Below are 55,827 nucleotides of genomic sequence, written 5' to 3'. Positions count from 1 at the left end.
GGGCGGACATCATGCGGCGGACAGTGCGCAGGGATACGCCGAGGCGTTGGGCGGCGCGTTCGTCGGTCAGGCCGTCGGCGAGGAGTTGGAGCAACTGGCGTTCCTGGTCGGTGAGTCCGTGGGTGTCGCGCTGGGCGGCCTCGCCGAGGGGGCGGGCGCGGGTCCAGACCTGCTCGAACAGGGCGCAGAGTGCGGCCAGTATGCCGGGGCTGCGCAGCAGGACCGCGCCCTTGCCCGGGTCGTCGGGGTCGAGCGGGACGACGGCGGTAGAGCCGTCGGCGATGATCATGCGCAGCGGCAGGGCGGGCACGGTGCGTACGGTGCCGCCGAGTTCGTTGAGCCACTCGGCGTACTGCACGGTGGCCTGGTCGTTGCGGACGCTGTCGAGGTAGACGGTGCGCATGCGCACGCCGCGGCGCAGGCTCTGCAGGTCGAGTTCGCGGCTGGCCGCCATGACCGCGGCGGGCTGCGGTCCGCCGGGGGCGAAGGAGAGCACCTCGGCCACGGCGTCGGCGGCGAGTTGTTCGAGCCGGTCGCGTACGTCCTGGAGGCCGGAGATGACCTCCACGCCCGAGGCGGACGAACTCTGGTGCACCAGGGCGTATTCGGCGATGAGCCCGGCCAACGCGCCGCGGCTGCGCTCCAGTTCGGACTGGCGGCGGGCCGCGTCCGCCTCCTGGCGGGCCAGCAGGGCCGCGAGCCCGGCTTCCGGATTGACCGCGCGCCAGCGCCCCGTGGTGCCGGGCGGGCGCACCAGTGCCAGGTCGGCGAGCCGTTCCAGGGAGCCGAGGACGCTGTCCTCGGCGAGCGCCAGGCGCTCGGCGATCTGCGGCGGCCCGCTGTCCGGATGGAGCAGCAGCACCCGGTAGACGGACTCCGCGACGGCGTCCAGGCCGAAGGGCTGGTGATCCCTCACCGGCCGCACGCCCCGGTCGTTCTTTCTCCTGTGGTCATCAGGATTTCCCCCATGCCGTTCAGGCGTTCCGGGCGGTCGCTCTCCCGGAACGCACTCCCGATCGCGCGGAGCGCAAGCTTAGCGGAATGACGGAAAATCGAAAATGAAATCAGGTGGCCGGCGTTTGTCCGGAACACATCCCGGCACTTACGACCATCATTCCGCTTGCGTCCGCCCATTCACTGTTCGTCACACACGTCACGCGGACAACAGATGGCTTCATGGGACACGTATCGTGCTGGCATCAGAGTGCCAGGGCATCGTGGTGCCAGCTTCGGGTGATGACACCTGTCACTTCTCCGGGCCATGCTCAATGTGTCGGCAGGGGCCGCCGGAAATCGACCGGCCGGCCGGGACCGGCGGAAGGGCACCGCACCGCGGGCCTTCCGTTCCAGCACTCAGGTACTCCGAGGGGATGTGGGCACCGCCATGAAGCGAATCGCCGGATTTGTGACCATTGCCACGCTTTCGTGCACCGTGCTGGGCGGCGTCGCCGCCGTGACCTCCGTCATACCGGGTGCGCCGGCGCACACCGCCCACGTACTGGCCGACGGCGACGACGGGCTCCCGACCCCGCCGCCCGCCACCACCGACCCGTGTTCGCTGCCCGTCCCGCTCCCCGGCATCACCTGCCCGAACCCGAACAACCCCGACACCTGGGGCTGGGGCTGAGACACCGAGGAAGCCGGAGGCATTCCGATGACCACCGCCACCGCCGTGATCAGTGTGCTGCTCGCCGACGGGCACCGTCTCTTCCGGTCCGCGCTCGCCGCGCTGCTCGACCGGGAGGCCGACCTCAGTGTCGTCGCCGAGGCCGCGTGGGGCGACGACGCCCTCCAGGAAGCGGAGTTGCACCGGCCCGATGTCGCGCTGCTCGACCTCGACCTGCCCGGGATGCCCGCGCTGGACGTGGCCGCCGCGTGCCACGAGCGGACGCCCGGCACGCACGTCCTGCTGCTGACCGCCTTCGCCCGCCCGGCCGACGTCAAACGCGCGCTCGCCGACGGGGTCGACGGAGTCCTGCTCAAGGACCTCGCGCCCGGCCGGCTGCTGTCCGCGGTCCGCGCCCTGGCCGCGGGCGACCAGGTCTACGAACCGTCCCTGGTGCAGGACGCGGTACGCGCCAGGCCCGGCGGCCCGACGCCCCGCGAGACGACGGTGCTGCGGATGGTCGCCGAGGGCAGCAGCATCGCGGAGGTCGCCAAGTCGCTGTCCCTGTCGCAGGGCACGGTACGCAACCATGTGTCGTCGGTGATCGGCAGGACCGGCGCCCGCAATCGCATCGACGCGATCAGGATCGCCCGCGAGAGCGGCTGGCTCTGACGGTCCCCGCCGTCAACTCACGCACTACAGGGACACGTTCAGCCACACCCGCAACTACTGTTGTACGTACGCCTCTTCAGCCCGCCTCCCCCCGCGAGTCGGCCACGACGTCCACGAATTCCGTGCCGACCGCCGCGGGTCCCGGGCGGCTGCCGATGAGGAACTCCCCCACCGAGGACTCCGCCGTCCAGTCGAGCCCGAGCGCCCGCGCCGCCGCGTCGGTGTCGCCGGAGCCGAGCCCGCACGGGCCGAGCCCCATGGCCGTCGCCACCAGATACAGCGTCTGGTACAGCACGCCCACGTGCTTGAGGGTGAGCGCGTAGGCGATCTGGCTGTACTTCCACGACAGCCTCCCGAACCGGGAGGTCACCGTGATCAGCACCTGCGGTTCCACCGTACGGTTGGTGGCCCGCCAGGCCGCCGTCAGCAGCTCGCGGAACGCCGCCTCGTCGGCCGCGCCGCCCCAGTGGCGCGGGTGGAGGCGGTGCGCCGCCGCGTCGTAGCGGTAGACGCCCGGCGCCAGGCCCTCGCACTGCGCCACCGAGAGGTAGACCTCAAGCTCACCGGTCGAACCGCCCGCCGGATAGGGCCGGTCGACGACGTCGTACGCGGTCGGCGACTGCGGGTCGCCGGGGATGACCCGGCGGATCCGGGCCGCGCGGTAGAGGAGTTCGCCGAGCTGGGTGACCGTCACCGGCTCGTCGCCGTACGAGCGCACCGAGCGGCGGCCCTCCAGCACTTCGGTGAACGACGGTTCGCAGGCGAGGACTTGGTCCCAGTCGGGCACGGGCAGGTCGATGCCCGGGCCGTGTTCGCGCGGACCCGCGCCGGGCACGGCAGGCACCTGCGGCTGGTCGGGGTGGGCGAAGATGCCGCCGCTGAGGTAGTCGTGGCGGCCGGGCCTGCTGCGGGAGTGGAACAGCAGGTCGTGGAAGTCCCACAACGCCGGGTCGGCGCCCTCCTCCTCGGCGGTCGGCTCCAGGAAGCCGGCGCCCGCCAGCAGTCCGGCCAGCGCCTCGCCCTCCGCGACCGGCAGCCCGACCGCCGCCGCGGCCTCCGCGATCGTGCGCGGCGAGGTCAGCGCGGCGACGAACGCCCCGGCCAGCGGCCGGCACAGCGTCACCCGGTAGGAGGCCAGCGGGGATTCGACGACGCAGGCGTCCGGCCCGTGGTCGGGCAGCCGGCGCAGATACGCGAAACGGGACAGGACGACGGTGAGGTGCGGCGGCGGCCCGGCCGGGGCGGGCGCGGGCAGCGTCGCGGAGCGCGCGATGGGCACGGCGGTCGCCAGCGGCTCGCCGTCGGCACCCGCGAGCACCGAGGTGACCAGGAACGGGAAACGGTCGAGCAGCCGCAACAGCCGGACGCCGGCGGGGTGTTCGGCCAGCTCGCGCGGATCGGCGTCGGCCGCGGCGGCCCCTTCGAGCAGCGCGACGGTGTCCGCGCCGAGGCCGTGCACCCGCTGGCGGCCCCAGGGGTGGGTGAGATCGACGTCGTCGCCGTCGGGTTCGACCTGCACGTCGGCGCGCAGCCGCAGCAGCCGGCGGGGCCGGCCCGCGGGGTCGTCGTCGGCGGCGGGCGAGGTGAACGGAGTGAACGGGGGGTCGTGGACCACGGTCATGGCGCACCTCTCAAGGGTCGCGGGGAACAGCGGAAGAACGGAAGAACGTGTACGGCGGGAGCAGCGGGGCGGGCACGGCCCGTGGGTCAACGGGCCTGCCCAACACCAGAGTTGGCGTCAGATGAAGATGGCGGTCGGATTGAGATCGGCCTCGGCGGTGGGCGCGTCGAGCCAGCCCAGCTCGACCGGTACGTCGTAGAGGCGGCCGGGCGCGAACCGCGCCCAGAAGTGCCGCATGCCGGGGACGACGACCTTGGCGACGGGCAGACCGACGTCGGGCCGGGTGTGGTCGAGCACCAGCATCTCCATCCCCCGTTCCTCCACCAGCCGTTGGGCCAGCGCCAGGTCGTCGGCGAGGTCGTCGCCCGCGAGCGACGGCCAGCGGCCGGGTCCGGCCGGGGCGGCGGTGCGGTCCGGCAGCAGATAGGGCTGGTTGGCGACGGTCGCGGTCGTCCACCACGCCTTCTGCTCCGGGTCGGCGCCCGCGTACGTGACGGTGCCCTCGGGGCCGTGGCCCGCGACCGGCGCGAGGAACTGGTTCATCTCGGTCAGCGCCCGGGTGAGCGCGATGTGCGGGTCCAGATGCGCGCCGAACGCGATCAGGACGTCCTCGGCCGGCTTGTCGGTGCGCCGCGAGAACGCGCCGACCACCGGCACACCCAGGTCGGAGGTGAGGTCGAGCGCCCAGATCTCCCGGTGCAGCCCCGCGTAGACCTCGCGCATCCGGTCGATGTACGGGTCGCCGAAGGCGTCCAGGTCGACGGCCGGGCGCCGGACGCGGTTGTACCACCACAGGGCGACCGCGTCGCGCTCGACGAGTTCGAGGAAGCCCTGGAGCGCGGCGTCCTCGAAGGACGTGCCGGCCGCCGAGCCGTTGGAGTCGCCCATCGCGAAGAAGGGCGAGCGGTGCCGGTAGCCGTAGTAGAGGTTCATGGTGGGCAGCCAGCGGGTGCGCTGCTGGGTCAGCGACCAGGCGGGCGACCATTCGATCGGCACGTCCTCGCGGAAGCGCTCGGGCACGGTGTTGAACATCGAGCGGCGCGCGTTCCAGCGGTCCCGCTCGGCGTACTGCCGTTCGCTGAACAGCAGGCTGCTCGCGGGGTGCACGGCCGCGTCGCCCAACTCCTCGTAGCTGGCGGTGCGTCGGGCCTCGTCGCCCTGGTGGACGCCGGAGTAGCGCTCCATGGCCTCGCCCATCGCGCTGGCCCTGGCCTGGACGTCGGTGCGGCCCTTGCCGCAGCTCACCGACCGCAGTCCGGTACGCAGTTGGCGCAGGTCGCCGACCTGCCGGGCCAGATTCTGGCCGGCGATGTACACGCGCAGCCCTGACGGGGTGTTCTCGGCCGGCACGAGAGTGGTCACCACGCCGGTGACGGGGCTGAGTTGGGGGCGGTAGGTGGCGAGCATCTCCTCCGGTGTGGTGGAACGGTGGCCGCCGTCGCCGGTGAAGACCTTGGGACGGGGGACGAAGCGGACCGGCTCCAGCTGCCTGCGCGCCATCAACTCCGCGTCGCCGCAGGCCGGGCACTGCGGACGGCGTACGAGCTGGTGGCGTTCGGCCTCCAGCGTCACCGTGTCGAGCGTGAAGACCCCGGCCGCCTCGGGCCGTGCCCCGGCCAGCCACTTGGCGGCCTCGACGACGGCCAGGTGCGTACCGGTCGCCGCGGTGGCGGGCAGTCCCGCGACGGCGGTCGACAGCGGTTCGTCGCGGCCGAGCCGGTGCTGGAGGTAGCTGAGCGACTGGCGGTTGGCCGACAGGCGGTGCGCGAGGCACTGCCAGCAGCCGGTGCCTTCCGCGGACTCGCCCACAGCGCCGTCCGGGACGAAGACGTCCGGGACGAAGACCGGTCCCGTCCAGACGATCGAGCCGACCGGGCGGGCGATCAGCCACGGGACGCCGTCGGCGAGCGCCTGCCGGTTGCGGGCCTCAAGGCCCGGGTGAAGGTAGTCGTCCACGAGGGCGATCACCAAGTCGGCCGCCGCGTCGCTTCCCTGATTGACCGTCACTTGGCGTACGCCGACCGCCCGCAGGGCCTGCGCGTACGGTTCGGCGTCGACCCGCCCGAAGGTCTCGATCCGTACGGTCGCCGCCGCGAGGGCGGCGAGGGCGGTGTCGCCGTCCAGGCCCGCCATCTCGAAGAAGGCGGCGGCCGACCGGTCGGCGGCAGGGTCGGTGGCGGCGACCCAGCCGCCGTCGACCAGCCGGTCCAGCGCCCCGCGCACCCGGTCGCCGGGCACGGTCCCGGACAGCTCCGCGCCGATCTGCTCGGCAGTGCGGCTGCCGTCGAGCAACGGGGCCAGCAGCTCGGCCAGTCGACCGGACACGGTGCACACCCCGCGCTCCGACACCAGGTAGACGGCTTCCCCGTCCACGACGAAGGACGTGAAGTGGCGCTTGAAACCGACGGTGGGGACGAGCGGGTTCTCGGTCATGACGGTTCCTCCTCCCGTGGCAACGGGGTCGGATCGGTCCGTACGGGACGGGCGTCGGGTACGGGGAGGTCGGTGGGTACGGGACGGGACGGGCGTCGGATCTGCGGAGGTCGTGGGCGTCAGCGCAGGGTGGCGAGGGAGGCGGTGCCCGGATCGAGCAGGCGGAGCAGCAGCAGGCCGACGGCCGGAGTGCCGTTCAGCGCACCGAGGTTGATCCGGTCGGCCGCGACCCGGTCGCCGAACCAGCCGCCGCTCACGCGCCGCCGCCGCAGCAGTTCGCCGACCAGCGCGGTGGCGGCCTCGCGGCCGTCGTAGAAGGGTCCCGGCAGCAGGGCGGGCCGGCCCTCGGGCAGCGAGTGCACGAGGCCGAGTTCGGCGGCGGTGAGTGCCTCGCCCGCGGTCGCGACCAGCTCGGCCGTCCCCAGGCCCGCCACCTGTGCGAGGCCCACGGGGGCGGCCAGCAGGCCGAGTTGGCGGGAGTCGAGGGCCGCCGCGCCGAGCGAGACGGCGACATCCAGGCAGGCGAGCCGGCCGCTGCGGGTGACGTCGAAGCGGTGCTCGCGGACCAGGGTGCGGACCGCCTCGGGGTCGGCCAGCAGCTCCGGGGCCTGGCCCAGGGTGCGGGCCAGTGCGGCGGCGACGCTGTCGGCGCCGCCGGGCACCAGGTCCAGCAGCCTTGTCGCGCCGGTGAAGCGGGGCGCGGCCGGTCCGGTGAGCTGCGCGACGGCGGACGCGGCCAGGTCGCGGATGCCGCGCTCGACCGCCTCATCGGGCGCGGACAGTGCCTCGCGCAGCCGCAGCAGATTGAGCAGCAGGCCCGCGGTGCCCAAGGGCACGTCCTGGTACGGCGCGGGCGTCTGCCGGGCGGCGCGCCCCGTGGGGGCCGCGGCCAGGGCGACGGCGCCGGGTACCAGGGCGCGGGCCTTCGCCAGGAAGGCGGGCTCGTCGAGGAGTTGGCCGCCGCGGGCGAGCGCGTGAATGAGCGCGCCGGGACCGGCGAAGCCGCCGGGCACGGGTGCGCCGAGCGCGAGCCGCCCGTCGGTGGCGAAGGTGAAGGCGTGCGGGGCGGCCGGGTCCACCAGCCGGGCCGCGGCCGAGAGCGTCTCGTGCGCGGCGGCGCGGAAACGCGGCTCGCCGGTCGCGGTCCACAGGTCGGCCAGGAACAGCGCGGCGCCGACCGAGCTGGTGAGCAGGTCGACCCCGCCCAGCACCTCGATCTGCCGCAGGCCGGTGAGCGGGTACCAGCTCTGGCCGATCCAGCCGCTGCCCTCGGCGGTGGTGTGCCTGTCGGCGAGCAGCCGGTCGCCGAGCCGTACGGCCTCGGCCAGCACGTCGCCGCGGGTCGGCGGCGCGTACGGGGTGGCGTTCGCGGCGGGCGTGGGCCGCACCGCCGAGCCGCCGAGCGCCGCGTCGAGGCAGCCGGTCAGCACGGCGGTGTGCCACTCCAGGTCGAAGTCGGCCAACTCCTCTACGCGGCCCATCAGTCGGAGCCATCCGGTGCTCTGGAAGTGCCCGGGGATCTCCCGGCCGTGCACGGTGAAGACGGACGAGGATGTGGTGAGCGAGCGGAAGAAGGGGATGTCCAGCTCGCGGAAGGAGTCCAGTTCGGACAGCACCACTTCCAGCAGGTCGTCGCGTTCCGGGTCGCCGGCGCGGGCGGAGACGGCGCCGCGCAGCGCCCCGGCGATCACCGTCTCGCGGGTGGCGCCGTCGGTCAGCGCGAGCGGGCTGCTGGAGGCGTTGAGGATCTTGTAGCCGTCCCAGGTGTGCCGCCAGATGTAGCGCACCCACACCCCGCGGAAGCCCGCCAACGGGCCGTTCTCGTCGGCCAGTTCGGTGCGCATCGCGCGCAGCGCGCGGTGCATCGCCCGGTAGCCGTCGATGACTTCCGCGGTGTACTGCCACGGGTCGGCCGTCCGCCCGTCGTGCACCGGCCGGTACGGGGGCAGCGGCAGCGTCGGCGCGTCCGGGTCGCCGTCCCAGCCGCCGGCCCGGGTGAGGCAGCCGATGTCGAGCGCGGGCTGGTCCTTGGCGGCCACCCACGGCTGGGCGGCCATCGCGGTGCGGACGACGGTGGCCTCCAGGACATCGAGCAGGCCGCGCTGTCCCGCGGGCAGGGCGGGAGGTGTCCGCACCCTCGGGTAGAGCAGGCACTCCAGGTCGGTGATGACCGGGTGCTCGCCGCTGGCCAGCAGATTGTCCGCCCACAGGTCGCGGCCTTCGAGCAGCTGCACCAGGCGGATCGTCATGCCGAGCCTGCGGTAGAAGCGGGCGAAGCCGGCGGTGTCGGCGCACGGGTCGGCGGCGACCAGCTCCTCCCAGCCGTACTCGCTCTCGCAGTCGGTGGCCAGCGCGCCGCCGAGGCCGCCGTCGCCGTGGTCGCTGCGCGGCAGCACCGTACGGGTCGGCAGGTCGAGCAGGCCGGACCCGGGGTGCGCGGCGGCGTACGCGTTGAGGTGCGCGACGACCTCCATGTACGCGGTGCCGTGCCGCATGTCCTTGGGCTTGTAGACCACGGCCTGGCCCCCGGCGAAGTGCAGCAGCGCCACGGAACGGCCGCCGGCGTGCCGGTCGCCCGCGTCGCCGCGGACGGACGCCAGGGCGCCCGGGTCCTGCCCGTCCCAGAGCGTGTCGCGCAGCAGCGCGCGGTCGGCGGCCAGGCGCGCGAACATCTCCAGGGTCACCCGCTGCCAGTTGCGGCAGACGACGCCGATCAGATAGCCGAGCGCGGGAAGCCGTTCCAGGCGGGCGAGCCAGCCCTGCGCGGAGGCGTCGAGGCCGCTGTGGCCGTCCCAGTCGTCGGCGCCGATCAGGCCGGTGGCGGCCTGGAGTTCGTGGCAGAAGGAGAGGCGGCACGCCTCGGTGAGCCGGCCCACGAGGTTGCCGTACAGGTCGTCGAGGGCGCCGCGCTCCACCGGTACGCCCAGCACGCCGCCGAGCGGTGCGGGCACCAACTCGCCCGCGGCGCGCCGGAAGGAAGCGGTGAGCGCGCCCGCGGCGGCGGTCGCCGCGTCCGGCGCGGCGGGCTGGGCGCGCAGGAAGGAGGCCAGCGCCTGCGCCCAGTCCGGCAGCCGTTCCGGGTCGCGCAGGGCGACCTTGCGCAGCCCGCTGCCGAGGGGGCGGCCGGTGGCCGCCAGGTGGTCGAGCAGCACCGCCGCACTGGCCTGGTCACCGGCGGCGCGCTGCAGCCACGTGCGCAGTGTGGCATTGGCGGCGGCCCGGTCCTCGGGCGGCTCGGTGGTGAACAGGGCGGTGGTTGAGGGTAGTTGGGGGGCGGACGCGGTGCGGTCGGGCGGTGTGGCGCCGGGTGACGCGAGGTCGGGCCGAGTGGTACCGGGGGCGGTGGTCGTGGGCGGCGCGGCGGCGGCCCGGTCGGGGAAGGCGGCGGCCTCCGCGATGACCGCGCGCAGCCGCTCGTCGCCGCGGTGGACGCCGGGCAACAGGCCCGCGTCCGTACGGGAGGAGCCGGCGGGACGGGGGGAATCGGCGGAGGCGGCGCCCGAGGCGGGCGTCCAAGCCTCGATGTCGAGCGTCATCTCACAGCTCCTGGGGTCGGACGAGACGGGTGAACAGCGGGTCGGAGTCGAGCAGGGAGTCGTAGCTGCCCTCGGCCGTCACACGGCCGCGGTCCAGCACGTAGATGCGGTCGGCGCGCCGGATGGTGCTCAGCCGGTGCGCGATCACCACGCGGGTACGGTCCAGCGCGGCGATGCCGTCCGCGACATGGCGCTGGGTGGCGTTGTCCAGGGCGGACGTCGCCTCGTCGAGCAGCAGGACGGCGGGGCGGCGGACCAGGGCGCGGGCCAGCAGCAGGCGTTGCACCTGGCCGCCGGAGAAGCCCTGCGCGTCCTCGCCGACGCGGGTGCCGAGGCCGAGCGGCAGCCTCCGCAAGTCGGCTGCGATCCCGGCGAGTTCGGCCGCCGCCCAGATGTCGGGCTCGGTGACGTCGGGGTCGGTGCCCGCCAGATTCTCCAGCAGACTGCCGCGCAGCAGCTTGCCGTTCTGCAGCACGGTGCCCAACTGCCGCCGCACCAGCCGGACATCGAGTCCTGCCAGGTCCTGGCCGTCGTAGCGTACGGTGCCGGTGTCGGGGTGCTCGAAGCCGAGCAGGACGCGGACGAGGGTGGATTTGCCGGCGCCCGACGGGCCGACGACGGCGACCATCTCGCCCGGCTCGGCGTGCAGGCTGACCCCGTCCAGGGCCTGGGCGCCCGCGCCGGGGTAGCCGAAGGAGACGGCCTCCAGGGCGATCGCGCCGCGCAGTTCGCCGGGGTCGGCGTGGCCGCGGGCGGCGGGCGTACGGCGGCCGGGGGCGGCGGGTCCCGCGCCGGGTCCGTCCGGGGCCGTCGCGGCGCCCGCGCTCTCGGCGGGTTCGGCGAGGATCGGGCGGAGCCGGTCGAGGACGGGGGCGATGCCGTACGCGGTCGCCGCCGCGTGCGTCACCTGGCCGAGGGCCAGGGCGACTTGGCCGGCGGCGATGCCCGCCGCCATCAGCCGTCCCGCGCTCGTACCGCCGCCCTCGGCCATGGCACCGGCCAGCAGCGCCGCGAGCAGCAGCGGCTGGAGGGCCGTGGTGAGCGCCGCCGAGTACGCGTCGGTGCGCATCGCGGCGGCGTCGGCGCGTTTCTGGGCGGCGAAGGGGGTGGCCCAGCGGGCGAACGCCTGGATCTCGCGGCCCGCGGTCTGGAGCTTGTCGATGCCGAGCATGAGGCCGTAGAGGGTGCCGTGCAGGCGGCCGTGCAGCGCGTAGACCTGCGACTCGTAGCGCTGGCGGCGGCGGCCGAGGGCGATCAGGACGGCGGTCACCAGCAGGGCGGCGGCCAGCAGCAGGCCGCCGAGCGTGAGGTCCACGGCGAGCAGTACGACGAGGCCGCTCATGGAGAAGAACGCGCCGAGGACCGCGCCGACCAGCACTTCGGAGAGGGCCTGCCGGGCCTCGGCGATGGCGTTGGCGCGGTGCACCAGGTCGCCGGTGCTGAAGTCCCGGAAGAAGCGGGCGTCGTGGTCCAACAGGCGGTCCCAGACGGCCGGTTCGAGGGCGGCCTGGAGGCGGCCGGTGAGGCGTACGGCGACGGTGTTGCGGACCAGGAGCAGCAGGCCGGCCGAGAGGGCGACGGCCGTCAGCAGGACGGCGAGCCACCGTACGGGGTGGCTGCCGGCCGCGACCAGTTTCGGCATCAGCAGGCCGGTGCTCAGCGGCACCAGCAGGCCGAGGACCGCCGAGGCGAGGCCGGCCGCCGCGAGCACCGCCACGTCCCGGCGGGCGCCGGGCGCGGTCAGCGCGAACCTCAGCAGCGCGCCGGGGGTCGGTGTGCCCGCGGGCAGCGGCCGGTACAGCAGATACGCCCGGCGGCTCACCGCCGGCCCGTTCCGCCGCCGCCCGCGGCCCACCGCCGGCAGCGCGACGGGCAGGCCGCTTTCGGCGTCGAAGCCGATCATCGGGCCGGTGATCCGCGTGATGTCCCCGCGGCCCGTACCAGGACCGGCCTCCGGCAGCGTCACCTGCCGCCATCTGATCCCCTGCTGCCGCAGCAGCGCGATCAGCGGATCGCGGGCCGCCCGCACCCCGGGCGGCACCCCGTCCGGCGCGACCCGCCCGAGCCCCGGTGCCACCGCCCGGTACGCGGCGAGCGCCGCCGCCACCGCGTCCGCCTCACCGGCGTCGCGATGACGTCGGGCGTCCCGTCCACCGGAGAGCGTCGCCAACGCCTCGTCGAGGGCTGCCTTGTTGGCGGCGGCCGTCCTGGGCAGATCTGCCAACGACCTTGCGGCAAGGGCATCCTGAGTGATCGTCATGACGCGCTCCCTGTCGTGCCGGTGGCCGCGCGGCGGCCGGTGTCGTCCGTGTTCCCGGGCCTCCCGCGACCCACCGCGCCGTCGGCGACTCCTGCCGCGGCCTCCTCCTCGCCTGCGGCCGATGCCTCCTCGTCCGACTCCGTCAGAAGGTCGCGGTAGGGGCCGTCGACGGCGGCGAGGGTCGCGGGGGTGCCGTGCTGGACGATGCGGCCGGCGTCGAGGACGATCACGCGGTCGGCGGATTTGATGGTGCTGAGGCGGTGGGCGAGGACGAGGCAGGTGGTGCCGCGGCGGCGGAGGTGGTGGGTGACCAGGGCCTCGGTGCGGGCGTCGAGGGCGGAGGTGGCCTCGTCGAGGACGAGGAGGACCGGGTCGAGGGCGAGGGCGCGGGCGAGTTCGAGGCGCTGGCGTTCGCCGCCGGACAGATTGCGGGCGCCTTCGTCGACGGTGCCGCCGTCGAGTCCGCCGCGTGAGCGGACGAGGTCGGCGGCCTCCGCATCGGCGAGCGCCCGGTGCAGGGCGGCCTCGTCGGCGGCGGGGTTCCAGAGCGTGAGATTGTCCCGGAAGGTGCCCTCGAAGAGCCGCAACTGCTGTTCCACGTACGCGACATGGGTGGTGACCAGGGCGCGCGGCACCTGTTCGCGCGGCTGCCCGTCGAGCAGCACCTCGCCGGACCACGGCCGCAGCACCCCGGCGGCGAGCCGCGCCAGCGTGGACTTGCCGCTGCCGGAGCCGCCGACGACAGCGACCCACTCGCCGGGCCGTACCGTCAGCGACACCCCGGAGAGCGTCGGCGGCCGGTTGGGGTCGTAGCCGAAGTCGACGTCCCGCAGTTCGAGGCCGCCGCGCAGCCCGGCCGGGCCCTCGGGCGCGTCGAGCACCGGGGTCAGATACGGGTCGGGCTCGGTGTGCTCGACGTCCTCCAGCAGCGCGGTCTGCGCCCGGGCGACGGTCAACTCCGAGCCGATGCCGACGAGTTGCGCGACCGGCAGCAGGAAGCCGTTGAGCAGCAGCAGATACGCGAGCAGCGTCCCGACCGGCAGCGAGCCGGCGAGCAGCAGCGACGTACCGGCGACCACGACGACCGCGCTCGCCGCCGTGTTGAGCGCGGTCGGCAGGGTCAGCGGGGTGACCACGGCGGCGGCCAGCGTCTGCGCGGTGTCCATGGCGCGCGCCTGCCAGCCCGCCCAGGCGCGGAAGAAGGACTCCTCGGCGCCCTCGGCCTTGATGGTCTCCATCGCGGACACCCCGGCGAAGGCGACGCCGTCCCGTTTGTACTGCTCGGAGTGGAGCCGGTGCAGCATGCCGCCGCGCCGTTTGGCGGCGAGCCGCAGCGCGAGCACGTCGAGGACGGCGACGGCCGCGGGCACCACCGACAGTTTCGGCGACAGCCACACCAGCGCGGCGAGGTTGACCGCCGCCCCGGCCGCCGCGGCGGCGGCGCCCGCGGCCCGGTAGGACAGCAGCGAGGCGAGTCCGTCGTTCATCTGGACGCGGGTGACCAGGCCGCCGAGCTGGCGGCGGTGGAAGAAGGAGCCGGGCAGCCGCAGCATCCGCCACAGGAAGGCCGACGACGAGCGCGCGGCCATCGACTCCAGCACCCGGTTGACCAGCGACTGCTGCACCCAGGTGCCGAGCAGCACCGCGCCCGCCGTGCCCGCGGTGGCCAGCACCAGCGGCAACGCCCAGTCGTGCGCGCCGCCTTCGGTGACATGCGTGAGATACGCGCGCAGAAGGAAGGACGCGGCGACCGCGGGAAGGGTCAGCAGGACAGCGGTGAGGACGGCGAGCAGCAGCGCGGGCGCGTACGGGCGGACCCGTGCGGCCAGCGCGCGCAGGAAGGGGAAGCGGACGCCGCCGAGTGCGAAGTCCGGGCCGGGCGCGAAGCCCACCGCGATGCCCGCGAAGGACTCCCAGAAGGTCTCGGGGGTGGTGCTGTAGGAGCCGAGCGACGGGTCGTTGACGTACACGCGCCCGCGCCGTATGCCTTCGTAGACCGCGAAGTGCGGTCCCGACAGCAGCACCATGGACGGCACGGTGACGGCGTCGAGGCCGAGCAGCGGGCCTTCGCCGCGTACGACGCGCCGGCCCTTGGCCGTCAGGCCGTAGCGCTTGGCGGCGCGCACCACCGCGGCGGCGCTGACGCCGTCGCGGGACACACCGCAGGCGCGGGACGCCTCGTGCAGGGTGGTGCGGCGGCCGAAGGCGCCGAGCACGACGGCCAGGCAGGCGGCGCCGCAGTCCTGCTCCTCCATCTGCGGCACGATCGGCGTCCGCAGGTGGCGGCGGGGCCGGCGGCGCAGCCGGTCCCGGAGCGTACGGGCGGGCGGGCCCGCCGGAGCGGTACGGCGGCCCCGCCCGCCCTGTCCCGGGACCGACTCGCCCTCGGGGGCGGGCTGTTCGGCGGGCGCGGCACCGTCCTCGGTACGGCGCCGGGCCCGTGTTGTGCCGATCCCGGCCGGCGCGTCGTCGGTGGCGGCGGGCGCGTTCTCCGTACGCCGCCCGGGGGTCGCGTCGTCGGTGCCCGCGGGTGCGGGTGGGCGGATGTCGAGGGTCATCGGCCGGCTCCCGTCGCGTCGAGCAGCACCTGGTAGGGGTGGCGGGCGCCGAGGTCGACGACCGCGTCAACGGCGGTGGGCACCTGTGCGGCGGCGGTCAACTCGGCGCTGTGGCCGACCGGTTGGGCGTACACCGTCCATACGGGCGTGGCGCCGTCGGTGGGCACGCCGGGTACGGGGACGGGGAGCGTGCCGTTGAGGGTGTCGGCGCGCGACGGGTACGGGGCCACGGAGGTGATCCGGAGCGTCACCGTGCCGTTCCGCAAGGGGAGTTGGACGCTCTGGCCGAGTTCGAGGCGGCCCAGCTGACCGGTGTCGGCGACGAAGAGCCGTACGGTGGCGGGCCCGCCGCTCGGGTCGAGGGCGATCACCCCGGTGCCGGCGACGGTCGGGCCGCCGGGTGCGGTGAGGACGGCGGTGACGGTGCCGTCGGCGGGGGCGGTGAGATCGGTCGGCGGGCCGTCGCCCGCCAGGACGGCGAGGGTCTGGCCCTTGGTGACCCGGCTGCCGGGGGCGACGAGCACGCGCTGTACGGAGCCGGGTGCCTCGGCCCTGGCCACCACGGGCGCGGCGCCGTGCGCGAGGACGCCGTGCAGCGTCATGGTGTGCGGCAGCGCGCCGGTCACGCCCCACGCAGTGCCGGCGCCGATCAGCAGCACCAGCGCGGCGACCGCCAGCCACAGCCGGCCGCCGATCAGCCGCACGGGGCGGTCCAGGCCGGGCTCGACGGCGGCGGTGGGCAGCGGGGCCGGGCCCGCTGCGCGTTCGGTTCCGGTCCGGGCCTCGGGCTCCACGGTGGTGGTCATCGCGCACCCGCTCCCGCACCGACGGTCTCCCGGCCGCCCGGGCCGCTCCCGGGCCCGTACGGTGGCGGCGCGGCGACCGGCGCCGGGTCAACCGCACGGCGTGGGCTGAGGATCGGCAGCGAGCGCAGGCCGCCGAAGACGAACTGCTCGCTCCACGGGGCGGTTTCCTCGGTCAGCGGGGTGCTGACCGTCCGCTCGGCGCCGGCCGCGGCCAGCAGCCGCAGGACGGCGCCGCCGGCCATCAGCGACAGGGGGGCGCCGAGGCAGTGGTGCGGCCCGTGGCCGAAGGCGAGGTGTCGCCGTTCGGCGCGGGCCGGGTCGAAGCGGTCCGGGTCGGGGAAGCGGCGCGGGTCGCGGTTGGCCGCCGCGTACAGCAGCAGCGTCACCGTGCCGGCGGGCAGGACGGTGCCGGCCACCGGGACGTCGCCGGTCAGCGCGCGGGCGCTGGCCCGTACCGGGCTGCCGAGGCGCTGGCACTCGTCGAACACCGCCTCGGCCGTCTCGGGCCGGTCGCGGACGAGGTCGAGCGCGCCGGGCGTGGTCAGCGAGTGCCAGACGGCCACGGCGAGTCCGGAGGTGAGCGTCTCCAGGCCGTTGGCGAGCAGCATCACGACGAAGGCGAGCAGGTCGTCGGAGTCGATCTTCCCGGCGGCGCGGGCCACCGTGAGTTTGCTGATCAGGTCGTCGCCGGGGTCGGCGGCGCGGCGCGCGCACAACTCCTCGACGTAGTCGCGGAATTCCTCGAACTCCGCGTCGAAGGCGGCGGTCTCCTCCGGCCCGGCGTGCGGGTCGAGCAGCGAGCGGGCGACGAGCGCGGCCCAGCCGGTGACCCGGTGCCGGTCGTGCTCGGGGATGTCGAGGATCGCGCAGGAGACCGCCACCGGCAGCGGTACGGCGAAGTCCGCGACCATGTCGAACGAGCCTGCGGCGAGCAGCGGTTCGAGCAGCCGCTCGGCGGTGTCGGTGATCCGGCCCCTGATCGCGTCGAGCCGGCGCGCGCTGAAGGCCGCCGTGGCCAGCCGCTTGAGCCGGGAGTGGTCGGCGCCGTCGCGCAACGGCAGCATCCGCGCGACGACTTCGGCCAGCCGGGACGTGCCGGGGCGGGCGATGCCGACGGCGGCCGGGTCCACGACGGTGCCGGGGTGCATGAGGACGGTGACGATCTCGTCGTAGCCGGAGACCACGGTGACCCGTCCCAGGTCGAGCACGGGGGCCTCGGTGAGCAGACGTCGGTAGAGCCGGGGCGGATCGTGGCGCGCGGCCGGGCTCTGGATGAACCGCGCGAGCTCGTGCCGGAGGCTGTCCATCCCGGCGCTCCTTGTCCTGTTGTCCTGGTCGGATCCTGGTCGGGGGCAAGTCGGTGCTGGAGAAGGGGGATTGAGAAGGGTCTGCGGGGGCGGGAGCACCTGGTGCAGGCGAGGCGACGGGGGTGCCGCGGCAGGGGGCGAGGGCATCGCCCCCTGGCCGCGGCACTGGTCCCTCACGTCACGCCGGGTCGCCGGCGTGCGGTCGTGCACCAGTGGTGCGCCCTGATCCGGTCGTGCGTCGTACCGTTCCGTTCAGTGCGCGGCCGTGCCGTCAGCTCAGTTGGAGAGCGAGCTGAAGGACGAGACCGGGCAGGCCGCGGAGGCCAGCGAGCTGACGCTCAGACCGCCGGAGACCGAGTCCAGCTCCTCGACCTCGATGTCGAACTGCTCGGTGCCCTCGGCCGCGGGGGTCTCGACGATCTCCTGGTTGTCCGCCATGACGGTTTCCCTTCGCTGGGTCCGGAACGCTTTTCCCGGGGCTTTTCCCCGGCCGTTCCGGCGACGAGACAAATATGCATCGCATTCCCGTTCGCACATCAGTGGGAGACGTCATCGATTCGCGATGGAAAATGTCACACGGCCCGGCCATGACATTTTGCACCCCTCCCGCCGGGCGTACGTCACCCTCCCCAGAAGACCATGAATCAGCAGGTCAGAGCAGCTATGACGGAGCCAGGGGAAAGCGCGGTACGGCCTTGCCACGCGCCCCGGAATTCCTGCACTCTGTATTCATGAGAGAAAATCCCACCTTCCGGCAGAAAGACCGGAGCACGAGTCCCGCCGTGGACGTGCGGGAACTCCAGCAGTTCTACGGAACGTACGAGGCGGTGCGCGGTGTCTCGTTCACCGTCGCGCGGGGCGAGCTGTTCGCCCTGCTCGGTACCAACGGCGCGGGCAAGACCACCACGCTGGAGGTGATGGAGGGGTATCGCGCGCCGGGCGCCGGCACGGTCCGGGTGCTCGGCCTCGACCCGTACCGCGACGGGCCGCAGGTGCGCCGCCGGATCGGCGTGATGCTCCAGGAGGGCGGTTTCTTCCCGGAGTTGACGGTGCGGGAGACGGTCGACTGCTGGCGCGGCTTCATCAGCGGCGCCCGCAGGACCCGGGAGGTGCTCGACCAGGTCGATCTGGCCGGGCGCGCCGGCGTCCGCGTCGGCCAGCTCTCCGGCGGCGAGCGCCGCCGGCTCGACCTGGCGCTCGCCGTGCTCAACGGGCCGGAACTGCTCTTCCTGGACGAGCCGACCACCGGCATGGACCCCGAGGCCCGCCGCAACACCTGGCGGCTGGTCGAGGAGCTGCGGGCGAACGGCACCACGGTGGTGCTGACCACCCACTACCTGGAGGAGGCGCAGCAGCTCGCCGACCGCGTCGCGATCATGACGCGCGGCCGGATCGCCGCCGCCGGGACCGTCGCCGACGTGCTGTCCGGGCGCGGCGCCACCATCACCTTCCGGGTCCCGGCCGGTCTGCGCGCCGACGACCTCCCCGCGCTCCCGGCCCCCGGCGGCGCGCCCGCGCTGACCGGCGGGGATCAGGGGGTGCCGCGGACCGCCACGTACGCGGTGGACCGCACCGGGCCCGCGCTGGCCGCCCTGCATCGCTGGGCCGCCGGGCGGGACGTCGAACTCGACGGCATCGAGGTGCGCACCGCCTCCCTCGAAGACGTCTTCCTGGCGCTCGCGGAAGAGGGCGGGACCGCGCGGGCGGAACAGACCGAACAGGCCGGACGGAAGGCGGGCATCCGATGACCGACACCCATCTGCGGGCGGGCGGCGCCGTACGCCGTCGTCCGGCGCCGACCGCTCCCGATGCGGCGGCGGCTCCGTCGCGGATCCGCGCCCTCGGCTACTTCCGTGGTCAATTCCTGCTGTCCTGGCGGGTGTTCTGGCGCAACCGGCGCTCGACCTTCATCGGATTCCTGCTCCCCGTCCTGCTCGACCTGGTGGTGGCGGCACCGCTGCGGGACCGCACGATCGGCGGGGTGAACGCCGCCGGCTACACCACGATCGGCTTCATCGGCCTGGCGATGGTCACCTCCTTCGTCAATCTGCTCACCGCGGTGGTGTCCCGGCGCGACGAGCTGGTGCTCAAGCGGCTGCGCGGTACGGAGGTGCCGCCGTGGGCCGTCTTCGCCGGGCAGCTGGCGGGCGGCGCGGTGGTGCTGCTGATCCAGACGGTGATCCTCGGCGGGGTGTCGGTGGTGTGGTTCCACGCGCCGCCGCCCGCCGACCCGGTGCTCTTCCTGGTGGCGCTGGCGGCCGGCTACCTGGTCTTCGGGCTGCTGGCGCTCGCCCTGTCCGGCTTCACCCCGGGCACGGAGACCGCTCCCCTGGTCGCCACGCCGGTACTGCTGCTGTGCATGTTCGGCGCGGGCGTCTTCACCCCGCTCCAGTCGCTGCCCGGGCCGCTGCGCCCGCTCGCCGCCGACCTGCCGCTGGCGCCGGTGATCAAGGCGCTGCGCACCGGCTGGTTCGGGCGCGGCTTCGGCCACGAGACCTGGGACGGCGCCGCCCTGCACCGGCTGGGCGTACTGGACGGCTGGCAGTCCGCCGGGCCGAGCCTGCTGATCACGGCCGCGTGGGCGGCGGCGGCCGTCATGGTCACCCGGCGCCGCTTCCGCTGGGAGCCGCGCCGGGACTGAGATCCCGGGTCCGGGGCGGCATCGGCATCGGCATCGGCATCGGCATCGGGACGGCGGTATCGGGGCGGAAAAAATAATTCCGCCCGGGTGTCGATTCCGGGGCGGGCCGTTCGACGCGTATGCAGAGGGGCGGAGAGCAGCCCCCAGGACGGACCCGCCGTCCGCACCGAGAAGGGACGACCACCATGCGTTACATGATGCTGCTGAAGCTGGACCCGAGCGCCGCGCCGAGCGGCGGCCCCAGCGAGGAGCTGATGGAGGAGATGGGCAAGCTCATCGAGGAGATGACGCGGGCCGGGGTGCTGCTGGACACCGCGGGGCTGCGGCCGCTGGAGGAGAGCACCGCGATCAGGCTCGCGGGCGGCAGGCAGACGGTGGTGGACGGGCCGTTCACCGAGTCCAAGGAGATCGTCGGCGGCTACGCGATCCTCCAGGCCAAGTCCAAGGAGGAGGCCGTGGAGTGGGCCTCGCGCTTCCTGGCGATCCACGGCGACGAGTGGGAGATGACCGCGGAGGTCCGGCAGCTGGAGGAGCCCGCGTAACCGTGTGACACGGCGCCGCGCCGGGTGTCCGCTTTGCGCGGGCGCCCGGCGGCTGCTGTCATGGGTGGTCGTGACAGCTTCAGCCTCCGGCCCGCGCCCGGCCGACGACGGCGCCCGTACGCGAGAGGACGGCGCCGGTGGCCGTACGCGCGAGGACGCCGACGGCGCCGACGGCCGTACGGGGGACGAGCGCGCCCGGCGGGCCGTGGACGCGGTGTGGCGGATCGAGTCGCCGCGGCTGATCGCGGGGCTGACCCGGATGGTCCACGACCTGGGCGTCGCCGAGGAGTTGGCGCAGGACGCGCTGGTCGCGGCGCTGGAGCAGTGGCCCGCGTCCGGGGTGCCGCGCAATCCCGGCGCCTGGCTGATGACCACCGCCAAACGGCGGGCCGTCGACCTGATCCGCCGCAATGAGACCTTCGCGCGCAAACTCGCCCTGCTCGGGCACGAGTTGGAGACGGCGCAGGGTGCGGCGGTCTTCGACCCGCCCGGACCGGCCGACCCCGAAGCGATCGAGGACGACCTGCTGCGGCTGGTCTTCACCGCCTGCCACCCCGTCCTCTCGCGCGAGGCGCGGGTCGCGCTGACACTGCGGCTGCTCGGCGGCCTCACCACCGAGGAGATCGCCCGCGCCTTCCTCGTCCCCGAGTCCACCGTCGCCCAGCGGATCGTCCGCGCCAAGCGCACCATCGCCAAGGAGAAGGTGCCCTTCGAGGTGCCGGCCGGCCCCGAACTGGCCGAGCGGCTCGCGTCCGTCCTCGAGGTCGTCTACCTGATCTTCAACGAGGGGTACGCCGCGACCGCCGGCGACGACTGGATGCGGCCGGGGCTCTGCGAGGACGCCCTGCGGCTGGCCCGCGTCCTGGCCGGGCTGATGCCCGGGGAGCCCGAAGTGCACGGGCTGGCGGCGCTGTTGGAGATCCAGGCGTCGCGGGCCGCGGCCCGCACCTCCGCCACGGGGGCGCCCGTGCTGCTGCTCGACCAGGACCGGTCGCGGTGGGACCACCTGCTCATCCGGCGCGGGTTCGCCGCTCTGGCCCGGGCGGAGGCGGTGCGCGAGGGGCGGCCGCGCGGGCCGTATGTCCTCCAGGCCGCCATCGCGGCGAGTCACGCTTCCGCGATTCGGGCGGAGGAGACGGATTGGGCGCGGATCTCCGCTCTTTACGACGCGCTGGTGGGGGTGACGGATTCGCCCGTCGTCGAGCTCAACCGGGCGGTGGCCGTTTCCATGGCGCTCGGGCCGGGGGCGGCCCTTCCTCTCGTCGATGCTCTTGTCGCCTGCGGCGCGCTTCGTGACTATCACCTGCTGCCGAGTGTGCGCGGCGACCTTCTTCTGCGGCTCGGGCGCCGCCGTGAGGCCGCTGCCGAATTCGCCCTCGCCGCCTCCCTGACCCGCAACTCGGCCGAACGTGCCCTCCTCTCGGCCCGCGCCGAGTCCGCCCGCTCCTCCCCCGCGGAGGGCGGTACCTGATCTCCTGCGGAGTGCGGCGTGTAATGCCTCCGGCAGAGGACGGTAACCATCAGGGGCGCGGGGAACTGCGCGCTGGGGGCACCCCCGGCCGAAGGCTGGGGGACCGCGCGGGGCTGCGGCTGACAAATCGCCCCCAGCGGGGCAGACGCTGTTGTTTTTGCGACCACCGGCCGGTGGGGGCGGGCCGCGCAGTTCCCCGCGCCCCTAACGGGGCATCCCACTTCCGCCAGCGCAGCGCCGCGTCCCCGCGCCCCTAAAAGACCTGACTCACCGCACTCCGCAGGAGACCTCAGCCACCGCCTGCCGAAAAGGCACCGTCCTCCGCAGGAGACATCGGGCACGCGCGGGTACTGGGGCGGCGCCGCGGATTGACGACGGGTCAGGGCGGGCACGAAGACGGTTCGGGGTTTTCCGTTGATTGGTGACCGCACTCCGCAGGAGGACATGTGCCGGACTCACGTACCGCGGCGCTGCGCGCCCCGCACCGGGCCGAGGTGGAACGACTGGTGGAGCGGGCGGTCGCCCAGGAGGGCCCGGCCGTGGACGGGAAGGCGCTGCTGGCCCGGGCGTTGGAGCGGCTGGAGGAGATCGCCGCGCCGGCCGAGGAGGAGTACGCGGCGTATGTGCGGGCGCTGGACGCGGAAGCGGCGGAACCGAAAGCGGCCACCCGGCCGCAGGCCGGGAAGCAGGGCCTGGTCGCCGGGGTGACGGCGGCGGTGGCGTTCGGGGTGGACCTGGGGTACGGGCTGGCGGCGGGCCCGGCGCTGGTGACGGGCCTCGCGGTGGGCGCGGCCGGGGCGGTCACGCTGACCGGGGTGGCGGGCCGCGGGCGGAGCCGGGCGGGCGGACAGCCGGGCGGCTCCGAGCAGTTGCGGCTGCTGTGGCTGGCGGCGCTGGACCGCCGCGGAGTGCGGCCGTTCATCGAGGCGCAGCGCGCGATGGTGGCGGCGCCGCCGCGCAAGAAGACGGCGAAGGTGCCGGGCCAGTCGGCGCCGCCGCGCCGCCCGGGCGGCGGCGACCGGAGCGCGGCGGCCAGGACCCGGGCGCTGCTTGAGCAGTCCTTCGGTCATCTGCCGGACGCGGAGGGCCCGTTCACCGGCCGCCGCGCGCATGTGGCGCGGATCGCGCAGTGGGTGCACCAGGCGCGCGCGTCAACGGGCGTGCACCCGACGGTCGTTGTGCTGCACGGCCCGGCGGGCAGCGGCCGTACGACGCTGGCGGTGCGTACCGCCCAGCAGTTGCGGGACCAGTTTCGCGGCGCGTGCGTGGTGGATCTGCGCGGGGCGAGCGACGGCAGGACACCGCTGCCGACCCGGGAGGCGCTGCTGCACCTGCTCAACCGTTTCGGGGCGCCGCGCGACCAGCTCCTCTTCCGTGAGCGGCAGAATCAGGAACAGCATCTGCGGCGGCTCAGCGAGCAGTACCAGCAGCACCTCACCGGCGTGCCCGTGGTGATCGTGCTGGACGACGCGACGGACGCGGCGCAGGTGCGGGCGCTGGTGCCCGAGCGCTCCGAGAGCCTGGTGCTGGTCACCTGCCGGGAGCCGTTCGACCTGGCGGAGCTGGCGGTGCCGGGCGCGGCCGTGCACAGCCTGGACGTCGGCCCGCTGGATCTGGACGACACGGTGGAGCTGCTGGGCGAGTTGGCGGACGCGGCCGGTACGGCGGGGGCGCGCCCGGAGGAGGCGGACCGGCTGCGCCGGCTGTGCGCGGGCCTGCCGATAGCGCTGCGGATCGCGGGGTCGGCGCTCGCCGATCACCGGGGCGCGGCCGGACTGGCCGCGGATCTGGAGGTGTTCGGGCCGCGCGACCCGGTCGACCGGGTGCTGGCGCTGCGCTACCACGACCAGCCGGAGCCCAACCGGCGGCTGCTGCGCCGCCTCGCGCTGGCCGGGCGGGCCAGTTTCGGCGCGGCAGCGGCGGCGGCGCTGATGGCCACCGACGAGCGGGAGGCGGCACGCCGGCTGGACGAGCTGGCGGCGGCGGGCCTGATCGAGAACGTCCGCGGCAGCCGTTACCGCCCGCACGACCTGGTCCGCGGCTTCGCGGCCGAGCGGCTGCTGGACGAGGAGGATCCGGTGGAGCGGGCCGCCGCGCACGAGCGGCTGATCCGGTCGTACGCGGATCTGGCGAACACCGTGATCCGGCTGGTGGAGGGCAAGACCTCGACCCGGGCGGGCCGCTTCGGGCAGCACGGCTTCGCCTCGCTGGAGCTGGCGCTGCGCTGGCTGGACGAGGAGTCCAGTTTCATCACGGCCGCGCTGCGCGACACCGAGGGCGTGGACCGGGCGGCGGTGCAGTCGCTGCTCGGCGCGCTGTGCGACTACTGCCTGCTGCGCGGCGACCTCTACCGGCTGGGCGAGATCAGCGAGTTGGCGCAAGGACGGCAGCCGGGCCAGCAGAAGTCGGGTCCCGACGAGGACCGTTCGGTGCTGGTGCGGTCGGTGCAGTGGCGTACGGGCATCGCGGCGCGGCAGCTCGGCGAGCTGGACAAGGCGCGCTCCACGCTGACGTCCGTGGTGGACCTGTACTTCGAGGCGCAGCACCCGTCGGGCGCGGCCCGCGCGCTGGACAGCCTCGGCATCACCTTGCACCACCAGGGCAATCTGCGGGAGGCCGAGCGCAAGCTGCGCGAGGCGCTGGAGATCCAGACCGGGCCCGGGCTGGACGAGGACCGGGCGTGGACGCTGCACGCGCTGGCCGCCGTACTGCGCGACTTGGGGCAGGTCGGCAAGGCGCTGGAGCTGCTGCACGAGTCGCTGGCGCTGCACCGCGAGAACGAGAGCGTGCAGGGCGAGGCGTGGGCGCACCTCCAGCTCGGGCAGGTGTATCTGTTGCTGGGGCGGGCCGACGCCGGTGAGGCGGAGCTGCGGGCGGCCGGGCAGGCGTACGCGCTGGCCCGCGACACCCGCGGCGGCGCGTGGACGGCGACGCAACTGGCCCGGGCGCTGCTGCTGCGCGGCGAGGCGCGGGAGGCGGCCCGCGAGCTGGACGAGGCGGTGCAGCGGCACCGGGCAAGCGAGGACGCGCGCGGGGAGGCGTGGACGCTGTACTACCTCGGGCACGCGCTGGAGGAGTGCGGCGACTCCGACGCGGCGCTGCGGACGCTGGAGCGGGCCCGCACGATGTTCTCGCGGATGCGGGACGTGTACGGGCTGGCCTGCGCCCGGCACCACTCCGCGCGGGTCACCCGCGATCAGCGGGCGGCGCGTACCGGGAATCTGCGCAACAGCGGTTTCGCCCGGCAGCTGCTTCAGGACGCCCGGCAGGATTTCCGGCGGATCGGGGTCGAGCACGGCGAGGCGTGGTCGTGCGTCGAGCTGGCCGTCATCGACGCCGGGAACGGGCGGCTCGTCGAGGCCACGACGCTGCTCGACGAGGCGGTCGAGCTTTTTGAGGGGCTCGGGGATCTGCGTGGGCGGGACTGGGCGGTCTTTCTGCGTGCCACCGTCCAGCCCCTGCTCTCCGCCGACGGCGCGGCCGCGGCCCGTGCCGCGCTCGCGTCCCTGCGCGCCGACGCCTTTCCGGGACGCGATCCCGACCTCGACGAATACGTCGAGGCTTTCGCCGTCCTTCTCGACCGCGGCACCCTCTCCCCAGGCTCCGCCTGGGACACCTGGCGCCTCGGCATGACGCCCGGCCGCGCGGCCCGCATGACCATGGCTCTCCGACCCGAGGTTGCGTAAAAGGGGTGCCCCTGTCCCCGCACGCTGCGGAGGAGGGATGCCCCTTCAGGGGCGCGGGGAACTGCGCGGCCAGCCGCAGCGCGCCTTCAGACAAAAAGCCGCCCCCAGCGGGGCAGACGCTGTTTGTTCTGCGATCACCGGGCCGGTGGGGGCTGGTCGCGCAGTTCCCCGCGCCCCTGATGGTTACCGTCCTCCGCAGGGGTGCGGGTACAGGGGCCGGGCCCCTACGGCGCGACGTCTTCCTTGGGGGCGGGCGCGGGGGCGCGCTCGTCCTCGGCCCGGGCCGGGGCCTTTTCCGGCTCTTCGACGAAGTCAATCCTCTTCATCTGCTTGCCCATGTTCTTCATGAGCAGCCACAGCCCGATGGCGATGGCCGCGAAGATCACGAAACCGAGGAGCCCCGGCGTCACCTTGTCCTGGTTCAGCTCGCCCGAGGCGAGCGGGACCAGCGTATTGAGTCCGTGGGAAGCGTTCACGCCACCCATTGTCGCTCAGGCCGTCCGGACGCCCGCAAAGAGGTCGTCCTCGGGGAGGGAGGTGTCCACCCGGGACTTGGCGAGCTCGTAGTCCTCGGTGGGCCAGACCTCCCGCTGGACGTCCATCGGGACGCGGAACCAGCCGCCGTCGGGGTCGATCTGGGTGGCGTGCGCGAGCAGCGCCTTGTCGCGGATCTCGAAGAAGTCGGCGCACGGCACGTGGGTGGTGAGCTGCCGCTCGGGCCGGTCGAACTCCTCCCAGCGCTTGAGCCACTCCTCGTACGGCGACTCCAGGCCGCGGGCGAGCAGCGCCTCGTGCAGGGCGAGGGTGCGCGCCTTGTTGAAGCCCTGGTTGTAGTAGAGCTTCAGCGGCGTCCAGGGCTCCCCGGCCTCCGGGTAGCGCTCGGGGTCGCCGGCCGCCTCGAAGGCCGCCATCGAGATCTTGTGGGTCATGATGTGGTCGGGGTGCGGGTAGCCGCCGTTCTCGTCGTACGTGGTCATCACGTGCGGCCGGAACTCGCGGATCAGCTTCACCAGGGTGCCCGCGGCGACGTCGACGTCCTGGAGCGCGAAGCAGCCCTCGGGCAGCGGCGGCAGCGGGTCGCCCTCGGGCAGGCCGGAGTCGACGTAGCCGAGCCACGCCTGGCGCACGCCGAGGATCTGCCGGGCCTCGTCCATCTCCTTGGCGCGTACTTCGTGGATGTGTTCCTCGATATAGGGGTCGCCCTGGAGTTTGGGGTTGAGCACCGAGCCGCGCTCGCCTCCGGTGCAGGTCGCGACCAGTACGTCCACCCCCTCGGACACGTACTTGGCCATCGTGGCGGCGCCCTTGCTCGACTCGTCGTCGGGGTGGGCGTGCACGGCCATCAGTCGAAGCTGCTCAGTCAAGGCTTGGTCCTCAAGTCTTCGGGGTCCGAGCGGTGCCGAGCCCCCGTCTCCTAGGCGCCTCCGTCGGCAAAGAGGGCGCCTTCTATAGTGACCGAGTGAGGGGACGAATAATTCCGCCGTCCCCGCTCGGGAGGAAAGCCTATGACCGCCGTGGGGTCCAGTGAGCCGGACGCCCGGCCCGCCCTGCCCGACGGCAGGTACGGACCCGGCGCCGACGCCCGTGCCGACCGCAAACTGCGGATCGCGGCCGTCGTCCTCGGCGCCCTGACCGTCCTGGGCGTCGGCTGGTACGGCTGGCACGCGATCACCGACAGCAAGGTCAGCGCCCAGGTCGTGGCGTTCAAGGTGGACTCCGACCAGCAGGTCAGCATCCATCTGGAGGTCCACAAGGACGCCGGTACGGTCGCGGTCTGCACCGTGCGGTCGGTGGACTCCGACCACAACGAGGTGGGGCGCAAGGACGTCCGCCTCGCCCAGCACGCCAAGCAGGTCGACACGATCGTGGAGGTCCGCACGACGGGCCGCGGCGAGACCGGCGAGCTGGTGAGCTGCGAGAAGGCCCCGCAGGGCTGATCGAGGGCCGGGCGCCACGACTGCACCGGCGTTCGTTTCCCGTCCCCTTGGACGACGAGTAATTGTTAGGCTCGTGGTTTCGTCCCGGCGACCGGTGGCAATGGAGTTCATCATCGGGGCGCGCCCCGGCACCGGCCGTGGGGACGAGCCGCCGGCCGTAGGGGTGCGGCGGTCCACACACCGTTCCGCGGGGTTTCCGCGGGGCAGGCACACGGCATGACCAGTACCGACGAGGAGCACCTGTGACCCAGACCAGCGAGAACGTCACCTGGCTGACCCAGGCGGCGTATGACCAGCTCAAGGCCGAGCTGGAGCATCTGTCTGGTCCGGCGCGCGCCGAGATCGTCGCCAAGATCGAGGAAGCCCGCCAGGAAGGCGATCTCAAGGAGAACGCCGGCTATCACGCGGCGCGTGAGGACCAGGGCAAGCTGGAGCTGCGCATCCGGCAGCTCAACCAGATCCTGGAGTCCGCGAAGGTGGGCGAGGCCCCGGCCGACGACGGGGTGGTGGCACCGGGCATGGTGGTGACCATCGCCTTCGACGGCGACCCGGACGACACGATGACCTTCCTGCTGGGCTCGCGCGAGGGCGTCGCCGGCGACCTGGACACGTACTCGCCGCAGTCCCCGCTCGGCCGCGGTGTCACGGGCAAGAAGCCCGGCGAGGACGCCACGTACGAGCTGCCGAACGGCAAGAGCGCGTCGGTGAAGGTCCTCGATGTGAAGCCGTACCAGGGCTGAGCCCGCGAGACATGCGGTGAGCCCCGGCCGTCGGGGGACGACGGCCGGGGCTTTGACGTACCTCGTACGAGTACGCCGTTACGCCGTCGCCGAGCGGTACTTGCTGACCGCCCAGGTGCGGAAGACGACGATGATCACCACGGACCAGGCGAGCGACGCCCACACCGGGTGCTCCATCGGCCAGGCGCCGGACGGCGACACGCCCGGATTGCCGAAGAGCACGCGGCACGCCTGCACGGTGGCGCTGAACGGGTTCCAGTCCGCTACCGGCTGCAGCCAGCCCGGCAGGTTCGAGGAGTCCACGAACGCGTTGGACACGAAGGTGACCGGGAAGAGCCAGACCAGGCCGCCGGAGGTGGCCGCCTCCGGGGTGCGCACCGACAGGCCGATCAGCGCGCCGATCCAGGAGAAGGCGTAGCCGAGCAGGAGCAGCAGGGCGAAGGCCCCGAGCATCTTCGGGATGCCGTTGTGCACCCGCCAGCCGACCAGCAGGCCGACGACCGCCAGGACGACGACGGTGAGCGCGGTCTGCACCGAGTCGGCGAGCGTACGGCCGGTGAGGACGGCGCCGCGGGCCATCGGCAGCGACCGGAAGCGGTCGATCAGGCCCTTGTTCATGTCGTCCGCGATGCCGGCGCCCGCGCCGGCGGTGGCGAAGGTGACGGTCTGCGCGAAGATGCCGCCCATCAGGAACTCGCGGTAGTCGGAGGCGCTGAGCGAGCCGCCGACCGACACGGAGCCGCCGAAGACGTAGCTGAACAGCACCACGAACATGATCGGCTGGACGAGTCCGAAGATCACGACTTCCGGGATGCGCATCATGCGCAGCAGATTGCGCTTGGCGACGACCAGCGAGTCCCGGGCGGACTGGACGACGCCGCCCACGCCCTTGGGCGCCTTGGTGGTCATGACATCGGTGGCGGCGCTCACTTGACGGCCTCCTTGCGGGAACCGGCACCCTGTCCGGCGGTGGTCTCGGACTCCTCGTCGGTGTCCTTGTCCTGCTCGGCCGCGTGGCCGGTCAGCGAGATGAAGACGTCGTCGAGCGTGGGGCGGCGCAGACCGATGTCGTCGATCTCGATGCCCTGGGTGTCCAGTTCGCGGATCACCTCGGCCAGCAGCTTGGCGCCGCCGGTCACCGGGACGGTGATCTTGCGCTGGTGCTCCTCGATCTTGGCGTCGCCCTTGCCGAAGCCGGTCAGGGCGCGGGCCGCGTCGGCGATCCGGTCCCGCTCGTGCACGACGACCTCGACGCGCTCGCCGCCGGTCTGCGCCTTGAGCTGGTCGGAGGTGCCGCGCGCGATGACCTTGCCGTGGTCGATGACGCAGATGTCGTGCGCGAGGTGATCGGCCTCCTCCAGATACTGGGTGGTGAGCAGCAGCGTGGTGCCGCCGGCCACCAACTCCTGGATGACCTCCCACAGTTGCTGCCGGTTGCGCGGGTCGAGGCCGGTGGTCGGCTCGTCCATGAACATCACCGGCGGGCTGACGACGAGGGCCGCGGCGAGGTCGAGGCGGCGGCGCATGCCGCCGGAGTAGGTCTTGGAGGGGCGGTTGGCGGCCTCGGTGAGGTTGAACCGCTCCAGCAGTTCGTCGGCCCGGGCCCGGGCGGCCTTGGCGCTCATCTGGTAGAGCTGGCCGACCATCTGGATGTTCTCCCGGCCGGTCAGGTACTCGTCGACCGCCGCGAACTGGCCGGACAGGCCGATGTGCCTGCGGACCTCGTTGGGGTGTTTCAGTACGTCGATGCCCGCGACGACGGCGCTGCCGCTGTCGGGTTTGAGGAGTGTGGTCAGGACCCGGACGGCGGTGGTCTTCCCCGCGCCGTTCGGCCCGAGCAGCCCGAGGACCGTGCCCTCCGGCACGTCGAGGTCCACTCCCCCCAGTGCCTTGACATCGCCGAAGGTCTTCACGAGACCTTCCGCATAGATGGCGCCCGGCATTTCGTCACTCCTGTCGGTTGCTGGGTCCAGCTCTCACGGGGTTCGACCGACCGAACGGCCGAAACTCATCGCTCGCCGCACGGTCCGCCCGTGAGTGAACGCGAGAATGACAGACGCGATATATCGCGTCAAGTGAATTACCCGCGCCACGCGGAGGAGACCACCGCGAGGGCCCGGGACAGCCGCCCGGGCCCGGGTGCGCGGGTCAGCGGGTCGACGGGTCGACGGGTCAACGGATCAACGGATGACGGTGTAACCGGCGTTCTCCAGCGCCTCGCCGACCGCGACGCAGTGCTCGGGCCCCTTCGTCTCCAGGTGCACCTCGACCTCGGCCTCGGTCAGGCCGAGCCGGGGGTCGGTGCGGACGTGGCTGACGTCCAGGACATTGGCGTCCGCGAGGGACAGGACGCCGAGGAGGGTGGCGAGGGCGCCGGGACGGTCGGTCAGCCGCAGCCGCAGCGAGAGGTAGCGGCCGGCCGCCGACATGCCGTGCCGCAGGATGCGCTGCATCAGCAGCGGGTCGACGTTGCCGCCGGACAGGACGGCGACGACCGGGCCGCGCATCGCCTCGGGGGCGGCCAGCAGCGCGGCGACCGGACTGGCGCCGGCCGGCTCCACGACCAGCTTGGCCCGCTCCAGGCAGAGCAGCAGCGCGGAGGACAGCTGGTCCTCCGACACGGTCACGACCTCGTCGACCAGATCGCGGACCAGCGCGAACGGTATGTCGCCGGGCCGGCCGACCATGATGCCGTCGGCCATCGTGGCGACGGAACCGAGCGCGACGGGGCGGCCGACCGCGAGCGAGGGCGGGTACGCCGCAGCGCCCGCCGCCTGCACACCGACGATCCGCACGTCGGGGCGGAGCGCCTTCACCGCGAGGGCGAGGCCGGCCGCGAGACCGCCGCCGCCGATGCCGACGACGATCGTGCCGACCTCCGGGCACTGCTCCAGGATCTCCAGGCCCACCGTGCCCTGCCCGGCGATGATGTCCGGGTGGTCGAAGGGGTGGATGAAGACCGCGCCGGTCTCCTCGGCGTACGCGATGGCCGCGCGCAGCGTCTCGTCCACGACCGCGCCGTGCAGCCGCACCTCGGCGCCGTAGTCGCGGGTCGCGGCGACCTTGGGCAGCGGCGCGCCGACGGGCATGAAGACGGTGGAGCGCACGCCGAGCAGCGAGGCGGCCAGCGCGACGCCCTGGGCGTGGTTGCCGGCGCTGGCGGCCACCACACCGGCCGCCCGCTCCTCCGGGCTGAGCCCGGCGATCCGGACGTACGCGCCACGGATTTTGAAGGAACCTGTGCGTTGCAGATTTTCGCATTTGAGGTGCACGGGTGCTCCGACCAGCGACGACAGATGGCGGCTGCCTTCCATCGCGGTGATACGGGCCACCCCGGAGAGCATTTTGTGCGCTCCTCGCACGTCATCGAGGGTGATCGAAGGGGACGCTGCGGGCACCGAACTGTCCATGGGCCCAGTCTCCCAGCTTCCGCGGCCCTCCACTGCCCGGGGGCACGGGTGTCACGCGGGGGCCGCGAAGCGTGACAGGACCGCGGCGGTACGGAGTCGCGGATTGCCGGGGAAGGGTCACGAGCCCTGCCGCGCCGCGTACTCTTCTCCCAACTTCCCGCTTCCCGTCCCCCTTCACAGGACCGACAGAACGCGAGCTTCAAGGTCATGTCCAACCCCACGGAGACCTCGGCCGAACTCCTTGAGCGCCTCCAGCACCAGGTCGCGCTTTTCGCCCGCCGCGCGGAACAGACGCGGCTGGGCGGTGTCGGCAAGGCCCGCAACTCCATGGACCGCGCCGCCTATCTGCTGCTCAACCGGCTCGACCGGGAGGGCCCGATGGGTGTCAAGGCGCTCGCCGAGGCGATGGGCATCGACTCCTCCACGGTCACCCGTCAGGTCGCCCCGCTGGTCGACACCGGCCTGGTCAAGCGCACCTCGCACCCGGAGGACGGCCGGGCGGTGGTCCTGGCGCTCTCGCCGCGCGGCCGGTCCCGGCTGGACGCGGTGCGGGACTCGCGCCGGCAGCTGATGGCCGAGATCACCGACGAGTGGACGCCGCAGGAGCGCGAGCAGTTCACCGAGCTGCTGTCCCGCTTCAACGCCTCGCTGTCCGACTGGCACACCGGGGTCGGCCAGCGCGACGAGGCGGAGGGCGGGACGGGGGGCGAGGCCGGGGGTGGGACCGGGGCCGGTGATGCCGGTGGGACCGCTGGGCCGACCGGCGCCGGCACCGCCACCGCGGGGGACCCGCAGGGGGCTTGACCCGGAACGCCCGGTTGCCGTCCCATGTCCGCGTGGGGAAGCGCCGGGCAGCAGCGGAGATCCGCCGGGACGCCGAATTCGCGGCGTTCACCGCGGGCGCGGCGGGCCGCCTGCTGCACGCAGCCACCCTCCTCGCGGGCGACCCCGAGGGCGCCGACCGGCTGCTGACCGCGACCCTCGCGCACGTCTACGCCAACTGGTTCAGGATGCGCGCCGAGGACCCGTACGAGCGGGCCAGGAGCGAACTCGTGCGGCGCTTCGCCTACCGCCCGTGGTGGCAGCGCCCGCGCGGCGGCACCCTGGACCGGCTCGGCCGACAGGAGCGGCTGATTGTCGTGATGCGGTTCTTCGAGGGCATCGCGGAGGAGCAGACCGCCGCCCAGCTCGGGCTGCCCGACGAGCGGGTGCGCACGCTGTGCGCGCACGCGACGGCGACGCTGCGCAGCAGGAACGGCGACCGGCAGCCGCCCGCGGCGCGGTCGGTGCCGGAGCGGCGGCCGAGCGCGGTGGCGCCGTGAGCCGGCTGCCGAACCGCCGCGACGACGAGGTGCGGCGGCTGCTGGACACCCCGCACCCGGTGGTGCCGGTCGACCTCGCCGTCCGCGCGATGACGCGCGGACGGCGGATCGTCCGCCGCCGCCGGGTCGTTCGGCTCGTCGTGACGGCGCTGGTGCTGGCCGCGCTGGCGGCCGCGATCGTGCTGGCCGTCCTCTACTGGCCGGACGACGACCCGGCGACGACGACGCCGAACGGCAACTGGTGGTCGGCGCTGGGCTGATGACGGCCGGGCGCGTGCGTCCGGCCGGGCGCCCGGGTCGAGCCCCGCACCCGTGACGGCTTGAGCGCGCCCGGGACGGCCTCGGGCGCGTCCGGGCCGTCCGAACGCGCCCGGGTCGAGCGGAAGTCGGGGGTCAGCCGAGGGCCTGGCTGAGGTCCGCCAGGAGGTCGTCGACGGCCTCGATGCCGACCGACAGCCGTACCAGATCGGCGGGGACCTCCAGGGCGGATCCGGCCACCGAGGCGTGCGTCATCCGGCCCGGGTGCTCGATCAACGACTCGACGCCGCCCAGGGATTCGCCGAGCGTGAAGAGCTTCGCGCGGTCGCAGACCGCGACGGCCGCCTCCTCGCCGCCCGCGACGCGGAAGGACACCATGCCGCCGAACGCCTTCATCTGCTTGGCGGCCACCTCGTGGCCCGGGTGCTCGGGCAGGCCCGGGTAGTAGACCTGCGCGACCTTCGGGTGCGCGGCCAGCATCTCCGCGATCCGGCCCGCGTTGGCGCTGTGCCGGTCCATCCGTACCGCGAGGGTCTTCACGCCGCGCATCACCAGCCAGGCGTCCATCGGCCCCGCGACCGCGCCCATCGCGTTCTGGTGGTACGCCAACTCCTCGCCGAGCGCGGCGTCGGAGGTGATCAGGGCGCCGCCGACCACGTCGGAGTGGCCGCCCATGTACTTGGTCGTGGAGTGCACGACGACGTCCGCGCCGAGCGCGAGCGGCTGCTGGAGGTAGGGGCTGGCGAAGGTGTTGTCCACCACGAGGCGGACCCCGGCCTGCCGGGCGACACCGGCCAGCGCCGCGATGTCGGTGATGCCGAGCAGCGGGTTGGAGGGCGTCTCGACCCAGATCAGCCTGGTCTCCGGGCGGACCGCGTCCCGTACCGCCTGGACGTCGGAGGTGTCGGCGACCGACCAGGTGACGCCCCAGCGCTCCACGACCTTGGCGAACAGCCGGAAGGTGCCGCCGTACGCGTCGTCGGGGATCACCACGTGGTCGCCGGGCGCGAGCACCGTACGCAGCAGGCAGTCCTCGGCGGCGAGTCCGGAGGCGAAGGCCAGGCCGCGGCTGCCGCCTTCCAGGGCCGCGAGGTTCTGTTCCAGCGCGGTCCTGGTCGGGTTGGCCGACCGGCTGTACTCGTAGCCGCCGCGCAGCCCGCCGACGCCGTCCTGCTTGTAGGTCGACACCTGGTAGATCGGCGTGACGACGGCGCCGGTCTGCGCGTCCGCCGCCTGGCCGGCGTGGATCGCGAGGGTCTCGAAGTGCTGATGCCCGCTGTGCTGATCGCTCATGGACCCGAGCGTAGTGCCGCGTTCAGACCTCCGCGGACCGACGTGCCCGCAGCACCGCCGCGCTGCGTTCGCACCAGTCCTTGTTGCCCTGTTCGAAGGCCAGGCCGCGCAGGCAGGTCAGATACGGGCCGATGCGCGTGCCGTGGAGCAGGAAGTCCTCCTCGTCGCGGTCGCCGCGGATCTTTTCGAGGAGTGAGGTGAACAGCTCGATCTTGGCGGCGGCGAACTCGGCGCGCTCCACGAGCTGTTCGATGACCGCCCCGGTGCCGATCCGGTCGGCGGTCTGCACCTTGACCAGGAGTTCGTCGCGGACGAAGGAGGGTTTCGCGGCGGTCGCGGCGAAGCGTTCCAGCTCGGCCAGTCCCGCGTCGGTGACGCGGAAGAGGCGTTTGTTGGGGCGGGTGTCCTGGACGACCTCGCGGCCGGTGACCAGGCCGTCCGTCTCCAGCCTGGCGAGTTCGGCGTAGAGCTGCTGCGGCAGCGCGTGCCAGAAGTTGGCGACGCCGACATTGAACGCCTTGGCCAGCTGGTAGCCGCTCAGCTCGTCGTCCAGCAGGGCGGCGAGCACCGCGTGCCGCAGGGCCATCGCCTGCCTCCTCGGCTCTTCCGGTCGTACGCTGCTGCCATCATACTCAAGAAAGTGACTATTCAGATCCATGAGTAGCCATGAGTAGCCAGGAGAATCCGTGAGTGTCCATGAGTAAGGAGCCGCTCGTGTCCGCAGCAGACCCGTCCCGTTTCCACGACGCCGCCGAGGCGGGCGACGTCGCGGCGCTCGCCGCCCTCTTCACCGACGACATCAAGCTGTTCAGCCCGGTGAAATTCGCCCCCTTCGAGGGCAAGGACCAGGTCGTCGGCCTCTTCCACGTACTGGTGCGCACCTTCGAGGACTTCCACTACATCGGGGAGTTCGACGGCACCGCCGACACCACCGGCGACGGCACCCCGGCCCCCTCCGCCGTCCTGCTCTTCCGCACGACCGTCAACGGCAAGCAGATCCACGGCATCGACATGCTCCAGTTCGACGACGCGGGCATGATCAAGGAGATCACCGTCATGGTCCGCCCGCAGAGCGCCGTCGTCACCCTCGGCGAGGCCATCCTTGCGGGCCTGCGCGCGGACGGCCTCGCCCCGTAGCGGTACCGGGGCGCCCACGGAGGTGTAGCTGCCACGGCCGCGGTCAGGTGGTGGGGAGGCGGTATTCCGCGAGGGTCAGCAGGCGGTGGTGCTGGGGGCGCAGGCCGGTGATCCGCAGCGGGACGGCGAAGGCGGAGCAGCGGGCGTGCAGGCTGCTGAGGAAGCGCAGCACGGTGGTGTCCATGAAGGGCACCGCGTCGAAGTCGAGGTGGACGCCGCGCAGGCCGGGGCGGAGGGCGAGCTGGGCGTGGGTGAGGACGGACCGGGCCGCGATGTCGATGTCGCCGCGCGGGCGGAGCGCGAGTATCCCGTCGTCGCCGACCTCGGCCGTGCAGGTGAACGAGTACGGGGCGTCCATCGTCGTCGGTGTCCTCTCTCGCGTCGGGTCTGCTGGTTGGACACCGCTCCCGGGCGAACGTCACGCCCGATTTCCGCGGACGGTCTCAGACGATCGCGGTGACCGTCACCGTCACCCGTACCGGTGTGGTCAGCGTCTGCGGATACGTGCTGTGCACCGCCTCGGTGACCGCCTCCCGCACCTGCTGCGCGGTCCTGGCGGCCTGGTGTCCGGTGCGGACGGCCAGCGCTATGGCCACCTCCCACCGGTCGGGCGCGGTGTGCAGCCGTACGGTGACGCCGGGCGCCGTACGGGACCGCAGCCGGTCCGTCAGCCGCGGGCTGAGGTAGGCCACGCCCGGGACGGCCGCCACCGCGCGGGCCACGGCCAGTTCCGTCCCGCGCTCCTGCGGTGATCCGGTCATCGGATTCATCACCCCGATCCCTCCCCCGTCCCGTCGCCTGCTCCGTCGTCCGTTCCTTCGTCGAGCAGGTCGACCACCGAGACGTCCACCTCGGCGATGTCCAGGCCGATCACGGCGTGCGCGGCGTCCAGCACCCGTTCGCGTACGGCCGCGGCGACCTCGGGCACCGTACGGCTGAGGTCGACGGCCACTTCCAGGCGCACCCGCAGCGGCACCCTCGGCAGCGGTGCGCCGGGCAGCAGATAGCGGGCGGGCTCGCGGGCCGCGGTGATCCGGCAGCTCCCGGCGGCGACACCGGGAAGGGTGTCGGCGGCCTGCCGGAACAGCCGGGTGGCGGCGGTCTCGGTGATCCAGTCGTCGGCGTCGGCGGCGCCGAGCGGCACCAGCCGGCCGGGCCGCAGTTCGGTCCGTACCAGGTCCATCACCCGGGCGGCCAGGTCCGGCGCGGGCAGGTCGCGGACCGCGAGCGCCTGGTGCACGGCCTGGTCGAGCCGGCCCAGTTCGGCCAGCGAGTCACGGCAGTACGGGCAGTCCTCGTGGCCGGGCGCGGGCGCGCCGTCCTCCCACAGGTCGGCCAGGGAGGCTCCGCAGGGCAGCAGTTCGTCGTCTAGCGCCATGTGGCCATCGCCTCCGTCAGATAGCGGCGGGCCCGGAAGATCCGTCCCCGGACGGCCGGTTCACCGATGCCCACGGCGGCGGCGATCTCGTCGTACGTCAGGCCGTGGAATTCGCGCAGCACCCAGCACGCCCGCTGCTCCGGGGTCAGCCCGGCCAGCGCGCGGTGCAGCGCCTCGGCCGACGCGGCGGACTCCGCGGCGCGGGCGGGCGAGGACAGGTATTCGGGGGCGGCGGGTTCGACGGTCATCGACTCCAGGGGCTGGGTGGGGCGGCGGGCGCGCAGCACATTGAGGCAGCGGTTCGTCACGATGCGGTACATCCAGGTGCTGAACGCCGCTGTCCTGCGGAATTCCGGCAGCCGCCGCCACGCGCTGACGTACGCGTCCTGCACGGCGTCCTCCGCCTCCGCGTCGCTGCCGAGCAGTCTGCGGGCCAGCCGCAGCAGGTCGGGGGTGTGCCGGCGGACCAGGATCTCGAACGCCTCGTCGTCGCCCTCGCTCGCGCGGGCGACCAGCAGGTCGTCCTCGCGGACCGGCGCGGCGGGAGCGTCCGCACGGGCCGCCGGCGCCGCGTCCGGCCGGCCGGGCGGCGCCGCCCCGGGCTGCTCATCGGACACGGCGTCCCGCCGGGTCCGCGGCGGGCAGGGGCACGTACAGGCTGATCAAGGTCGTCCATCCAGATCGGCACCGGCGGGTGGGGGCGGTCGGGCGGTCGTCGGGGGCGCCGGGCGGCTTCCGGCGCCCCCGCCCGGACGGCTACTGGACCCGGCCCTCGGACGGGATGTCGTCCTCTTCGTTGGGCAGGTGCACGTCCACGATCGAGACGTTGACCTCGACGACCTCGAGGCCGGTCATCCGCTCGACGGCGGAGACCACGTTCTCCCGTACGTCGGCGGACACATCGGTGATCGCCACGCCGTACTCGACGACCAGTTCCAGGTCGACGGCGGTCTGCTTCTCGCCGACCTCGACCTTGACGCCGCGGGTGACGTTGGGGCGGCCGCCGGGGACGCGGTCGCGCATGGCGCCCAGGCTGCGGGCGAGGCTGCCGCCGAAGTCGTGCACGCCCAGCACCTCGCGGGCGGCCATGCCGGCGATCTTCTCCACGACCGAATTGGCGATGGAGGTACGGCCGCGTTCGGCCGGCACCCGGAAGGTGCCGCCGCCGCGCTCCTGGAGGCCCCTCTCGTCGCCGCCGGACGACAGTTCGGTGAGGTCGCTGTCCGTGCGCTGAGCCGATACCGGTGCCGCGGACTTCGTCGTCGCCATTTCCGGATCTCCCTGGTGTACGCGGTGCACCGGCCGCGCGGTGCACGTGACGGCCTTGTGGGCCCTGACATCTGTTGAGACACCGCCTGCCCGGCGTCCCTCACGCGTATCGGCGAGGTTTTTTCTCCGGACTCTTCGGCGGGGGGGTCAGGTGTCGGTGCGCACCCACAGGCAGAAGGGGTGGCCCGCCGGGTCCAGGAAGACCCGGACGTCGTCCTGGGGCTGGAATTCGGCCGGGACGGCGCCGTGCGCGACGGCGAGGCGGGCGGCCTCGTCCAGGTCGGGCACCTCGAAGTCCAGGTGCAGCATCATCTGCTGCGCCTCGGCGGTGGACGGCCAGACGGGCCGGGTGAACAGCGGCTCGGTCTGGAAGGACAGCGCGGTGCCGCCGCCGGGCGGCGCGAGCTTGACCCAGTCGGCCTCGTCCTGGTCGGTGGTCCAGCCGAGCAGGCGGCGGTAGAAGGCGGCCAGCTCGTGGGCGTCGGGCGCGTCGAGGACGACGGCGGTGAAGGTGGTGCGCAGCGGTTCGGTCGGCTCGGGCACGGCTCTCCCTGGTGCGCGGTCGGGCGGACCTCCCCAGCCTCGCACCCCGGGCGCGACGGCGCCGCCGCCGGGCCCCGATCGGCGCAATGCCGGGGGCCGGGCGGCGGCACGGTCGGGGACTACCGGGCGCCGAGCAGGTGGTCCATGGCGAGCTGGTCGAGGTGCTCGAAGGCCATGCCGCGCTCGCCCGCGGCGTTCGCGTCGAAGTCCTCGTAGGCGCTGCGGTCGGCGAGCAGCGCGGCCAGGCCCTCGCTGAGCGACTCGCCCTCGCCGCGCGTGGTGAGCGCCAGCTCGTCCAGGCGCGAGGCGCGCAGCGCCTCCTGGACCTCGGGGTCGGCGCGGAAGGCGGCGGCCCGCTCCTTGAGGATCAGGTAGTTGCGCATGCAGCCGGCGGCCGACGCCCACACGCCCGCGTAGTCCTCGGTGCGCGGCGGCTTGAAGTCGAAGTGCCGCGGGCCCTGGTAGCCGGCCGTCTCCAGCAGGTCGACCAGCCAGAAGGCCGAGCGCAGGTCGCCGGCGCCGAAGCGCAGGTCCTGGTCGTACTTGATGCCGGTCTGGCCGTTGAGGTCGAGGTGGAAGAGCTTGCCGTGCCACAGCGCCTGGGCGATGCCGTGCGGGAAGTTGAGCCCGGCCATCTGCTCGTGGCCGACCTCGGGGTTGACGCCGACGATGTCGGGCCGCTCCAGGGAGTTGATGAAGGCCAGCGCGTGGCCGACGGTCGGCAGCAGGATGTCGCCGCGCGGCTCGTTCGGCTTGGGCTCCACGGCGAACCGCAGGTCGTAGCCCTGCTCGATGACGTACTCGCCGAGCAGGTCGAAGGCTTCCTTCATCCGGTCCAGCGCGACCCGGACGTCCTTGGCCGCGCCGGACTCCGCGCCCTCCCGGCCGCCCCAGGCGACATAGGTCTCGGCGCCGAGTTCCGCGGCGAGGTCGATGTTGCGGATGGTCTTGCGCAGCGCGAAGCGGCGCACGTCGCGGTCGTTGGCGGTGAAGGCGCCGTCCTTGAAGACGGGGTGCGTGAAGAGGTTGGTGGTGAGCATCGGCGTGGTCAGGCCGGTGGTCTCCAGGGCCTGCCGGAAGCGCTTGACGTGGGCGTCGCGCTCGGCGTCGGTGGAGCCGAACGGGATCAGGTCGTCGTCGTGGAAGGTCACGCCGTACGCGCCCAGCTCGGCGAGCCGCTGCACGGACTCGACCGGGTCCAGCGGGGCGCGGGTGGCGTCGCCGAACGGGTCACGGCCCTGCCAGCCGACGGTCCACAGGCCGAAGGTGAATTTGTGCTCGGGGGCCGGGGTGATACGGGCCGGGTCGAGACTGGGGGTGAGGTTCGACGCCGAAGTCTCGGAAGTCTCGGAAGTCATTACGGCTGGCTCCTATTCGTCAGACTGTTGAACAAATTAGTATGCGACACCTGCGTTGGGAAGTGGCCGCTCGGGAAGGGATCGGAAATCACATGGGTGCACATGCTGGGGCGGGGCCGGTCGTCATCGGGGTGGACAGCTCCACGCAGTCCACGAAAGTGCTGGCCGTGGACGTGGACAGCGGCGCGGTGCTGGCCAGTGGGCAGGCGCCGCACACCGTCAGCTCGGGCGGCGGCCGGGAGACCGACCCCGAGGTGTGGTGGGAGGCGCTGCTGGACGCGCTGAAGCAGACCGGGGAGTACGCGGCCCGCGCCGAGGCGATCTCGGTCGGCGGGCAGCAGCACGGTCTGGTCGTGCTGGACGCGGCGGGCCGGCCGGTGCGGCCCGCGCTGCTGTGGAACGACATACGGTCCGCGCCGCAGGCCGCCGCCCTGGTCGAGCGGCACGGCGCCGACTGGTGGGCCGAGCGCTTCGGCTCGGTGCCGTCGGCGAGCTTCACCGCGGCGAAGTGGGCCTGGCTGACCGAGCACGAACCGGCGGCCGCGGCCGCCGCCCGTGCCGTACGGCTCCCGCACGACTTCCTCACCGAGCGGCTCGGCGGCGCGGCCGTCACCGACCGGGGTGACGTCTCCGGCACCGGCTGGTGGGCGTCGGGCAGCGAGACGTACGACGAGGCGCTGCTCGGCGAGATCGGCCTCGACCCGGCGCTGCTGCCGGCCGTCCTGGGCCCGGGCGAGCGGGCCGGCACGGTCGGCGACGCGGCCGTACGCGGCGGGCTGCCGCTGCGGGCCGGCGCCGTCGTCGCCTCCGGCACCGGCGACAACGCCGCCGCCGCGCTCGGCCTCGGCCTGGCGCCCGGCCGGGCGGTGCTCAGCCTCGGCACCTCGGGCACCGTCTACGCCGTCTCCCGGCGGCGGCCCACCGACCCGTCGGGCACGGTCGCTGGCTTCGCCGCCGCCGACGGCGGCTGGCTGCCGCTGGCCTGCACCCTCAACTGCACGCTGGCCGTCGACAAGGTGGCCGCGCTGCTGAGCCTGGACCGGGAGGCGGTCGCCCCGGGCGGGTCCGTCGCCTTCCTGCCCTTCCTGGACGGCGAGCGCACGCCCAACCTGCCGTACGCCTCCGGGCTGCTCACCGGGCTGCGGCACGACACGTCCGCGGGCCAGGTGCTCCAGGGCGCGTACGACGGGGCCGTCTACGCGCTGCTGGCCGCGCTCGACCAGGTGCTCGCGGTGGACGGGGCACCGTCCGGGAGCGCCGTTTCCTCTTCCTCGGACGAGCCGCTGCTGCTGATCGGCGGCGGCGCGCGGGGCACGGCCTGGCGGGAGACCGTACGCCGGCTGTCCGGGCGGGCCGTGCAGGTGCCGCGGGCCGCGGAACTGGTCGCGCTGGGGGCCGCCGCCCAGGCCGCGGCGCTGCTCACCGGTGAGGCGGCCTCGTCCATCGCGCACCGCTGGGGCACGGCCGCGGGCCCGGTGCACGACCCGCTCCCCCGCGACGAGGAGACCCTGACCCGGCTGGCCGCCGCGCTGCCGCTCGCGGGCGGCAGCTGAAGGTTTCCGGAGCGGGCCGCGGCCCATACTGAGGGCCGCGAAGAGACGGAGGACGGCGTGAGTGAACGGCGTGGGTGAGCAGCGTGGGTGAGCAGCGTGGCTAAGGGAACGGGCGCGCAGGCGGGGCTGCGGCGCCGCAACATGGCGCTGGTGATGCAGGCCCTCGCCGCGGGCGAGCACGTCACGCGGGCGGCGGTCGCCGCCGAGGTCGGGCTGACCAGGGCGACGGTCTCGACGCTGGTGGACGAGCTGCTGGCGGCCGGCCTGGTGGAGGAGCGCGGCGCGCAGCGCCCAGGCACGGTCGGCCGCCCCGGAACCGCGCTGGCACTCAGCGAGCGCGGCCCGGCGGGCGTCGGCGCCGAGGTCGGCGTCGACCACCTGGCCGCGTGCGTGGTGGACCTGCGCGGCACCGTCCGCTGTCACGCCACCGTCCCGGCCGCCAACCGTTCCCGGCCCGCCGCCGAAGTCCTCGCGGAACTGGCCGGGCTGACGGCCGGGGTGGTCGCGGAGGCGGCCGAGCGCGGGCTGCGCCCGGCGGGCACCGCGGTCGCCGTGCCCGGTCTGGTCGGCCGGGACCGCGGCACCGTGCTGCGCGCCCCGAACCTCGGCTGGGAGGACGTGGACGTCGCCGAACACCTCGGCCGCGCCGCGGTCGTGGAGAACGAGGCCAATCTCGGCGCGCTCGCCGAACTGTGGCTCGGCGGCCACGACAGGCTCGCCGACTTCGTGCACGTCTCGGCGGAGATCGGCATCGGCGCGGCCCTCGTCGTGGAGGGCCGGCTCTTCCGCGGCGCGCGCGGCTTCGCGGGCGAGCTGGGCCATGTCCCCGTGCACCCGGACGGGCCCCTGTGCTCGTGCGGCGCGCACGGCTGCCTGGAGACCTACGCGGGCGAGGAGGCGCTGCTGCGCGCGGCCGGGGTGGGTACGGGCGGCGGCCCGGCGCTGCGGGCGGCGGCGGCCGACGGCGACCCGGCGGCGCTCAAGGCGCTGGAGGAGGCGGGCGCGGCGCTCGGCATCGCGCTCAGCGGCGCGGTCAATCTGCTGGACCCGCAGGCCGTGGTGGTCGGCGGGCCGCTCGCCGAACTGGCGCCGTGGCTGCTGCCGGGGGTGCGCAGGGAACTGGCCGACCGGGTCACCGACCGGCAGTGGCGCCCCGAGGACGTGGTGACCTCGCGGCTGGGCCGGGACGGGGTGCTGCGCGGCGCCGCGTACAGCGCGGTCCGCACGGTGCTGGAGGACCCGGTGAGCTGGGCCCTCCAGCAGGAGGCGTAACAGCGCGCGGCGGGTTGACGACTGATTTACGCCTGGGGCGCGGTCCAGGCCGCCCAGGACAGATTCCAGCCGTTGAGGCCGTTGTCCGGCTGGATCGTCTTGTCGGCGGAGTCCTTGACCACGACCACGTCGCCGACCATCGAGTTGTTGTAGAACCAGGCCGCCGGGGTGTCCGGGTCCTTGCCGCCCTTGGTGTCGCTCAGGCCCACGCAGCCGTGGCTGGTGTTGGCGGTGCCAAAGATCGACTTGCTGCCCCAGTAGTTGCCGTGGATGAAGGTGCCGGAATTGCTCAGGCGCATGGCGTGCGGCACGTCGGGGATGTCGTACTCGCCCTTGCCGTCGTCCTCGGTGAAGCCGACCGTCGCGCCGTTCATGCGCGTCTTCTCGTACTTCTCGGAGATCACCATCTGGCCGTTGTACGTGCTGTGGTCCGGGGCGCCCGCGGAGATCGGGATGGTCCTGATCACCTTGCCGTCGCGGACGACGGTCATCTGGTGGGTCCTGGCGTCCACCGTGGAGACCTGGGAGCGGCCGACGGTGAAGTTCACCGTCTTGTCCTGCACGCCGTAGACGCCGGCCGCGCCCTTGACTCCGTCCAGGTGCAGCTTCAGGGAGACGTGCGAGCCGGCCTGCCAGTACTGCTCGGGGCGGAAGTCGAGCCGGGTGGAGCTGAACCAGTGGCCCTCGACGCGCTGGCCGCTGCTGGAGGTCACGGTGATCCCGGACTCCACGGCGGCGCGGTCGGTGATGGCCTTGTCGAAGTTGATCGAGACCGGCATGCCCACGCCGACGGTGGAGCCGTCCTCGGGCGTGAAGTAGCCGATGAAGCTGCTGGACGCGGAGACCGTCGCGAAGGTGCCGTTCGCCGCGGCGGCGCGGCCCTTGGCGTCGGTGGCCGCGGCGGAGATCGTGTACTGGGTGCCGCGGGCGAGCGCGACGTCCGGCCGCCAGCTGGTGCGGTCGGCGGATATGGTGCCCGGGATCTTGTTGCCGGTGGCCTTGGAGGTCATCGTGACCGAGGTCAGGGTGCCGCCGGCGACCGTGACCTTCGCGTCGTTGTGGATGCTCGCGCCGGTGCTGCCGTCCTTCGGCGCGATGGTGATCTTCGCGTCGGACGCCTGCTTGGCCGCCGCCGCGTCCTCCTTCTTGGCCTGCGCCGAGGCGGAGGCGGACGCCGAAGGGGACGGGGACTGGCTCGGCGAGGACGCCGACGTGCTCGGCCCGCTGCCCGCCGCCTTGCTGTCACCGTCGTCGTGGCCACCGCACGCGGTGAGCGCGACGGCGCCGCCCATCAGCACCGCGACGGCCGCGAGAGTGCGGCGCCGGGTGATCGGCGAACGCTTGGCAGGGGCATTTCCGGTGTCGGGCGGGGTCACGCGCGTCTCCAATGGCTGGGGTCGCCCGCGGGTGAATCGCGAGCTTCGTCCGTATGCCATGAAAACAGGCGGACAGGGGTGGTCGTGCCCTCTGTGCCGGAATTGTGGGGTAGCCCACGCGGGCCGCCGGCCGCCGGGGCGGCACGTTTGCGCAGGTGGGACCGTCGATTATGACGGAGCGTCGCCCTCCGCTCCGTCCCCGTCCGCGGCGTCCACGTCGTCGGCGTCCTCGTCGTCGAGGTCCCACTCGTCGGAGTCCGGGTCGTACTCGGTGTGCGCGCAGGACCAGGACGCCTGGACGAGGTCGACGCCGGGGACGGCGGAGAGCAGGTCGGCGGGGTCGACGAGGTAGGCCAGCGCCTCGGACTCGTCGTTGCCCACCGCGTCCCTGGCGTGCAGGCGCTCCTGCGGCGGCATGTACTCGTCGGCGGCGATGTGGTCGAGGGCGGCGGCGCGCAGCTCGTCGGGGCCCGACACCTCCAGGACGAGTTCCACCTGGAGCCGTACGTACCGCGGGCCGCTGTCGCCGCGGGGAATCTCAGTAGTGCTCATGCCACGGAGCGTAAGCGCCTTCGCACCGGCTTCCCACGAGCCACACCAAGTCACTAGCATCTGCCCCTACGGTCAATTCGCCGCAACCGCTGGGGGATCCGTTGACCTCGCCCCGTCCCTATGTCGCCGCCGCGGCCGCCGCCGCGCTCGGCGCGCTGTTCTTCGTGCCGTCCGCGAGCGCGAGTCCCGACGACGCCGTGTCCTCGGCGAAGACGGCCGCGCACGCGAGTGCCGCCGTGACCAGTACGGCCGCCCACGCCGACAACGGCGGGGAGCACGTCGGTCTCGCCGACACCGGCAGCATCGACACCAAGCCGTACGTGATCGGCGGCGCGGCCTTCCTCGTGGCGGGCGCGGGGCTGGTCGTCAACGCGAGCCGCCGCGCCCGCCAGAGTCTCTGACGGCCGCGCCCGCGCTTACGCCAGGGGTCCGGTGACGGACTCCGCGGCGCGGGTCAGTCCGCCGTCGCGGACGAAGCGGTAGGCCGCCTCCAGGTCCGGCGACAGGAAGCGGTCCGGGCCCGCGCCGGGCACGCCCGCGTCGCGGACGGCCGCGAGCACGGCGGCGGAGGCCGGCGCCGGGCGCAGGGCGCCGCCCGCGGTCCTGATCTCCAGCGCGCGGGTGGCCGCGTACAGCTCGACGGCGATGATCCGCGTGAGGTTGTCGACCGCGGTACGCAGCTTGCGCGCCGCCGACCAGCCCATCGACACATGGTCCTCCTGCATCGCGGAGGACGGGATCGAGTCCACCGACGCGGGCACCGCGAGCCGCTTCAGCTCGCTGACCAGGGCGGCCTGCGTGTACTGGGCGATCATCAGACCGGAGTCCAGGCCCGGGTCGTCGGCCAGGAACGGCGGCAGCCCGTGCGAACGGTTCTTGTCCAGCAGCCGGTCGGTGCGGCGCTCGGCGATCGAGCCGAGGTCGGCGGCGGCGATCGCGAGGAAGTCCAGGACGTACGCGACGGGCGCGCCGTGGAAGTTGCCGTTGGACTCGACCCGGCCGTCCTCCAGAACGACGGGATTGTCGACGGCGGCGGCCAGTTCGCGGTCGGCGACCAGGCGGGCGTGCGCGAGGGTGTCCCGGCCGGCGCCCGCGACCTGCGGGGCGCAGCGGATGGAGTACGCGTCCTGCACGCGCGGCGCGTCGTCCTGGTGATGGCCGGTCAGGCCCGAACCCTCCAGCACCCGCCGCATGTTCTCGGCGCTCGCGGCCTGCCCGGGGTGCGGGCGGATCGCGTGCAGTTCGGGGGCGAGGACCCTGTCGGTGCCGAGCAGCGCCTCCAGGGTCAGCGCGGCCGTGATGTCGGCGGCGGTGAACAGGCGGGCGAGGTCGGCGCAGGCCATCACGAGCATGCCGAGCATGCCGTCGGTGCCGTTGATGAGGGCCAGGCCCTCCTTCTCGCGCAGCACGACGGGCTCGATGCCGTGCTCCGCGAGGAGTTCGGCGGCCGGGCGGACCGTGCCGTCCGGGCCCTCCGCCTCACCCTCGCCCATCAGCACCTGCGCGCAGTGCGCCAGCGGGGCGAGGTCGCCGGAGCAGCCGAGCGAGCCGTATTCGTGGACGACGGGGGTGATGCCGGCGTTCAGCAGCGCGGCCATCGTCCGCGCGACGACCGGGCGTACGCCGGTGCGGCCGGACGCGAGCGTCTTCAGCCGCAGGAACATCAGGCCGCGGACCACCTCGCGCTCCACGGCCGGGCCCATGCCCGCGGCGTGCGAGCGGACCAGGCTGCGCTGCAACTGGGCCCGCAGCTCCGGACTGATGTGCCGCACCGCCAGGGCGCCGAAGCCGGTCGACACGCCGTACACCGGCTCCGGCTTCGCCGCCAGCGCGTCGATCACCTCCCGCGCCCGGCCGATCCCCGCGAGCGCCTCCGGCGCCAACTCCACCCGCGCCCCGCCCCGCGCCACGGCCAGCACATCATCGGCGAGTGCGCCGTCCGCCCCGAGGACCACGTTATGCATATTCATATTCACGCACCCTAAGCACTGAAAGCCGTGCTGTCACTCCCCACCCCCGGCCCCTCGGGGACAGTGGCCCGGCAGCGGGTGGGCGGGCGTTATCGGCGGTGGCCGCGCAGGCGCCGGCGGTCGGAGTCCTGGGCGGGGGGCGTGTCGGCGAGACGGAGGACGGGGTCCTCCGGGCCCTCGCGGCCGGCCACCACGGGGTGCGGCGCCCGCAGCGCCTTGGCCTGGTACTGGGCCGCGTCGGCGAGCCGGAACAGGCGGCGGGCCGAGCGGACCGGCCCGATCGGATCGCCGGTGGACGCGACACCGCAGGCGACGCCCTCGCCGACGTCGAGCAGCGCCGCCCGCCGGCACAACTCGTCCGCGGCGGCGACCACGTCGTCCGCCTCCTGCCCGACCGCGACGACGCAGAACTCGTCGCCGCCGAGCCGCGCGGCCAGGCTGCCCGGGAGCATGGCCCCGCACAGGGAGAGCAGCGAGCCGAATCGTTCCAGCAGCCGGTCACCGACCGCGTGCCCGAGCCGGTCGTTCACCTTCTTCAGGCCGTTGAGGTCGCAGACCACCAGGCTGACCACCGCCCCCTCCGACCGGTGCCGCTCCAGCGCCTCGTCCAGTCGTACGTCCACCGCCCGCCGGTTGCCGAGCCCGGTCAGCGGATCGGTGAAGGCCAGCCGCTGCACCTCGGCGAGCCGCTCGGTCTGGGCGATCCCGGCCGCGACAACGGCCGCGAGCACCGTCGCGAAGTCCGCGTCCCGCCGGTCGAACCCGGCGGCCCCGGCGCGCCGCGCGACATACAGCTCGCCCCACGCCCTGCCGTGCAGCACGATCGGCGCGACCACGCACGACCCCCGGCCGCGCCGCCGCAGGGCCGCAGCGCGGCCCCAACTGCTGCCGCCGGGCGAGGCCCCGGTGCCCTCCGCGGTCTCGACCCAGGCGTGCGGCTCACCGCCGCGCGCCCACTCGCCGTGCAGGAATTCCACGATCTCCGGGAAGTCGTGCACCGAGTACGACTCGTCGTCCGGCTCCGGCTCCTCGCCGGGGGCCAGCTCCCCGTCGTTGACGAGCACCCGCAGCCGTCCGGTCTCGCGCTCCCATGTGGAGATCGCCGCGAAGGACGCGTCCATGGCGAGCCGCGCCCGCCGCGCCCCGGCCCGTACCGCCGCCAGCGGCGTCTGTTCCGTCGCCAGTGCCTGTGCCAGCTCGACGACCGCTCGCAGCCGGAGATCGGCCGTCCCGTCCACCATCTTTCCAGGCTAGGGACATTTGTCCGGGTTGGAGCGCTGGCTGCGCCGAACGGGAGCCCGTTCGGCGCTTCGGCCCGCGCCCATATGCACGCACCCGCGCCCCGATACCGCCTCCCGCTCTCGGCTTCTCGCTCTCGGCTCTGCGCTCTCCACTCTGCGCTCTCCGCTCCCGCCGCTCCTCCCGTCCCGATCGCCTCCGCGTCCCCGGCCGCTCCCCGGGCTACTCCCCCGGCCACCTCGGCGTCCGCTTCTCGTTGAAGGCCGCCACGCCTTCCGCCCGGTCCCCGGAGAAGGCCACCGTGCGCCAGGCCGCGTCCTCCACCTCGAGGCCGGCCCGCAGGTCGAGCCCCTGGCCGAGCCGCAGCGCGCGCTTGGCGGCGCGCAGGCCGACGGGTGAGTTGGCCGCTATCCGGTCGGCGAGCGCCAGCGCCGCGTCGCGCGCCGAGGCACCCGACTCCGGCCCGGGCTCGGCCCCCGGCCCCGGCTCGGCGAGCTGATCGACCAGGCCCAGCGCGAGCGCCTCGGCGGCCCGTACCCGGCGGGCGGTGAAGACCAGTTCGGCGGCGCGCGCCGCACCGACCCTGCGCGGCAGCAGCTGCGTACCGCCGCCGCCCGGGATGACGCCGACCGACACCTCGGGCAGCCCGACGACCGCTGTCGCGTCCGCCACGATCACATCGCACGCGAGCGCCAGCTCGAAGCCGCCGCCGAGCGCGTATCCGTGCACCGCCGCCACCGTGGGCATCGGCAGTTCGAGCACCCCGGTGTACGCGGCCCGCGTGCGGGGCCGCTGCCGCCCGAGGTCGGCGTCGCTGAACGCGTTGCGTTCCTTCAGATCGGCGCCGACGCAGAACGCCTTGTCGTTCGACGAGGTCAGGACCGTGACGCTGACCCCGGGGTCCGACCCGAGCGCCGCGCACGCCGCACTGATCGCCTCGGCCATCGCTGTAGAGACCGCGTTCATCGCCTTGGGCCGGTCGAGCACCAGCTCCGCCACCCGTTCCCCGTGCCGCCGGACCGCGACCCACTCCCCGAACCGCTGCTCCTGCCCTGCCTCAGCCATGCGCCTGCCCTCCGCCCTCCGTGTTAACGACCGTGAACCCCATCCTTCCATCCCCGCCGAAACGCCGTCGCGGGTTATCCACAGGCTCGGGATCAAGGCCAGGGACACGGCCGCGGCCCAGCTCGCCGCGGGGCCCCTCACGGCGGCGCGGGCCGAGGAGCTGTGCCTGGACGCCGCGCGGCGCCTGTGCGGCGGCAAGGCGGCGGCAAGGCGGCGGCAAGGCGGCGGCTCCCCAACGCGGAGACACGGCCTAAGGCAACGGCCGCAGGCCGGCGCGTCAGTCGCGGCGCGACAGCAGCCAGGGCTCAACGACGCCGAGGCCGCGGACCGGGCGGCGCCACATCGGCTGGAGCGCGAAGCGGTACTTCTCCGCCTCGGTGGCGTCCACGTCCGCCTCGCTCAGCGGCGCGTCACCGGCCTCGCCGAGCGCCTCGGCGAAATCGCCGTCGACCAGGACGGCGTCGCGCGGCGCTATCGAGGTGAGGCGGGAGGCGAGATTGACGGTGGTGCCGAAGACGTCGCCCATGCGGGTGGTGACGGTGCCGAAGGCCATGCCGACGCGCAGCGCGGGCATGGTGTCGTCGCCGGTCATCGTCTCGATCAGCCGCATGCCGATCTCGGCGGCGGTGCCCGGGTCGTCGGCGACGAACAGCACCTCGTCGCCGAGGGTCTTGATCAGCCGGCCGCCGTACGCGGCGACCTGGTCGGCGGCCGTGGTCTCGAACGCCTCGACCAGCTCGCCCAGCTCCTCCTCCTCCAGGCGCCGGGTGAGCCGGGTGAAGCCGACGAGGTCGGCGAAGCCCACCGCGAGCCGCCGGTCGACGGCCTCCTCGTCGTCGGACTGCACGACCCGGCTGGTGGCGGCGGCGACCTGGCGGCGCCACACATAGATGAGGAATTCCTCCAGCTCCGGCAGGAGCAGTTCCACCAGCGGATACGCGACTTCCGCGCGGGTCATCCCCGGCTCGGGCGGCTCGGTGAGCCCTTCGAGGAAGGAGTCGGTCTGCCAGTCGGCGAGCCGGGCCGTGGTCTGCCCGGTGGAACGGGCCACCTGGATGGCCATCGACTCGCTGAGCAGGCCCGCCTCGACCAGACCCGCCAGCCGCCGCAGCGCCAGCACGTCCGCCTCGGTCAGCGCGCGGGCCTGGCCGATGTCGGCGAAGCCCATGGCGCGCCAGAAACGGGAGGCCAGGTCCATCGAGACGCCCGCGGTACGGGCGGCCTGGAAGGGGGTGTAGCGGCGGGGCGCGCCCAGGATGAGGTGCTCGAGGCGCAGCGCGAGCGGGTGCTCACCGGGCTCGGCCGGGTCGGCGGCCTCGCCCTCACCGGTGGTGTCCACCGGGTCGGCCGGGTCCGGGGCGTCCGCCGGATCGGGTGCGTCCAGGGCGTCGATCGGAAGGCCGGACGAAGCCTCGGACGAAGCGCCGGCCGAAAGCTCGGCGGGACCGCCTGCCGAAGGGTCGACCGGAGGATCGGCGGGGGCGCCGCCGTCCGGCTCCGGGACGGCGCCCGGCTCCGAGTCGTGCGGCTCGTACGGCGGGGTGCCCGCGTTCTCCACGCTCACCGCCCGGCCCCTGAGGAATCCCTGCGCACAGCCCTTCCGATCATCGAGACGACGCAGCCCCTCAACGATACGGCAGGTGTGCCGTAGCTCACTCTCGGCAGGGAGAGTCTTGACGAAGTCGACCGGAAGTCGGCCGGACACGTGCCGGGGCACCCGCCGGGCGCGGTCCGCGGGTGCTCAACGGGTGGTCCACAGGTGATCGGCGGCAGGTCGGCGGCAGGTCCGAGGGTGGTCAGCCAGCCGGCCTGAGGTGGACGACATCGCCCGCGGCGACCGGCTGCTCCGTACCGTCGGGGCCCGCGATGACCAGCCGGCCGTCGCCGTCGACGGCCACCGCAGTCCCGATGAGTTCCCGCTCGCCTGGCAGTTCGGCGCGGACCGGGCGGCCGAGGGTGGCGCAGCCCGCCGCGTACGTCTGCTGGAGCCGGGAGGCGGCGGGGTCGCCGTCGGCCGCGCGCCAGCCGCCGTACCAGTCGGCGAGTGAGCGTAGTACGGCCCGCAGCAGCGGGTCGCGGTCGGTGCCCTTGGCGCCGGCGAGCGCCAGGGAGGCGGCGGTGGGGACGGGCAGTTCCGCGGCGCGCAGCGACACATTGAGGCCGATGCCGATCACCACGGCGTCGTCGCCCGCGCGCTCGGCGAGGATGCCGCCCGCCTTGCGCTCCTCGCCGCCCACGGTGACCAGCAGGTCGTTGGGCCACTTGAGTGCCGTGTCGACGCCGGCCGCCCGGGACAGGGCGGTGGCGGTGGCGACGCCGGCCAGCAACGGCAGCCAGCCCCAGCGGTGTACGGGCACCGGCTCGCGGGCCGGTACGGCGGTGCCGTCGGGCGCGGTGCCGGCCGGGAGGGTGCCACCCGGTCGGAGCAGCACGGAGAAGAAGAGCCCGGAGCGGGCGGGCGCGCTCCAGCGGCGGTCGAGCCGGCCGCGGCCGGCCGTCTGCTCCTCGGCGACGAGCACGGCGCCCTCGGCCGCGCCCTGCGCCGCGCGGGCGGCCAGGTCGCTGTTGGTGGAGCCGGTGGCGTCCACCACGTCCAGCGCGGTCCACAGCGCGCCGGGGGTGACCACGGCCCGCCGCAGCGCGGCGGCGTTGAGCGGCGGGCGGTCGAGGTCGGACCAGCGGCTGGGCGTCATGCGCCCACCCTATGAGTCCGCCGCGGGAGTGTGTCCAACGCCGCACTGCCGGTACCCCAGCGTCGCCACTACGCTACGGAACAGCGTTACTGGCCAGTCACCACGCCGTCCGCCGGTCACGGGCCGCCGGCGGGGCGGTCGGCCGGCCGGTGTCACCCCGACGTCCCGCCGAGAGCAGGAGAGCCGCCTCCATGTCCGAGCCGGAGATCGACATCCACACCACCGCGGGCAAGCTCGCGGATCTGCGCCGCCGTGTCCAGGAGGCGACGCACGCGGGCTCCGAGCGGGCGGTGGACAAGCAGCACGCCAAGGGCAAGCTGACCGCCCGGGAGCGGATCGAACTGCTGCTGGACGAGGGGTCGTTCACCGAGCTGGACGAGCTGGCACGGCACCGCTCGACCAACTTCGGCCTGGAGGCCAACCGGCCGTACGGCGACGGTGTCGTCACCGGCTACGGCACCGTCGAGGGCCGCCCGGTGGCGGTCTTCTCGCAGGACTTCACGGTCTTCGGCGGCGCGCTCGGCGAGGTCTACGGCGAGAAGATCGTCAAGGTGATGGACTTCGCGCTGAAGACCGGCTGCCCGGTGATCGGCATCAACGACTCCGGCGGCGCCCGTATCCAGGAGGGCGTCACCTCGCTCGGGATGTACGGCGAGATCTTCCGCCGCAACACCCACGCCTCGGGCGTGATCCCGCAGATCAGCCTGATCGTCGGTCCGTGCGCGGGCGGCGCGGTCTACTCCCCCGCGATCACCGACTTCGTGGTGATGGTCGACCAGACCTCGCACATGTTCATCACGGGTCCCGATGTGATCAAGACCGTGACCGGCGAGGACGTCGGCATGGAGGAGCTGGGCGGCGCCCGCACCCACAACTCGACGTCGGGCAACGCCCATCACCTGGCCGGTGACGAGAAGGACGCCTTCGAGTACGTGAAGGCGCTGCTGTCGTACCTGCCGAGCAACAACCTCCAAGAGGCGCCGTCCTTCGCCGCCGAGACCGATCTCGCGGTCACCGACGAGGACCTGGAGCTGGACGCGCTGATCCCGGACTCGGCGAATCAGCCGTACGACATGCACAAGGTGATCGAGCACGTCCTGGACGACGGTGAATTCCTGGAGACCCAGGATCTCTTCGCGCCGAACATCATCACCGGTCTCGGCCGTATCGAGGGCCGCCCGGTGGGCGTGGTCGCCAACCAGCCGCTGCAGTTCGCGGGCTGTCTGGACATCAACGCGTCCGAGAAGGCGGCGCGTTTCGTGCGGACCTGCGACAGCTTCAACATCCCCGTGGTCACTTTCGTCGACGTACCCGGTTTTCTCCCCGGCACCAGTCAGGAGTGGGACGGCATCATCCGCCGCGGTGCCAAATTGATCTACGCGTACGCCGAGGCGACAGTTCCGCTGATCACGATCATCACCCGTAAGGCGTACGGCGGCGCGTACGACGTCATGGGCTCCAAGCACCTGGGCGCGGACCTCAATCTGGCCTGGCCCACGGCGCAGATCGCCGTGATGGGCGCGCAGGGCGCCGTCAACATCCTGCACCGCCGCACCCTGGTGGAGGCGGCCACGCCCGAGGAGGCCGACGAGCTGCGGGCGCGGCTCATCGCCGACTACGAGGACACGCTGCTGAATCCGTACATCGCGGCCGAGCGCGGCTATGTGGACGCGGTCATCGCGCCCTCGCAGACCCGCGCGCAGCTGGTGAAGGCGCTGCGGACGCTTCGGAACAAGCGCGAGAGCCTGCCGCCGAAGAAGCACGGCAACATCCCGCTGTAGGGACCGCGGGTACGGACGGGTACGCACAGGCGGACGGACGGCAGGGCGGGCGGAGGAGGAGCGCGATGGTGGAGATCAAGGTCGAGCGGGGCACGCCGACCGCCGAGGAACTGGCGGCCGTCGTCGCCCTCGTCCAGGCCCGGGCCGCGGCGGCGGGCAGCGGTGCCGCCGACGGCCCGGCCCCGCTGGACTCCTGGGCGGACCCGGCGCGCAATGTGCCCGCGCCGGTGCCGGCGCCCGGCCCCGGCGCCTGGCGCGCCTCGGCCTGGCCGGCCTGAGCCGCACCGGTACGTCCCGCTCGGGTCGTACCGGGAGAACGTCCTGCGTCACACCTGTCACGCGGACACCACGGCACACCTGAGTATCCGTACTCAGGCGCGGCGGTTGGCCAGGGCGCAACCTGGAGGACATGTTGTGGTCGGACCCGCGGGACGAGCCGCCGGAGGAGATGCGCAAGGCGCAGGCGATGATGCGCCGCGCCATGCTGATCGTCGCGCTGGGCGCGGCCCTGGTGATGCTGGTGGCCACCTGGAGGTCGTGAACCGGCGCCCTACGATGGCCCGATGAGCAGTTCAAGAACCCTCGTCCTCGCGTCCGCCTCCCCCGCCCGGCTCGGGCTGCTGAAACAGGCCGGGCTCGACCCGCGCGTGGTCGTCAGCGGTGTCGACGAGGACGCGATCACCGCCGCCACGCCCGCCGAACTGGCCCGCGTCCTGGCCGAGGCGAAGGCCGCGGCGGTCGCCGCCGGCGGCATGCTGGACGGCGGCGAGCTGGTGATCGGCTGCGACTCGGTGCTCGAACTCGACGGTCGGGCGCTGGGAAAGCCCGCGGACGCGGCCGAGGCGGTGGCGCGCTGGCAGGCGATGCGCGGACGTTCCGGTGTCCTGCAAACCGGGCACTGCGTGATCGACACGGCGAACGGCCGGCAGGTCTCGCGGACCGCGTCCACGACCGTACGCTTCGGGACGCCGGACGACGCGGAGATCGCCGCCTACGTGGCCAGTGGTGAACCGCTGTACGTGGCGGGCGCGTTCACGCTCGACGGCCGGTCGGCGCCCTTCGTGGACGGCATCGAGGGCGACCCGGGCAATGTGATCGGCCTGTCCCTGCCGCTGCTGCGGACGCTGCTGGCGGAACTGGACGTCCGGATCACGGACTTGTGGGTCTGAGGAGCCCAACGGCCGCCGTTGAGGCCGGGGTTCGGGTCACCCGGAAGGCGGCGACAGGCTCAGGTCGCGGGCGGCTCGGGCGGTGAGAGGTGGCTCAGGCGGTGAGAGGCGGCTCAGGCGGTGAGAGGCGGCTCAGGCCGTGGCGGGCGGCGGGAGTTCACCGCCACCGCCGTTCTCGCTCTCGGCGACGGCCGGCTTGTCGCCGTCCCGCCGGTCCTCGGGCGCGTACATCAGCAGGGTGCCGACCAGGCCCGCCAGGACCACCATCAGGATCACGAACGCGTACCAGCCGACCAGGCCGACGACCAGCGCGCCGACCACGCCGTGCACCACGGCGCAGATGATGAGCACGATCCGGGACACCCGCCCGGTCATCTCGTCGCGCCGGGCGATCCGCACGATCAGCACGGCGCACAGGATCAGGAAGAGGCCGAACAGGCCGCCGCCCACCCACGATCCGACCGCCATCGCGTCGGAGTCCAGGCCGGCGAGCGACATCGACTGGTGGCGGACGGCGAGGCCGAGTATCCAGTTCACGAAGGCGATGGTGAGCGCTTCGAGGACCAGGACCACGGCGGTGCCGACGGATATCGCCCTGCGCACACTCTTCTCTCTGCGCACACTGTCCCCTTCGGCCGTCGTCCGGTGCCGGGTTACCGCAGGTACCCCCGCGCGTGGCAGGCTACTCACCGGTACGGGCGGCGGCAAGGGTTCGGACCGATCCGCCCGCCCGGATGCCCGACGGCAAAGATTCCGCGCGCTATTCGTAGGGTTTCCACAAAAGAACGTCAGGTCTCTCCGCAGACTTACAGGGAGATGTCCCCCACACCGATGAGTGCGGGACATCGGCCCGAGCGGGGCCGTACCGTGGACTGAGCAGGCGTTCACGGGTTCTCCAGGCCCATGGATCACCCTCCGTGTGGGGAAGCTCACGTGCAGGGGTGCCTCGGCACCAAGTGTGGCCAGTACCTAAACTCGGCTTGTTTCAAGGAGGGAGCCATCGTGCGCAAGGTGCTCATCGCGAACCGCGGTGAAATTGCTGTCCGCGTTGCCCGTGCCTGCCGGGATGCGGGGATCGGGAGTGTGGCGGTCTACGCCGATCCGGACCGGGACGCGGTGCATGTGCGTGTGGCCGATGAGGCGTACGCGTTGGGCGGTGACACCCCGGCGACCAGTTATCTGGACATCGGCAAGGTGCTGGCCGCGGCGGCGGAGTCCGGGGCGGACGCGGTGCATCCGGGGTACGGATTCCTGTCGGAGAACGCCGAGTTCGCCCAGGCGGTGCTGGACGCGGGGCTGACGTGGATCGGTCCGCCGCCGCACGCGATCCGGGATCTGGGCGACAAGGTCGCAGCGAGGCACATCGCCCAGCG

52 protein-coding genes (1 of these 52 only partly in view) are annotated in these 55,827 nt (G+C 73.6%); 21 read left to right on the top strand and 31 right to left on the bottom strand.

From position 1 onward, the window contains the following. Positions 1-916 carry the 5' portion of a LuxR C-terminal-related transcriptional regulator gene (locus BM076_RS33085; protein ID WP_093717480.1) on the bottom strand. 149 nt of this gene lie to the left of the window's left edge, so only the first 916 of its 1,065 coding nucleotides appear in the window; it begins with the start codon at positions 914-916; the stop codon falls past the left edge of the window. Between the two features lie 489 nt (positions 917-1,405). On the opposite strand from BM076_RS33085, the gene BM076_RS33080 reads away from it, so the two are divergent. Both BM076_RS33080 and BM076_RS33075 read left to right on the top strand, forming a co-directional pair. After that, entirely contained in the window at positions 1,406-1,627 is a 222-nt protein-coding gene (locus tag BM076_RS33080; RefSeq protein ID WP_177246738.1) for a hypothetical protein, read from the top strand. Positions 1,628-1,654: 27 nt separating this feature from the next. Continuing rightward, positions 1,655-2,278, top strand: a complete 624-nt coding sequence (locus BM076_RS33075; protein WP_093717455.1) for a response regulator — start codon at positions 1,655-1,657, stop codon at positions 2,276-2,278. A gap of 76 nt (positions 2,279-2,354) precedes the next feature. Here the strand turns inward: BM076_RS33075 and BM076_RS33070 are convergent, their stop codons facing one another. The 8 genes from BM076_RS33070 to BM076_RS36935 all read right to left on the bottom strand — a co-directional run bounded on the left by BM076_RS33070 (position 2,355) and on the right by BM076_RS36935 (position 17,237). Continuing rightward, a complete protein-coding gene (locus BM076_RS33070; RefSeq protein ID WP_093717454.1) occupies positions 2,355-3,899 on the bottom strand; it encodes a SagB/ThcOx family dehydrogenase in 1,545 nt (514 codons plus the stop codon). A 117-nt stretch (positions 3,900-4,016) separates the two neighbouring features. Then, entirely contained in the window at positions 4,017-6,332 is a 2,316-nt protein-coding gene (locus tag BM076_RS33065; RefSeq protein WP_093717453.1) for a TOMM precursor leader peptide-binding protein, read from the bottom strand. 119 nt (positions 6,333-6,451) lie between these two features. Continuing rightward, positions 6,452-9,868: a type 2 lanthipeptide synthetase LanM gene (locus BM076_RS33060; RefSeq protein ID WP_093717452.1), complete on the bottom strand. Its 3,417-nt coding sequence runs from the start codon at positions 9,866-9,868 to the stop codon at positions 6,452-6,454. A gap of 1 nt (position 9,869) precedes the next feature. After that, entirely contained in the window at positions 9,870-12,128 is a 2,259-nt protein-coding gene (locus BM076_RS33055) for an ATP-binding cassette domain-containing protein (RefSeq protein ID WP_143120709.1), read from the bottom strand. Continuing rightward, entirely contained in the window at positions 12,125-14,686 is a 2,562-nt protein-coding gene (locus BM076_RS33050) for an ATP-binding cassette domain-containing protein (protein WP_093717450.1), read from the bottom strand. The genes BM076_RS33055 and BM076_RS33050 overlap by 4 nt, the downstream gene beginning before the upstream one ends. Further along, positions 14,683-15,492 carry an acetyl-CoA carboxylase biotin carboxyl carrier protein subunit gene (locus tag BM076_RS33045; RefSeq protein WP_093717449.1) on the bottom strand — a complete coding sequence of 270 codons (810 nt, stop codon included), beginning with the start codon at positions 15,490-15,492 and terminating at the stop codon, positions 14,683-14,685. Before BM076_RS33045 ends, BM076_RS33050 begins: the two co-directional genes overlap by 4 nt. Continuing rightward, positions 15,489-16,799, bottom strand: a complete 1,311-nt coding sequence (locus BM076_RS33040; RefSeq protein ID WP_107417013.1) for a cytochrome P450 — start codon at positions 16,797-16,799, stop codon at positions 15,489-15,491. Before BM076_RS33040 ends, BM076_RS33045 begins: the two co-directional genes overlap by 4 nt. A 276-nt stretch (positions 16,800-17,075) precedes the next feature. Continuing rightward, positions 17,076-17,237 (bottom strand): hypothetical protein, encoded by a 162-nt coding sequence (locus tag BM076_RS36935; RefSeq protein ID WP_177246737.1) that lies wholly within the window; start codon positions 17,235-17,237, stop codon positions 17,076-17,078. Between the two features lie 293 nt (positions 17,238-17,530). Here BM076_RS36935 and BM076_RS33035 point away from each other — a divergent pair, with 293 nt between their 5' ends. From BM076_RS33035 to BM076_RS33015, 5 genes are all read left to right on the top strand, one after another. Then, the gene (locus tag BM076_RS33035; protein ID WP_093717447.1) at positions 17,531-18,547 is read left to right on the top strand and encodes an ABC transporter ATP-binding protein; all 1,017 of its coding nucleotides are present in this window, start codon (positions 17,531-17,533) and stop codon (positions 18,545-18,547) included. Further along, positions 18,544-19,440 (top strand): ABC transporter permease, encoded by an 897-nt coding sequence (locus BM076_RS33030; protein WP_093717446.1) that lies wholly within the window; start codon positions 18,544-18,546, stop codon positions 19,438-19,440. Before BM076_RS33035 ends, BM076_RS33030 begins: the two co-directional genes overlap by 4 nt. Positions 19,441-19,625: 185 nt before the next feature. After that, positions 19,626-19,982 (top strand): YciI family protein, encoded by a 357-nt coding sequence (locus BM076_RS33025; protein ID WP_093717445.1) that lies wholly within the window; start codon positions 19,626-19,628, stop codon positions 19,980-19,982. Between the two features lie 259 nt (positions 19,983-20,241). Beyond that, entirely contained in the window at positions 20,242-21,453 is a 1,212-nt protein-coding gene (locus BM076_RS33020; protein ID WP_093717479.1) for an RNA polymerase sigma factor, read from the top strand. A 446-nt stretch (positions 21,454-21,899) separates the two neighbouring features. Continuing rightward, positions 21,900-25,139: a tetratricopeptide repeat protein gene (locus BM076_RS33015; protein WP_245796611.1), complete on the top strand. Its 3,240-nt coding sequence runs from the start codon at positions 21,900-21,902 to the stop codon at positions 25,137-25,139. A gap of 224 nt (positions 25,140-25,363) precedes the next feature. On the opposite strand, the gene BM076_RS33010 is transcribed toward BM076_RS33015, so the two are convergent. Both BM076_RS33010 and mca read right to left on the bottom strand, forming a co-directional pair. After that, complete coding sequence (locus BM076_RS33010) at positions 25,364-25,624, bottom strand: hypothetical protein (protein ID WP_093717444.1); 261 nt, start codon at positions 25,622-25,624, stop codon at positions 25,364-25,366. A 6-nt stretch (positions 25,625-25,630) separates the two neighbouring features. Next, positions 25,631-26,503 carry a mycothiol conjugate amidase Mca gene (gene mca / locus BM076_RS33005; protein WP_093717443.1) on the bottom strand — a complete coding sequence of 291 codons (873 nt, stop codon included), beginning with the start codon at positions 26,501-26,503 and terminating at the stop codon, positions 25,631-25,633. A gap of 141 nt (positions 26,504-26,644) precedes the next feature. On the opposite strand from mca, the gene BM076_RS33000 reads away from it, so the two are divergent. Both BM076_RS33000 and greA read left to right on the top strand, forming a co-directional pair. Then, entirely contained in the window at positions 26,645-27,076 is a 432-nt protein-coding gene (locus BM076_RS33000; RefSeq protein ID WP_093717442.1) for a DUF4307 domain-containing protein, read from the top strand. Positions 27,077-27,318: 242 nt separating this feature from the next. Further along, the gene (greA, locus tag BM076_RS32995) at positions 27,319-27,816 is read left to right on the top strand and encodes a transcription elongation factor GreA (RefSeq protein WP_093717441.1); all 498 of its coding nucleotides are present in this window, start codon (positions 27,319-27,321) and stop codon (positions 27,814-27,816) included. Between the two features lie 78 nt (positions 27,817-27,894). Here the strand turns inward: greA and BM076_RS32990 are convergent, their stop codons facing one another. The 3 genes from BM076_RS32990 to ilvA all read right to left on the bottom strand — a co-directional run bounded on the left by BM076_RS32990 (position 27,895) and on the right by ilvA (position 31,226). Then, complete coding sequence (locus tag BM076_RS32990; protein WP_093717477.1) at positions 27,895-28,725, bottom strand: ABC transporter permease; 831 nt, start codon at positions 28,723-28,725, stop codon at positions 27,895-27,897. A 17-nt stretch (positions 28,726-28,742) separates the two neighbouring features. Next, positions 28,743-29,759, bottom strand: a complete 1,017-nt coding sequence (locus BM076_RS32985) for an ATP-binding cassette domain-containing protein (protein ID WP_093717440.1) — start codon at positions 29,757-29,759, stop codon at positions 28,743-28,745. Positions 29,760-29,996: 237 nt separating this feature from the next. Next, positions 29,997-31,226, bottom strand: a complete 1,230-nt coding sequence (gene ilvA, locus BM076_RS32980; RefSeq protein ID WP_093717439.1) for a threonine ammonia-lyase — start codon at positions 31,224-31,226, stop codon at positions 29,997-29,999. Between the two features lie 207 nt (positions 31,227-31,433). On the opposite strand from ilvA, the gene BM076_RS32975 reads away from it, so the two are divergent. From BM076_RS32975 to BM076_RS32965, 3 genes are read left to right on the top strand one after another with little or no spacing between them, the layout of a single operon-like run. Next, the gene (locus tag BM076_RS32975) at positions 31,434-32,030 is read left to right on the top strand and encodes a MarR family winged helix-turn-helix transcriptional regulator (RefSeq protein ID WP_093717438.1); all 597 of its coding nucleotides are present in this window, start codon (positions 31,434-31,436) and stop codon (positions 32,028-32,030) included. Between the two features lie 32 nt (positions 32,031-32,062). Then, entirely contained in the window at positions 32,063-32,548 is a 486-nt protein-coding gene (locus BM076_RS32970) for a sigma factor-like helix-turn-helix DNA-binding protein (RefSeq protein WP_093717437.1), read from the top strand. Further along, positions 32,545-32,808 carry a hypothetical protein gene (locus BM076_RS32965; protein WP_093717436.1) on the top strand — a complete coding sequence of 88 codons (264 nt, stop codon included), beginning with the start codon at positions 32,545-32,547 and terminating at the stop codon, positions 32,806-32,808. Before BM076_RS32970 ends, BM076_RS32965 begins: the two co-directional genes overlap by 4 nt. Positions 32,809-32,941: 133 nt before the next feature. On the opposite strand, the gene BM076_RS32960 is transcribed toward BM076_RS32965, so the two are convergent. Beyond that, on the bottom strand, positions 32,942-34,099 hold the full coding sequence (locus BM076_RS32960; protein ID WP_093717435.1) for a cystathionine gamma-synthase: 1,158 nt from the start codon (positions 34,097-34,099) through the stop codon (positions 32,942-32,944). A 22-nt stretch (positions 34,100-34,121) separates the two neighbouring features. Further along, a complete protein-coding gene (locus tag BM076_RS32955) occupies positions 34,122-34,685 on the bottom strand; it encodes a PadR family transcriptional regulator (RefSeq protein WP_093717434.1) in 564 nt (187 codons plus the stop codon). Between the two features lie 110 nt (positions 34,686-34,795). Here BM076_RS32955 and BM076_RS32950 point away from each other — a divergent pair, with 110 nt between their 5' ends. Then, on the top strand, positions 34,796-35,236 hold the full coding sequence (locus BM076_RS32950; protein ID WP_093717433.1) for a nuclear transport factor 2 family protein: 441 nt from the start codon (positions 34,796-34,798) through the stop codon (positions 35,234-35,236). A 43-nt stretch (positions 35,237-35,279) separates the two neighbouring features. On the opposite strand, the gene BM076_RS32945 is transcribed toward BM076_RS32950, so the two are convergent. The 7 genes from BM076_RS32945 to xylA all read right to left on the bottom strand — a co-directional run bounded on the left by BM076_RS32945 (position 35,280) and on the right by xylA (position 39,784). Continuing rightward, positions 35,280-35,594 (bottom strand): STAS domain-containing protein, encoded by a 315-nt coding sequence (locus BM076_RS32945; RefSeq protein ID WP_093717432.1) that lies wholly within the window; start codon positions 35,592-35,594, stop codon positions 35,280-35,282. Positions 35,595-35,679: 85 nt separating this feature from the next. Continuing rightward, positions 35,680-35,997 (bottom strand): hypothetical protein, encoded by a 318-nt coding sequence (locus BM076_RS32940; protein ID WP_143120708.1) that lies wholly within the window; start codon positions 35,995-35,997, stop codon positions 35,680-35,682. Positions 35,998-36,005: 8 nt separating this feature from the next. Further along, positions 36,006-36,614, bottom strand: coding sequence for an Asp23/Gls24 family envelope stress response protein (locus BM076_RS32935; RefSeq protein ID WP_093717430.1), 609 nt, complete (start codon positions 36,612-36,614; stop codon positions 36,006-36,008). Then, positions 36,605-37,132, bottom strand: coding sequence for an RNA polymerase sigma factor (locus BM076_RS32930; RefSeq protein ID WP_093717476.1), 528 nt, complete (start codon positions 37,130-37,132; stop codon positions 36,605-36,607). Before BM076_RS32930 ends, BM076_RS32935 begins: the two co-directional genes overlap by 10 nt. A 238-nt stretch (positions 37,133-37,370) precedes the next feature. Further along, entirely contained in the window at positions 37,371-37,883 is a 513-nt protein-coding gene (locus BM076_RS32925; RefSeq protein ID WP_093717429.1) for an Asp23/Gls24 family envelope stress response protein, read from the bottom strand. 147 nt (positions 37,884-38,030) lie between these two features. Next, entirely contained in the window at positions 38,031-38,426 is a 396-nt protein-coding gene (locus BM076_RS32920) for a VOC family protein (protein WP_245796609.1), read from the bottom strand. 119 nt (positions 38,427-38,545) lie between these two features. After that, entirely contained in the window at positions 38,546-39,784 is a 1,239-nt protein-coding gene (gene xylA, locus BM076_RS32915; protein ID WP_093717428.1) for a xylose isomerase, read from the bottom strand. 92 nt (positions 39,785-39,876) lie between these two features. On the opposite strand from xylA, the gene xylB reads away from it, so the two are divergent. Together xylB and BM076_RS32905 are read left to right on the top strand one after the other, a co-directional pair. Further along, positions 39,877-41,337 (top strand): xylulokinase, encoded by a 1,461-nt coding sequence (gene xylB / locus BM076_RS32910; RefSeq protein ID WP_093717427.1) that lies wholly within the window; start codon positions 39,877-39,879, stop codon positions 41,335-41,337. Positions 41,338-41,490: 153 nt separating this feature from the next. Then, complete coding sequence (locus BM076_RS32905) at positions 41,491-42,609, top strand: ROK family transcriptional regulator (protein ID WP_093717474.1); 1,119 nt, start codon at positions 41,491-41,493, stop codon at positions 42,607-42,609. A gap of 26 nt (positions 42,610-42,635) precedes the next feature. On the opposite strand, the gene BM076_RS32900 is transcribed toward BM076_RS32905, so the two are convergent. Beyond that, positions 42,636-43,901: a L,D-transpeptidase gene (locus BM076_RS32900; RefSeq protein WP_245796617.1), complete on the bottom strand. Its 1,266-nt coding sequence runs from the start codon at positions 43,899-43,901 to the stop codon at positions 42,636-42,638. A 252-nt stretch (positions 43,902-44,153) separates the two neighbouring features. Then, positions 44,154-44,537: a hypothetical protein gene (locus tag BM076_RS32895; RefSeq protein ID WP_093717425.1), complete on the bottom strand. Its 384-nt coding sequence runs from the start codon at positions 44,535-44,537 to the stop codon at positions 44,154-44,156. A gap of 101 nt (positions 44,538-44,638) precedes the next feature. On the opposite strand from BM076_RS32895, the gene BM076_RS32890 reads away from it, so the two are divergent. Beyond that, positions 44,639-44,938 carry a hypothetical protein gene (locus BM076_RS32890; protein WP_093717424.1) on the top strand — a complete coding sequence of 100 codons (300 nt, stop codon included), beginning with the start codon at positions 44,639-44,641 and terminating at the stop codon, positions 44,936-44,938. A gap of 15 nt (positions 44,939-44,953) precedes the next feature. Here BM076_RS32890 and hutH read toward each other — a convergent pair whose 3' ends face one another. From hutH to BM076_RS32865, 5 genes are all read right to left on the bottom strand, one after another. Next, positions 44,954-46,501: a histidine ammonia-lyase gene (gene hutH, locus BM076_RS32885; RefSeq protein WP_093717423.1), complete on the bottom strand. Its 1,548-nt coding sequence runs from the start codon at positions 46,499-46,501 to the stop codon at positions 44,954-44,956. Positions 46,502-46,596: 95 nt separating this feature from the next. Then, positions 46,597-47,748 carry a GGDEF domain-containing protein gene (locus BM076_RS32880; RefSeq protein ID WP_093717422.1) on the bottom strand — a complete coding sequence of 384 codons (1,152 nt, stop codon included), beginning with the start codon at positions 47,746-47,748 and terminating at the stop codon, positions 46,597-46,599. A gap of 220 nt (positions 47,749-47,968) precedes the next feature. After that, the gene (locus BM076_RS32875; protein ID WP_093717421.1) at positions 47,969-48,811 is read right to left on the bottom strand and encodes an enoyl-CoA hydratase/isomerase family protein; all 843 of its coding nucleotides are present in this window, start codon (positions 48,809-48,811) and stop codon (positions 47,969-47,971) included. A gap of 277 nt (positions 48,812-49,088) precedes the next feature. Next, complete coding sequence (locus tag BM076_RS32870; protein ID WP_407640742.1) at positions 49,089-50,204, bottom strand: adenylate/guanylate cyclase domain-containing protein; 1,116 nt, start codon at positions 50,202-50,204, stop codon at positions 49,089-49,091. Positions 50,205-50,607: 403 nt separating this feature from the next. Next, positions 50,608-51,504, bottom strand: a complete 897-nt coding sequence (locus tag BM076_RS32865) for a biotin--[acetyl-CoA-carboxylase] ligase (RefSeq protein WP_093717420.1) — start codon at positions 51,502-51,504, stop codon at positions 50,608-50,610. Between the two features lie 191 nt (positions 51,505-51,695). On the opposite strand from BM076_RS32865, the gene BM076_RS32860 reads away from it, so the two are divergent. From BM076_RS32860 to BM076_RS32850, 4 genes are all read left to right on the top strand, one after another. Beyond that, a complete protein-coding gene (locus BM076_RS32860; protein WP_093717419.1) occupies positions 51,696-53,285 on the top strand; it encodes an acyl-CoA carboxylase subunit beta in 1,590 nt (529 codons plus the stop codon). A 65-nt stretch (positions 53,286-53,350) separates the two neighbouring features. Then, positions 53,351-53,563 carry an acyl-CoA carboxylase epsilon subunit gene (locus tag BM076_RS32855; protein WP_093717418.1) on the top strand — a complete coding sequence of 71 codons (213 nt, stop codon included), beginning with the start codon at positions 53,351-53,353 and terminating at the stop codon, positions 53,561-53,563. Positions 53,564-53,694: 131 nt separating this feature from the next. Then, the gene (gene mmpB / locus BM076_RS38095; RefSeq protein WP_265737126.1) at positions 53,695-53,826 is read left to right on the top strand and encodes a morphogenic membrane protein MmpB; all 132 of its coding nucleotides are present in this window, start codon (positions 53,695-53,697) and stop codon (positions 53,824-53,826) included. 22 nt (positions 53,827-53,848) lie between these two features. After that, a complete protein-coding gene (locus BM076_RS32850) occupies positions 53,849-54,454 on the top strand; it encodes a nucleoside triphosphate pyrophosphatase (protein WP_093717417.1) in 606 nt (201 codons plus the stop codon). Between the two features lie 132 nt (positions 54,455-54,586). Here BM076_RS32850 and BM076_RS32845 read toward each other — a convergent pair whose 3' ends face one another. Next, complete coding sequence (locus BM076_RS32845; protein WP_143120707.1) at positions 54,587-55,075, bottom strand: hypothetical protein; 489 nt, start codon at positions 55,073-55,075, stop codon at positions 54,587-54,589. 381 nt (positions 55,076-55,456) lie between these two features. Between BM076_RS32845 and BM076_RS32840 the strand changes: the two genes are divergently transcribed. Beyond that, positions 55,457-55,827 (top strand): biotin carboxylase N-terminal domain-containing protein (locus BM076_RS32840; RefSeq protein ID WP_322936118.1); only part of this gene is annotated, 371 nt, incomplete at its 3' end.

Origin of the sequence: Actinacidiphila alni, assembly GCF_900112845.1 — a bacterium.
Lineage (GTDB): Bacteria > Actinomycetota > Actinomycetes > Streptomycetales > Streptomycetaceae > Actinacidiphila > Actinacidiphila alni.
Note: the sequence above shows the minus strand (reverse complement) of the source record. Positions and strands in the feature narration are given on the sequence as shown.

What these genes read in the sequence shown, in the direction of transcription:
- BM076_RS33075 (WP_093717455.1), top strand. Translation starts at nt 1,655, where the DNA reads ATGACCACCGCCACCGCCGTGATCAGTGTGCTGCTCGCCGACGGGCAC.
- BM076_RS33070 (WP_093717454.1), bottom strand. Translation starts at nt 3,899, where the DNA reads ATGACCGTGGTCCACGACCCCCCGTTCACTCCGTTCACCTCGCCCGCC.
- BM076_RS33065 (WP_093717453.1), bottom strand. Translation starts at nt 6,332, where the DNA reads ATGACCGAGAACCCGCTCGTCCCCACCGTCGGTTTCAAGCGCCACTTC.
- BM076_RS33060 (WP_093717452.1), bottom strand. Translation starts at nt 9,868, where the DNA reads ATGACGCTCGACATCGAGGCTTGGACGCCCGCCTCGGGCGCCGCCTCC.
- BM076_RS33055 (WP_143120709.1), bottom strand. Translation starts at nt 12,128, where the DNA reads ATGACGATCACTCAGGATGCCCTTGCCGCAAGGTCGTTGGCAGATCTG.
- BM076_RS33050 (WP_093717450.1), bottom strand. Translation starts at nt 14,686, where the DNA reads ATGACCCTCGACATCCGCCCACCCGCACCCGCGGGCACCGACGACGCG.
- BM076_RS33045 (WP_093717449.1), bottom strand. Translation starts at nt 15,492, where the DNA reads ATGACCACCACCGTGGAGCCCGAGGCCCGGACCGGAACCGAACGCGCA.
- BM076_RS33040 (WP_107417013.1), bottom strand. Translation starts at nt 16,799, where the DNA reads ATGGACAGCCTCCGGCACGAGCTCGCGCGGTTCATCCAGAGCCCGGCC.
- BM076_RS36935 (WP_177246737.1), bottom strand. Translation starts at nt 17,237, where the DNA reads ATGGCGGACAACCAGGAGATCGTCGAGACCCCCGCGGCCGAGGGCACC.
- BM076_RS33035 (WP_093717447.1), top strand. Translation starts at nt 17,531, where the DNA reads ATGAGAGAAAATCCCACCTTCCGGCAGAAAGACCGGAGCACGAGTCCC.
- BM076_RS33030 (WP_093717446.1), top strand. Translation starts at nt 18,544, where the DNA reads ATGACCGACACCCATCTGCGGGCGGGCGGCGCCGTACGCCGTCGTCCG.
- BM076_RS33025 (WP_093717445.1), top strand. Translation starts at nt 19,626, where the DNA reads ATGCGTTACATGATGCTGCTGAAGCTGGACCCGAGCGCCGCGCCGAGC.
- BM076_RS33020 (WP_093717479.1), top strand. Translation starts at nt 20,242, where the DNA reads ATGGTCCACGACCTGGGCGTCGCCGAGGAGTTGGCGCAGGACGCGCTG.
- BM076_RS33010 (WP_093717444.1), bottom strand. Translation starts at nt 25,624, where the DNA reads ATGGGTGGCGTGAACGCTTCCCACGGACTCAATACGCTGGTCCCGCTC.
- BM076_RS33000 (WP_093717442.1), top strand. Translation starts at nt 26,645, where the DNA reads ATGACCGCCGTGGGGTCCAGTGAGCCGGACGCCCGGCCCGCCCTGCCC.
- BM076_RS32990 (WP_093717477.1), bottom strand. Translation starts at nt 28,725, where the DNA reads ATGACCACCAAGGCGCCCAAGGGCGTGGGCGGCGTCGTCCAGTCCGCC.
- BM076_RS32985 (WP_093717440.1), bottom strand. Translation starts at nt 29,759, where the DNA reads ATGCCGGGCGCCATCTATGCGGAAGGTCTCGTGAAGACCTTCGGCGAT.
- ilvA (WP_093717439.1), bottom strand. Translation starts at nt 31,226, where the DNA reads ATGGACAGTTCGGTGCCCGCAGCGTCCCCTTCGATCACCCTCGATGAC.
- BM076_RS32975 (WP_093717438.1), top strand. Translation starts at nt 31,434, where the DNA reads ATGTCCAACCCCACGGAGACCTCGGCCGAACTCCTTGAGCGCCTCCAG.
- BM076_RS32960 (WP_093717435.1), bottom strand. Translation starts at nt 34,099, where the DNA reads ATGAGCGATCAGCACAGCGGGCATCAGCACTTCGAGACCCTCGCGATC.
- BM076_RS32955 (WP_093717434.1), bottom strand. Translation starts at nt 34,685, where the DNA reads ATGGCCCTGCGGCACGCGGTGCTCGCCGCCCTGCTGGACGACGAGCTG.
- BM076_RS32950 (WP_093717433.1), top strand. Translation starts at nt 34,796, where the DNA reads ATGAGTAAGGAGCCGCTCGTGTCCGCAGCAGACCCGTCCCGTTTCCAC.
- BM076_RS32945 (WP_093717432.1), bottom strand. Translation starts at nt 35,594, where the DNA reads ATGGACGCCCCGTACTCGTTCACCTGCACGGCCGAGGTCGGCGACGAC.
- BM076_RS32940 (WP_143120708.1), bottom strand. Translation starts at nt 35,997, where the DNA reads ATGACCGGATCACCGCAGGAGCGCGGGACGGAACTGGCCGTGGCCCGC.
- BM076_RS32935 (WP_093717430.1), bottom strand. Translation starts at nt 36,614, where the DNA reads ATGGCGCTAGACGACGAACTGCTGCCCTGCGGAGCCTCCCTGGCCGAC.
- BM076_RS32925 (WP_093717429.1), bottom strand. Translation starts at nt 37,883, where the DNA reads ATGGCGACGACGAAGTCCGCGGCACCGGTATCGGCTCAGCGCACGGAC.
- xylA (WP_093717428.1), bottom strand. Translation starts at nt 39,784, where the DNA reads ATGACTTCCGAGACTTCCGAGACTTCGGCGTCGAACCTCACCCCCAGT.
- xylB (WP_093717427.1), top strand. Translation starts at nt 39,877, where the DNA reads ATGGGTGCACATGCTGGGGCGGGGCCGGTCGTCATCGGGGTGGACAGC.
- BM076_RS32905 (WP_093717474.1), top strand. Translation starts at nt 41,491, where the DNA reads ATGCAGGCCCTCGCCGCGGGCGAGCACGTCACGCGGGCGGCGGTCGCC.
- BM076_RS32900 (WP_245796617.1), bottom strand. Translation starts at nt 43,901, where the DNA reads ATGGGCGGCGCCGTCGCGCTCACCGCGTGCGGTGGCCACGACGACGGT.
- BM076_RS32895 (WP_093717425.1), bottom strand. Translation starts at nt 44,537, where the DNA reads ATGAGCACTACTGAGATTCCCCGCGGCGACAGCGGCCCGCGGTACGTA.
- hutH (WP_093717423.1), bottom strand. Translation starts at nt 46,501, where the DNA reads ATGCATAACGTGGTCCTCGGGGCGGACGGCGCACTCGCCGATGATGTG.
- BM076_RS32880 (WP_093717422.1), bottom strand. Translation starts at nt 47,748, where the DNA reads ATGGTGGACGGGACGGCCGATCTCCGGCTGCGAGCGGTCGTCGAGCTG.
- BM076_RS32875 (WP_093717421.1), bottom strand. Translation starts at nt 48,811, where the DNA reads ATGGCTGAGGCAGGGCAGGAGCAGCGGTTCGGGGAGTGGGTCGCGGTC.
- BM076_RS32865 (WP_093717420.1), bottom strand. Translation starts at nt 51,504, where the DNA reads ATGACGCCCAGCCGCTGGTCCGACCTCGACCGCCCGCCGCTCAACGCC.
- BM076_RS32860 (WP_093717419.1), top strand. Translation starts at nt 51,696, where the DNA reads ATGTCCGAGCCGGAGATCGACATCCACACCACCGCGGGCAAGCTCGCG.
- BM076_RS32855 (WP_093717418.1), top strand. Translation starts at nt 53,351, where the DNA reads ATGGTGGAGATCAAGGTCGAGCGGGGCACGCCGACCGCCGAGGAACTG.
- mmpB (WP_265737126.1), top strand. Translation starts at nt 53,695, where the DNA reads ATGTTGTGGTCGGACCCGCGGGACGAGCCGCCGGAGGAGATGCGCAAG.
- BM076_RS32850 (WP_093717417.1), top strand. Translation starts at nt 53,849, where the DNA reads ATGAGCAGTTCAAGAACCCTCGTCCTCGCGTCCGCCTCCCCCGCCCGG.